At 62.0% G+C, this 45,883-nt stretch carries 38 protein-coding genes, 2 tRNA genes and 1 pseudogene; 27 read left to right on the top strand and 14 right to left on the bottom strand.

Going from position 1 to position 45,883, the window contains the following annotated elements:
• The 3 genes from HMPREF3149_RS09520 to HMPREF3149_RS09510 form a co-directional block, all read right to left on the bottom strand.
• Window positions 1-1,652, bottom strand: a 1,652-nt coding sequence (locus HMPREF3149_RS09520) for an ATP-dependent DNA helicase (protein ID WP_070537725.1), incomplete at its 3' end; no start/stop codon positions are given.
• A 48-nt stretch (window positions 1,653-1,700) separates the two neighbouring features.
• Entirely contained in the window at window positions 1,701-3,053 is a 1,353-nt protein-coding gene (locus HMPREF3149_RS09515) for a nicotinate phosphoribosyltransferase (protein WP_201773952.1), read from the bottom strand.
• Between the two features lie 41 nt (window positions 3,054-3,094).
• Window positions 3,095-3,679 carry a spore germination YkwD domain-containing protein gene (locus HMPREF3149_RS09510; protein WP_246819981.1) on the bottom strand — a complete coding sequence of 195 codons (585 nt, stop codon included), beginning with the start codon at window positions 3,677-3,679 and terminating at the stop codon, window positions 3,095-3,097.
• Between the two features lie 92 nt (window positions 3,680-3,771).
• Here HMPREF3149_RS09510 and clpS point away from each other — a divergent pair, with 92 nt between their 5' ends.
• The 8 genes from clpS to rdgB all read left to right on the top strand — a co-directional run bounded on the left by clpS (window position 3,772) and on the right by rdgB (window position 9,313).
• Complete coding sequence (gene clpS / locus HMPREF3149_RS09505) at window positions 3,772-4,107, top strand: ATP-dependent Clp protease adapter ClpS (RefSeq protein ID WP_070537723.1); 336 nt, start codon at window positions 3,772-3,774, stop codon at window positions 4,105-4,107.
• Between the two features lie 14 nt (window positions 4,108-4,121).
• Window positions 4,122-4,658 (top strand): DUF2017 domain-containing protein, encoded by a 537-nt coding sequence (locus HMPREF3149_RS09500; protein ID WP_042532118.1) that lies wholly within the window; start codon window positions 4,122-4,124, stop codon window positions 4,656-4,658.
• A 4-nt stretch (window positions 4,659-4,662) separates the two neighbouring features.
• On the top strand, window positions 4,663-5,610 hold the full coding sequence (locus HMPREF3149_RS09495) for a P1 family peptidase (RefSeq protein WP_042532116.1): 948 nt from the start codon (window positions 4,663-4,665) through the stop codon (window positions 5,608-5,610).
• Window positions 5,611-5,622: 12 nt separating this feature from the next.
• Entirely contained in the window at window positions 5,623-6,345 is a 723-nt protein-coding gene (locus HMPREF3149_RS09490) for a rhomboid family intramembrane serine protease (RefSeq protein ID WP_042532114.1), read from the top strand.
• A complete protein-coding gene (gene murI, locus HMPREF3149_RS09485) occupies window positions 6,345-7,121 on the top strand; it encodes a glutamate racemase (RefSeq protein ID WP_042532112.1) in 777 nt (258 codons plus the stop codon). The genes HMPREF3149_RS09490 and murI overlap by 1 nt, the downstream gene beginning before the upstream one ends.
• Window positions 7,122-7,188: 67 nt before the next feature.
• A complete protein-coding gene (locus HMPREF3149_RS09480; protein WP_042532110.1) occupies window positions 7,189-7,956 on the top strand; it encodes an MBL fold metallo-hydrolase in 768 nt (255 codons plus the stop codon).
• A gap of 23 nt (window positions 7,957-7,979) precedes the next feature.
• Complete coding sequence (gene rph / locus HMPREF3149_RS09475; protein ID WP_070537721.1) at window positions 7,980-8,708, top strand: ribonuclease PH; 729 nt, start codon at window positions 7,980-7,982, stop codon at window positions 8,706-8,708.
• A complete protein-coding gene (gene rdgB, locus HMPREF3149_RS09470; protein WP_070537719.1) occupies window positions 8,702-9,313 on the top strand; it encodes an RdgB/HAM1 family non-canonical purine NTP pyrophosphatase in 612 nt (203 codons plus the stop codon). The genes rph and rdgB overlap by 7 nt, the downstream gene beginning before the upstream one ends.
• A gap of 62 nt (window positions 9,314-9,375) precedes the next feature.
• On the opposite strand, the gene HMPREF3149_RS09465 is transcribed toward rdgB, so the two are convergent.
• A tRNA-Leu gene (locus HMPREF3149_RS09465) sits at window positions 9,376-9,457 on the bottom strand.
• Window positions 9,458-9,600: 143 nt separating this feature from the next.
• On the opposite strand from HMPREF3149_RS09465, the gene HMPREF3149_RS09460 reads away from it, so the two are divergent.
• Genes HMPREF3149_RS09460 through HMPREF3149_RS09450 form a run of 3 tightly spaced genes read left to right on the top strand, consistent with a single transcriptional unit; the run spans window position 9,601 to window position 10,963 of the window.
• Window positions 9,601-9,999 (top strand): hypothetical protein, encoded by a 399-nt coding sequence (locus HMPREF3149_RS09460; protein ID WP_042532104.1) that lies wholly within the window; start codon window positions 9,601-9,603, stop codon window positions 9,997-9,999.
• A complete protein-coding gene (locus HMPREF3149_RS09455) occupies window positions 9,996-10,352 on the top strand; it encodes a DUF3817 domain-containing protein (protein WP_070537716.1) in 357 nt (118 codons plus the stop codon). Before HMPREF3149_RS09460 ends, HMPREF3149_RS09455 begins: the two co-directional genes overlap by 4 nt.
• A 5-nt stretch (window positions 10,353-10,357) precedes the next feature.
• Window positions 10,358-10,963 carry a hypothetical protein gene (locus HMPREF3149_RS09450; RefSeq protein WP_070537710.1) on the top strand — a complete coding sequence of 202 codons (606 nt, stop codon included), beginning with the start codon at window positions 10,358-10,360 and terminating at the stop codon, window positions 10,961-10,963.
• An 87-nt stretch (window positions 10,964-11,050) separates the two neighbouring features.
• On the opposite strand, the gene HMPREF3149_RS09445 is transcribed toward HMPREF3149_RS09450, so the two are convergent.
• Window positions 11,051-13,018 carry a solute carrier family 23 protein gene (locus tag HMPREF3149_RS09445; protein WP_371440973.1) on the bottom strand — a complete coding sequence of 656 codons (1,968 nt, stop codon included), beginning with the start codon at window positions 13,016-13,018 and terminating at the stop codon, window positions 11,051-11,053.
• A 328-nt stretch (window positions 13,019-13,346) separates the two neighbouring features.
• Here HMPREF3149_RS09445 and pflB point away from each other — a divergent pair.
• From pflB to HMPREF3149_RS09420, 4 genes and pseudogenes are all read left to right on the top strand, one after another.
• Window positions 13,347-15,728 (top strand): annotated as a pseudogene (gene pflB, locus HMPREF3149_RS09440) (formate C-acetyltransferase).
• Window positions 15,729-16,598 (top strand): pyruvate formate-lyase-activating protein, encoded by an 870-nt coding sequence (pflA, locus tag HMPREF3149_RS09430; protein WP_070537704.1) that lies wholly within the window; start codon window positions 15,729-15,731, stop codon window positions 16,596-16,598.
• Between the two features lie 4 nt (window positions 16,599-16,602).
• Window positions 16,603-17,853: an alpha/beta fold hydrolase gene (locus HMPREF3149_RS09425; protein WP_070537702.1), complete on the top strand. Its 1,251-nt coding sequence runs from the start codon at window positions 16,603-16,605 to the stop codon at window positions 17,851-17,853.
• 131 nt (window positions 17,854-17,984) lie between these two features.
• The gene (locus HMPREF3149_RS09420; protein WP_042532088.1) at window positions 17,985-19,175 is read left to right on the top strand and encodes an SPFH domain-containing protein; all 1,191 of its coding nucleotides are present in this window, start codon (window positions 17,985-17,987) and stop codon (window positions 19,173-19,175) included.
• An 86-nt stretch (window positions 19,176-19,261) separates the two neighbouring features.
• Here the strand turns inward: HMPREF3149_RS09420 and HMPREF3149_RS09415 are convergent, their stop codons facing one another.
• From HMPREF3149_RS09415 to HMPREF3149_RS09395, 5 genes are all read right to left on the bottom strand, one after another.
• Complete coding sequence (locus tag HMPREF3149_RS09415) at window positions 19,262-20,962, bottom strand: ABC transporter family substrate-binding protein (protein ID WP_070537699.1); 1,701 nt, start codon at window positions 20,960-20,962, stop codon at window positions 19,262-19,264.
• Between the two features lie 55 nt (window positions 20,963-21,017).
• Complete coding sequence (locus HMPREF3149_RS09410) at window positions 21,018-22,988, bottom strand: ABC transporter ATP-binding protein (RefSeq protein WP_070537696.1); 1,971 nt, start codon at window positions 22,986-22,988, stop codon at window positions 21,018-21,020.
• On the bottom strand, window positions 22,985-24,070 hold the full coding sequence (locus HMPREF3149_RS09405) for an ABC transporter permease (protein ID WP_042532082.1): 1,086 nt from the start codon (window positions 24,068-24,070) through the stop codon (window positions 22,985-22,987). The genes HMPREF3149_RS09410 and HMPREF3149_RS09405 overlap by 4 nt, the downstream gene beginning before the upstream one ends.
• Complete coding sequence (locus HMPREF3149_RS09400) at window positions 24,071-25,054, bottom strand: ABC transporter permease (protein ID WP_070537693.1); 984 nt, start codon at window positions 25,052-25,054, stop codon at window positions 24,071-24,073.
• 335 nt (window positions 25,055-25,389) lie between these two features.
• Entirely contained in the window at window positions 25,390-26,142 is a 753-nt protein-coding gene (locus HMPREF3149_RS09395) for an HNH endonuclease family protein (protein WP_070537690.1), read from the bottom strand.
• 37 nt (window positions 26,143-26,179) lie between these two features.
• Between HMPREF3149_RS09395 and HMPREF3149_RS13630 the strand changes: the two genes are divergently transcribed.
• From HMPREF3149_RS13630 to HMPREF3149_RS09370, 6 genes are all read left to right on the top strand, one after another.
• Window positions 26,180-26,350, top strand: coding sequence for a hypothetical protein (locus HMPREF3149_RS13630; protein ID WP_158407810.1), 171 nt, complete (start codon window positions 26,180-26,182; stop codon window positions 26,348-26,350).
• Between the two features lie 17 nt (window positions 26,351-26,367).
• Window positions 26,368-35,259: a type I polyketide synthase gene (locus HMPREF3149_RS09390; RefSeq protein ID WP_070537687.1), complete on the top strand. Its 8,892-nt coding sequence runs from the start codon at window positions 26,368-26,370 to the stop codon at window positions 35,257-35,259.
• Between the two features lie 103 nt (window positions 35,260-35,362).
• Entirely contained in the window at window positions 35,363-36,352 is a 990-nt protein-coding gene (locus HMPREF3149_RS09385) for a substrate-binding domain-containing protein (protein WP_070537730.1), read from the top strand.
• Window positions 36,349-37,404, top strand: a complete 1,056-nt coding sequence (locus HMPREF3149_RS09380) for an ABC transporter permease (protein WP_070537684.1) — start codon at window positions 36,349-36,351, stop codon at window positions 37,402-37,404. The genes HMPREF3149_RS09385 and HMPREF3149_RS09380 overlap by 4 nt, the downstream gene beginning before the upstream one ends.
• A 3-nt stretch (window positions 37,405-37,407) precedes the next feature.
• The gene (locus tag HMPREF3149_RS09375; protein WP_070537682.1) at window positions 37,408-38,160 is read left to right on the top strand and encodes an ATP-binding cassette domain-containing protein; all 753 of its coding nucleotides are present in this window, start codon (window positions 37,408-37,410) and stop codon (window positions 38,158-38,160) included.
• A 10-nt stretch (window positions 38,161-38,170) separates the two neighbouring features.
• Complete coding sequence (locus HMPREF3149_RS09370; RefSeq protein WP_141741495.1) at window positions 38,171-38,605, top strand: holo-ACP synthase AcpS; 435 nt, start codon at window positions 38,171-38,173, stop codon at window positions 38,603-38,605.
• Here HMPREF3149_RS09370 and bcp read toward each other — a convergent pair.
• The gene (gene bcp / locus HMPREF3149_RS09365) at window positions 38,602-39,072 is read right to left on the bottom strand and encodes a thioredoxin-dependent thiol peroxidase (protein WP_070537726.1); all 471 of its coding nucleotides are present in this window, start codon (window positions 39,070-39,072) and stop codon (window positions 38,602-38,604) included. The two genes, HMPREF3149_RS09370 and bcp, sit on opposite strands and share 4 nt — an antisense overlap.
• A gap of 179 nt (window positions 39,073-39,251) precedes the next feature.
• Here bcp and HMPREF3149_RS09360 point away from each other — a divergent pair, with 179 nt between their 5' ends.
• From HMPREF3149_RS09360 to HMPREF3149_RS09340, 5 genes are all read left to right on the top strand, one after another.
• A complete protein-coding gene (locus HMPREF3149_RS09360) occupies window positions 39,252-39,530 on the top strand; it encodes a DUF3618 domain-containing protein (protein WP_070537680.1) in 279 nt (92 codons plus the stop codon).
• 204 nt (window positions 39,531-39,734) lie between these two features.
• On the top strand, window positions 39,735-40,964 hold the full coding sequence (locus HMPREF3149_RS09355; protein WP_070537677.1) for an ABC transporter substrate-binding protein: 1,230 nt from the start codon (window positions 39,735-39,737) through the stop codon (window positions 40,962-40,964).
• A gap of 2 nt (window positions 40,965-40,966) precedes the next feature.
• Entirely contained in the window at window positions 40,967-42,073 is a 1,107-nt protein-coding gene (locus HMPREF3149_RS09350; RefSeq protein WP_236683972.1) for a FecCD family ABC transporter permease, read from the top strand.
• Window positions 42,064-42,825, top strand: coding sequence for an ABC transporter ATP-binding protein (locus tag HMPREF3149_RS09345; RefSeq protein WP_070537674.1), 762 nt, complete (start codon window positions 42,064-42,066; stop codon window positions 42,823-42,825). The genes HMPREF3149_RS09350 and HMPREF3149_RS09345 overlap by 10 nt, the downstream gene beginning before the upstream one ends.
• Window positions 42,826-42,836: 11 nt before the next feature.
• The gene (locus HMPREF3149_RS09340) at window positions 42,837-43,340 is read left to right on the top strand and encodes a 2'-5' RNA ligase family protein (RefSeq protein ID WP_070537671.1); all 504 of its coding nucleotides are present in this window, start codon (window positions 42,837-42,839) and stop codon (window positions 43,338-43,340) included.
• A gap of 43 nt (window positions 43,341-43,383) precedes the next feature.
• On the opposite strand, the gene HMPREF3149_RS09335 is transcribed toward HMPREF3149_RS09340, so the two are convergent.
• A tRNA-Lys gene (locus tag HMPREF3149_RS09335) sits at window positions 43,384-43,456 on the bottom strand.
• Window positions 43,457-43,728: 272 nt separating this feature from the next.
• On the opposite strand from HMPREF3149_RS09335, the gene HMPREF3149_RS09330 reads away from it, so the two are divergent.
• Complete coding sequence (locus HMPREF3149_RS09330; protein ID WP_070537668.1) at window positions 43,729-44,946, top strand: L,D-transpeptidase; 1,218 nt, start codon at window positions 43,729-43,731, stop codon at window positions 44,944-44,946.
• 20 nt (window positions 44,947-44,966) lie between these two features.
• Here HMPREF3149_RS09330 and HMPREF3149_RS09325 read toward each other — a convergent pair whose 3' ends face one another.
• Window positions 44,967-45,512, bottom strand: a complete 546-nt coding sequence (locus tag HMPREF3149_RS09325) for a DNA-3-methyladenine glycosylase (RefSeq protein WP_070537665.1) — start codon at window positions 45,510-45,512, stop codon at window positions 44,967-44,969.
• Between the two features lie 97 nt (window positions 45,513-45,609).
• The coding region (locus HMPREF3149_RS09320) for an HNH endonuclease signature motif containing protein (RefSeq protein WP_141741494.1) at window positions 45,610-45,883 on the bottom strand (274 nt) is incomplete at its 5' end.

Here is a 45,883-nt window from a genome sequence, read left to right as displayed (position 1 = left end):
GAGCAGGAGGGGCCGGGCACGTCGACGCCCTGCCATAGACTTAACGTGCCGAAGAGACACGAGTTCTCGTTCTTGGTGAACTTGTCCACCAATGCGCCGATGGAATCCTCTCCTTGCAGGAAAATGTCGAAGGGAATCTTCGGCTTGAGCGCCTCCGCCGCCTGCTGGGCAGCGCGGCGGGAGGAAAAGAGCCCCAAGGTGCGCCCGCCGGCGGCCATGATGAGCTCGCGGATCTCCTCGAGAGTTTCCGGGGATAGACCATCGCGACCTGGCTGTGGCAGGTGGCTCGCGGTATAGAGGATGCCGCTGCGGGCGGGATTAAAGGGGTAGCCCACGTCGAGGGAATCCCACGTGCCCTTCGGTAGACCCCACTGCGCTGCCATGGCATCAAACCGCCCACCCAAAGCCAGCGTGGCCGAGGTCAGCACGACGGTCTGCTCGCCAAAGAGCTTCTCATGGAGCATGCCCGCGATGGACAGCGGAGCGACGGCGAGGGTATCGGTGAGCGTGCGCTCATCGCGCTCCAGCCACACCACGTCGGCGTGGGCAGCTGGGTCCCCGGTGGCGAAGACATCAAGTATGCGGGCAATGGCCTCCACCAGGGTGCTCAAATGATTGGCTAGGTTCTGGCGCTCAGCAAACTTCTCAGGATCGGACGCTTGCTCGCCCTCCGGGGTACGGGCAATAGTGTCGCGGCAGGAGGACAACGTGTCCGCCAAGGCCATGAGCTGCTGCTTGGCTTCCTCGGGAAGGTCTGTCCAGCGGCCCGGGAGAAATTCACCGAGCAGTTGGGTGAGCTCAGCGGCCTGTTCAGTGAGGCGCTGGTCCTTTCCATTGGCGCCCAGCGATTTGGCGCGGGTAGCTGCCATCTTGAGCGCACGGCCGGTGATTTCCGCGGTAGAGACCGACGTGATGCGGCCATCGAGCTCATGCGCCTCGTCGATGATGACGACGTCATGCTCAGGCAGGATGTTCACATCTGCGACGGCGTCGATAGCCAGAAGGGCGTGGTTGGTCACGACAACGTCGACATCGGCAGCCCGGCGCCGCGCCAGTTCCGCGAAGCAGTCTTCGCCGTGGGGGCAGCGCGTCGCGCCCAAGCACTCGGCGGAGGTCACTGAGACTTGGCGCCACGCCAAGTCCGGCACGCCCGGTTCGAGATCCTCGCGGTCACCAGTCTCGGTGTCTTCGGCCCACTCGTAGACGCGCTGGACGTGGCGGCCGAGGGCGGAGGGGGAGTCGGCGTCGAGCAAGGTATCCTCACTCTCCAACTCGGAGGCGCGAGATACCTTGTTGAGGCAGACGTAGTTGGAGCGGCCCTTCATGATGGCGAAGGTAGGTTTCTTCGCCAGATGCGGTTCGAGGGCCTCGGCTAGGCGCGGAAGATCGCGTTCCACGAGCTGGCGCTGCAGGGCCAGCGTTGCGGTGGAGACGATGACGGTGCTGCCGGTTTCCTGCGCATGGCGGAAGGCGGGAACCAGGTAAGCCAAGGACTTACCTGTACCGGTACCTGCTTGCACCGCGAGGTGGCGCTCCTTCTCCAACGCGGAGGCCACCGCAGTGGCCATACGCACTTGGCCCTCGCGGCGCGCACCACCTAGGGCGGCGACGGCGGCGTCGAGAAGTTCAACCGTTGCTGAGTGCTCGTCCATTTGCCCCAGTGTAGTGCTACTCGCACGCCATGCTGCGACGGCGGGTGGCTAGGAGTCGAACCCGATGAAGCGGGTGGGCACCGCCGGCTCGTCACGGGTCAACGCCAGGCCCTCCCACGGCAGGGTGGTGATGGCCTGAGCCAGGTACTCGCGGGATTCATGGAGGGTAGGCAGGCCCTCCACAATCTCGCCGTCGCGCATGAGAGGAACAGTCATCTCGCGGGTGCTCAGGGTGCCGGTGTCCGGATCCTGGGCGTCGAAAGGCAGCACGAGCTCCTCGACGGCCACGCCGGACGAGCGGTACGTGCGCAGCGCGCGCTTGGAACCACCGCGAGACTTTTTGGAGGAAGAACGCTTGGCCACCGGATGGCCATCGACCTCGACGACCTTGTAAACCATGCCTGCGGTTGGAGCGCCGGAACCAGTGACCACGGAGGTGCCCACGCCGTAGACATCGACCGGGTCGCCGCGGAGACCAGCGATGGCAAACTCATCGAGATCGGAGGAGACCACGATCTTGGTGTTGTGGTTTCCCAGGTCATCGAGCTGCGCGCGTACGCGACGGGTAACCGCAGCCAAGTCACCGGAGTCGATGCGGACACCGCCGAGTTCTGGGCCCGCAACCTTCACGGCGGTTTCCACCCCCTTGGTGATGTCATAGGTATCGACGAGCAGCGTGGTGTCCACACCGAGGGTCTCGATCTGGCCGCGGAAGGCAGCCTCTTCATTGGGGGTGCCATCCTCGTTGACGTGGGCCAGCGTCCAGGAGTGCGCAGCAGTTCCCGATACTGGGATGTCATAGCGGTAGCCCGCCTCCAGGTTAGAGGTGGCCTCGAAGCCCGCCAGGTAGGCAGCGCGCGCGGCAGTCACTGCGGCATACTCGTGCGCGCGGCGCGAACCCATTTCAATGATCGGGCGGCCATCAGCCGCTACGACCATGCGAGATGCCGCGGAGGCCACTGCGGAATCAGAGTTCATGATGGAGAGGAGGACCGTCTCCAGGATGAGGCACTCACCGAAGGTACCGCGCACCGTCAACAGCGGGGAGTAAGGGAAATAGATTTCGCCTTCGCGATAACCATCAATCTGACCGGAGAAACGATAATTGGCCAGGTAGTCCTTGGTCTGCTCATCGAGGAAATCCATCTCTGCCAGCTGCTGGGCTGTGAAGCGGAAGTCTCGCACCGCGCGCAGCACGCGCTCGGTTCCAGCGACGACGCCATAGCGCCGCTCGTTGGGCAGGCGGCGAGCAAAGACCTCGCAGGCAACTGTGCGGTGTGCAGAGCCATCACGGAGCGCTGCCTGCAGCATGGTGAACTCGTATTTGTCGGTGAGGAGGGCCGTGGAACGGTCAGAAGGAGCGCTTCCGGTCTCCACAACGTGTTCTGAGGTATTAGTCACATCAAAGATGCTACTCAGTGTGCCGCGAAAATTCAGTAAAACTATTCTTCGAGCTGGATGACTACGTAGACTTCGCCGTCACTGTAGGCCACGCCGACGGCGGCGGTGCTCATGCGGCGATCCCGAAGCGCAGCAAGGTGGGAGGGGGACTGGCGGAAGGCCTCGACAAATTCATAGCCGCTGGCTTGGTCGAGCGGAAGGTGGTGCTGCACCATCTGAACATTCTCATCCGCAGGTTTCTGGCTGTGTGTCACCGCGTTGCATTCGGCCTTTTCGCGAGCAGCGGTCTGGCGTTCGATCCACGGCAGCAGGGGCCCTTGATTGTCTTCCTTGCGCCACTCATTGAGGGCCTCGATGAGGTCAGTTTGAATATCCTGGAGCTGACGCTGCACGTAAACCTCAGGGAGCTCATAGTCGCACGCTGCTGGTGCCGGTTCGGGGGCCGGAGTGTCCTTCGAGCTGCCATCCTGTGAGGGACTAGTCAGGCTGATGATCGCGGTAACAAGGGTGCCACCGAAGACGACGGCAGTCAGGACACGCTTCAGGAGCAGCACGAGGTCATCTTTGGCCGGGCCGCGTCCGGCGAGGAGATCCGTCACGACGGTGGGGAGGAGAAAAGTGTTCATCGAAGTGCAGCCATCTGGAAGTGAAGTCACATATTGAGTCCCCGCTAGTATAGCGGCTCACAACGCCGGATTTTTTGGCTAGGGTGGAGGGCATGAATGCGCACCAAGAAACCTCCGCGGGCGTGGTAATGAGTTCGCCCATGGCCACCCCGGAACTGGATGAGGCTATTGAGGTCGACGTTGCCACGAGCGAAAACCTGCCGTGGATGTGCATCGTCTGGGATGATCCCGTCAACCTCATGAGCTACGTTTCCTATGTCTTTCAGACGGTCCTGGGCTATGACAAGAAGCGGGCTAACGAACTCATGATGCAGGTCCACACCGAAGGTAAAGCCGCCGTGTCTAGCGGTGAGCGCGATAAGGTTGAGGCCGATGTGAAGAAGCTCCAGGTCGCCGGCCTGTGGGCCACGATGCAGCAGGCGGGCTAAGGAGAAGAAACAGTATGCAGGCGTGGAAGAAGAAAAAGTCTCTCATGCGCGGTGCTAAGTTCACCGCTGTTTTCGAGCCAATGGAGCGCGAGGTCATTGGGGATCTCACCGCGACGGTCTCCGAAGCCATCATCGCCCGCGCCCAGTCCGCGCCGAAGGATGAATTGGCGGACCTTGTAGATATGCCCACCGGTCACACGGAGGCCCCGGAGGATCCTTCGCTGGCTCGCCTCTTCCCGGATTTCCAGAAGCCCGGCGATGAGGAATTCGATGGTGATAATTCCCTGCTGCGCTCGCTGCACGAGAATGATATTGCCCGCGCCAAGCTGGAAAACCTCCAAATCATCAACGAGGCGCTAGGCCCCACCGGTGGCGTGGAGGTCACCGTCAGTGAGGAGGAGGCCCACGCCTTCCTCGCCGGACTCAATGATTTGCGTCTTTTCGTTGCGGCGGGGGATCTTGATGACCATTCCCAGGGCGCAGACCGCGACACCCTCGTCGAGTGGCTGGCCTTCTGCCAGGACTCTTTGCTCAACGTCATTCTGGATTAAGCCCATGCGGAGTTTGCCCGAGATCGGATTTTCTGTCGGCCACGCCACGCGCGAGGATACTGGGGTTACCGTCATCTATTGTGGCGAGCACGGCGCAGTGGCCAGCGTTGACGTGCGCGGCGGCGGCCCCGGCACGCGCGAGACAGACTTGTTGGAGCCGCACAATACCGTCGAGCGTATCCACGCCCTAGTGTTGGCCGGCGGCTCGGCTTTTGGCTTGGCAGCCGCGGACGGAGTCATGCGCGAGCTTGCGGAGGCCGGGGTCGGTTTTCCCGTCTTTGGCGAGGACAAGCCGGGCCCACGCGTGCCTATCGTGCCCGGTGCGGTCATCTTCGATCTGTTGGCTGGCCCGCAGCGCCCTACCGCGGAGGATGGTGCAGCGGCCTTGCGCAGCGCATTGAGCGGTCATGACGCCTCTACAGGCAGCGTGGGTGCAGGGGTGGGGGCGTGCGCAGGCAAGGTGCGCGGGGGAGTGGGCATAGCGCTTATCGACGTCTCCCCCTACACCCTTGCCGCCGTCATCGTGGCCAACCCCGTGGGTAACGTCATCGATGGTGAGACCGGCCGGCTGTTCGGAGCTCCGGAGAAAACCCCCGTGGACGTGGAGCGCTTCGCCGCCGCACAGAGCCTGGCGGAGGCCCACCTCAACACGACCATCGGGGCTGTGCTCACAGATGCACCCATCACCAAGGCTCAGGCCAAGCGTTTAGCCTTGGCCGGCCACGATGGTATTGCGCGTGCGGTGCGCCCGGCGCACTCGCCACTGGATGGTGATGCGATCTTCGCGGCGTCGTCAAGCGCGGCGGGAACCGCCTCCGACGTAGACTCTGAGGTTCTCGCTACCTTGAGCGCCGCGGCGGCAGATGCTGTCGAGGCCGCAATCGTGGATGCCGTGGTGAGCGCCTCCCCGGGGCTGGGCTTAGAGGCGTACTCATCGCTGTTGGCTTGCTAAAGTTGGGACATTATGACGAGCAATGGACCGTTCGGCCAGAAGAATTCCCATCAGACCAACCCCTTCCAACCCATCCCGGGAAGCCCCGGGGTGAGCCACCAGCGCACCGTGAATTCGGGTGATTCGAAGAATTACACGCGCACCGGGAGGCTCAAGACGGCCGCAACTCTGACCGTGGGGTTCCTGGTCGTTGAGTGGGTTATCCACATCATCAACTTCCTCGTTTTCCGCAACGGGCTGGGTCAATACGGCATTCACCCGTTGGACTTCAACGGCATTTGGGGAATTTTCACCGCGCCGCTGTTGCACGCGAACTTTGAGCACCTCATTGGAAACTCCCTACCAGGTGCGGTGTTTTGCTTCCTGATCGGTCTGTCCGGCCGCAAGGCGTGGTGGGAGGTCACCATCATCGTCGTGCTCATTGCGGGCGTCGGCACGTGGCTTCTGGGCGGGCCGGGTACCTCCCACATTGGTGCCTCGGGCATGGTCTATGGCTGGTTGTCTTACCTCATCGTCCGCGGCATCTTTAACCGGTCGCTGACGCAATTCCTTGTCGGTCTTGGTTTGGGCTTTGCCTACTCCGGTCTCATTTGGGGTGTGCTGCCTATTTATGAGGGCGTGAGCTGGCAAGGACACCTCTTCGGTGCGATCGGTGGCATCGTGGCGGGCATGGTGATTACCTCCGATGACCCGATCAAGAAGGTTACGCCGACGCCTAGGGCAGGGATGCGCTAATGCCTGATGCATCGTCCCCCATCGGCATCTTCGATTCGGGGGTGGGCGGGTTGACCGTGGCGCGCACCATCATTGAGCAGCTGCCGGACGAGTCCATCATGTACATCGGTGATACCGCCCATGCGCCGTATGGCCCGCGGCCGATTGCCCAGGTCCGTGAGTTGTCCACGGCCATTGCGGATGAGCTTGTGGAGCGCGGCTGCAAAATGCTCGTCATTGCCTGCAACACCGCCACTGCCGCCTTTCTTCACGACGCCCGCGAGCGCTACAGCATCCCCGTCGTTGAGGTTATCCGCCCGGCCGTGCGCCGAGCCATCGCCACGACACGCAACGGCAAGATTGGTGTCATCGGTACTGAGGGCACCATCAACTCCGGTGCCTATCAGGACCTGTTCGCGGTCAACCCCCATGTTGAATCGTTTTCCGTGGCCTGCCCGGACTTCGTGAATTTTGTGGAGCGCGGTATTACGGCCGGCCGCCAGATTCTGGGGGTGGCGGAGGGCTACCTCGCGCCTTTGCAATCCGCGGGGGTGGACACGCTCGTGTTGGGCTGCACGCATTACCCGCTGCTCACCGGGGTTATCCAGCTGGCCATCGGTGACAACGTTACGCTCGTGTCCTCCGCGGAGGAGACAGCGAAGGATGTCATGCGCATTCTCACCACAACAGACATGCTGGCGCCTCAGGGGCATACACCGACGCGCAGCTTTGAATGCACCGGTGACCATGAGTCGTTCTCCCAGCTGGCTACCCGCTTCTTGGGACCCCAGATTTAGCGGGACTCAACAGGTACAATCGACGCAAATCCAGCAATCCGCTTTGTTTCGTGGGACTATTGAACGCATGAAGTTGACCATCCTAGGCTGTTCCGGCTCGGTGCCGACTATCGGTAACCCCGCCTCCGGCTACCTCGTGTCTTTCGACTCTGCCCCGTCCATCGTTATGGATCTGGGCCCTGGCACCCTTGCTCGCCTGCAGGAACATCAAGATCCGTGTGATGCCCACGTGGCGTTGACCCACCTGCATGCAGACCACTGCCTGGACTTCCCTTCGCTGATGGTGTGGCGCCGCTTCCATCCCACGGCGCCGGCAGCTTCTCGCAATTTCTGCCTCGGTCCGAAGCGTACGGAATCCCATTTGGGCCGGTTGTCCTCGGATGACCCCGAGGGCGTGGATGACATGAGTGATACCTTCGCGTTCAGTCCCTGGGTGGACCGCGAGCGCCAGCTTGTCGACGATGTCTTTATCACCCCGTTCCGCACCGTCCACCCGGTAGAGACGTACGCACTGCGCATGGAGCACGCGAAAAGTGGGGCCACCTTGTGTTACTCCGCGGACTCGGCCTATACGCCCGCGCTTGTCGATGCCTCCCGCGGCGCCGACATTTTCCTTTGTGAAGCCGCATGGGGCGAAACCTCGGAGGACAAAGCACCGGACATGCATATGTCCGGCGCCGAAGCCGGCCGTCTCGCCCGCGAGGCCGGAGTTAAGAAGCTCGTGCTCATTCACCTGCAGCCGTGGGGCGACGCCGCCGCTACCTATGCGGCCGCGGCCCGCGAGTTTGACGGTGAGATCGTCCTCGGTGCGTCCGGGATGGAGTTTGAGCTCTAAGGCCTGACGGTAGGGTAGGGGGCATGACTGATTTCACTCGTGCTGATGGTCGCGCGCTCGACCAACTCCGTAGCGTCCGCATTACCCGCAACTTCACCACCAACCCGGCTGGGTCGGTCCTCGTGGAGTTCGGCAACACCCGCGTCATGTGCACCGCCTCCGTCGAGTTCGGAGTACCCCGCTTCAAGAAGGATTCCGGCGAGGGATGGCTCACTGCCGAGTACTCCATGCTGCCGTCGTCCACGCATGAGCGCATGCCGCGTGAATCCATGAAGGGCAAGGTCAAGGGCCGTACCCACGAGATTTCTCGTCTGGTGGGGCGCTCCTTGCGTGCTGCCGTTGACCTGTCTGAGTTGGGCGAAAACACCATCCAGCTGGATTGCGACGTACTCCAAGCTGATGGCGGTACCCGCACCGCATCCATTACGGGAGCCTACGTGGCTTTGGCTGATGCGATTGCATACCTCAAAGAAGAGGGCGTTGTACCAGGCGAGCCCCTGCTTGACCCGATCGCGGCAGTCTCTGTGGGCATCATCGATGGGCACGTCTGCCTGGACCTGCCTTATGAGGAGGACTCCCGGGCCGAGGTGGATCTCAACGTGGTCATGCAGGAAGGCGGCGACTTCGTGGAAATCCAGGGCACCGGTGAGCACGGCCTCTTCGGCCGCCAAGAGCTCAACGACATGCTCGACGTAGCCCAGACCGGCTGCGCGCAGCTGATTGAGGCCCAGAAGGCGGCCCTGGGATGGTAAAGCTTCTCGTTGCCTCCAATAACACCAAGAAGCTTAAAGAGCTGGAAAAGATTCTGGCAGAGGCGGGCATCGCGGGTATCGAGCTTCTTCCGCTGTCCGCGGTGGAGTTCTACCCGGAGCCAGTTGAGGATGGCCGTACTTTTGCCGACAACGCTCTGATCAAGGCTCGCGCCGGGGTGGAGCACACCGGCCTGGCTACGATTGCTGATGACTCCGGCCTCGCCGTCGAGGAACTCAACGGTATGCCGGGTGTTCTTTCGGCGCGCTGGTCTGGCGGCCACGGTGATGACGAGGCGAATAACCGCCTTTTACTGGGGCAGATGGCCCACGTTCCGGCTGAGCGCCGCGCAGCAGCATTCGTCTCGGTGTGTGCACTTGTGACCCCAGACGGTCAGGAGCACGTGGTGGAAGGCCGCTGGCCTGGTTCCCTTCTCACTGCGCCGCAGGGCGAGAATGGCTTCGGCTACGACCCTCTCTTCCAGCCCGAAGGCGAGGAGCGCTCCGCAGCCGACATGTCCCCGGAAGAAAAGAACGCTGTGTCGCACCGCGGCCGTGCTCTGGCCCAGCTGCGCGATCCCCTTGCAGCCCTCGCCGGCCAAGCCTAATCATGCGTTGAGCCAGAACGGCCCGTGCGGAGGAAAGAATCCTCGCACGGGCCGTGAAAGCGTGCGCCCGGTGAGACTTGAACTCACACGTCATAAGACACTAGAACCTAAATCTAGCGCGTCTGCCAATTCCGCCACGGGCGCAAACACAATTGCCACAGAGCACAGTGTGCTCGAAGCAACGCTGAATAGCATACAGGGCGGCAGGCCATCGACGGAAATCCACTTTTCAGATCGAGGTGGGTAGGCTGATACGCGTGAGCACCAACCAAGCCCCGCGAAAGAAGATGAAGGCCCGATGGTGGCATATCGTCCTCATCGTGTTTTTCGTCGTGCTCTTTTTGTTCCTCGCGTATTGGCAGTGGACGCGCTTTAAATCTGGATCGGGTACCTTCCAGAACCTAGGCTATGCCTTCCAGTGGCCGCTCTTTGCCGTGTTTGTGGTCTATGCCTATCGCACCGCGATGCGCTATGAGAACGAACGCATTGATGCGGAGAATGAGGCCCTCGAAATGGGGCAGGAGCCTGCCCAATATGAAGCCACGCCCAAGGACGCCGCGCAGGAACAGCAGGTGACTAAGATCGACGAGGATTTTCTGCCGCCCCGGCCGCAGGTGGACGTCGAGACTTTTAATGCCATGAATAAACAGCGCCGCCGTCGCGGCACCGAAGAGGAGAATCTATGAGCAACCCAGCGACCAATGCCGTGCATCCAGACCGCAAGGAGCGTATCCGCGGTCCGCTGAAGTTCTTTTCCATCGCCGCTACGATTACGGGTATTTTCCTGCTCATTCTCGTGGTGCGTATGATCCTGCAGTACGGCGTGGGCATGGAGATGCCTTCCTGGGCCACCCTCATTGCCCAGGCACATGGTGTGGCCTACACGGTCTACTTGGTCTCCATCTTGCTTCTTGGACCGCGTGCACTGTGGCCGGTAAGCAAGCTCATCACCACTGCTTTGGCCGGCACGGTGCCGTTCTTGTCCTTCTGGATGGAGCACAAGCGCCGCATTGAAGTAACTGAGCAGTTCCAGCTCTAAGATCCATGACGAGCCGCAAACTCAGCACCATGCTCATTGCTATCGTGGTGCTTCTTTCTTTAGTCTGCGCTGGCTTGGGCGTCTATGCTGTTCGCCAGCCACATGACGTCTATACGGCCCCAGTGGAGTCCATGAACTCACAGGTTGTCACGGCCGTGGAACGGCAGGAACAGGTTGTCTTGCTTAGCCTCGGGATCCAAGGTTTGGCGGAAAAGTCTTCCGCTGGTGAGGTCTTTGGTGTGCGAGTTCCATGGACTGACCGTACCCAATTTGTCCAGTACTCCTATAAAGCCAAGCTCGGCATCGAAGGCAAGGATGTCCGCGTCACCGAGACGAGCGAGCATGCTTATACCGTTGACATCCCTGAGTTCATTTTCATCGGTCACAGCGATGAAGAGTTCAAGACTGCGGTGGAGGACAATGGTGTGCTGAGCTGGACCACGCAGCCGCTGGATGCCGCGTCCACGGTGTCTGATGTGTTGAGCGCCGATAAGAAGCGCAAGGACATCAACGACAATCGGGAGCTACTCCAAGACCAGGCCCGAGCCTTTTACGAGGGCATTATCCGGGGCGTGGACCCAGAGGCCCACGTCACCATGACATTCAAATAGCCCCACGTCTCCCCGTGGAGTGTCCTCCTCACCGTCGAATGACCCGCTTGTCGTCGAATGACCTGCTTGTCGTCGAATGAACTATGTTCATTCGACCTCGGTGAACTTGCGGTCCCAGTAGGCGCGCACCGGGTTGGCGTCTGCGAGGAGGATGTCGAAGCGGTCATTGGCAATCTCGATGATTTCGCTCAGGATGACACGCTGCTCTAACTCATCGGAGTTGGCCAGGCGGCGCACGCCTTCGTCGATGACACGGTCGGCGGAATCGTTGGTGTCCAGGTAGGCAACGAAGGGCATGTCGAAGCGTTCGCGGTAGGCCTGGGAGACGTCGATAAGCTGCTGCGTCTGCACGTCATCGAGGTCATCAAGGGCTAGTGAGCCGCGGTCGGCGGAGATGGTTGCTGCGGTGTCGGCATCGGCCAAGAGCAGTTCATCCATTGCGGGGTAGTCGTGGATAAGGGTGCGGCGCTGCTCGCGCGACGCGGTGAGCACGGCGACCTGAATGGCTTCCCGCAACTGGCTGACATCGGCGAAGGGACGGGATTCCCACGCTGCTTCGAGCGGCCAGGTCTCATTGTTAAAGAGCGGGCGTAGCGCACCGACAAAGTCCTCGCGCTCCATCGCGTTGAGTTCCTTGAGTGAGACACCGGCGCCGTCGATGCGGCTGATGTCGTCACCAGACTGCGTGCCGATGTGGAAGAACAGTAGGTTGAGCAGAATGGCGGTGATTGCACCGATGGACATGCCGGAGGAGACGAAGATGCGCGCCCACTCCGGGAAGGCCTCAGCCACGTCGGGCTTAAAGGTGACGAGCATAGCCAGCCCCAGTGCAGTGGTGACGATGGCGGCGTTGCGTCCGTCAGCAATGTCTTCCTTTGCAATGGTCTGCAGGCCGGCCCACGCGACGTTGGCGAAGAGTGCCAGGGAAGCACCGCCCAGAACGGGGGAGGGGATAGCGGCGACGATGGCCGCAGCCTTGGGGAGCAGGCCCAGCACAATCATGAAGCCTGCGGCCGAGGCGGCAACCCAGCGTGACTTCACGCCGGTGAGGCGCACGAGGCCGACGTTTTGCGCGAAGCAGGTGTAGGGGAAGGAGTTCATCACACCGCCGAGGGTGGTGGAGAGGCCGTCGGCGCGAATCGCACGGACAACATCGTCACGTTTGATTCGCTTTTTCACAATCTCACCGGTGGCAAAAACATCACCGGTGGTCTCCACCATCGTGATGATCATGACGATGATGAGGGAAAGAATGGCAATGATGTCGAACTTCGGCATACCGAAGTAGAAGGGCGTGGTCACGCCGATGGCATCGGCCTCACGAACGCCGTCGAAGGACGTGTCACCCAACGCGAGGGCCACGCCGGTACCGATCACCAGCCCCAGCAGTACTGACAGCGTTCCCAGGAAGCCACGGAAGAAGCGTTGGACGATAATGATGATGGCGAGCGTGCCGAAGCCATACAGAAGATCGCGTGAGGCAGGAACCCCCTCGGCGTAATTGATGAAGTCATTGGCTGAGACCGCCAGCAGGGACGTACCCATCACGAGCAGCACGGTGCCGGTGACGATCGGCGGAAAGTATTTGAGGACGCGTCCAAAAACCGGTGCGGCGAGGAATGTGAAGACACCGGTGGCAATAATCGCGCCGTAAATGGTGGGCAGAGGCTGCTCACCCGCGCTCATGCCGATGGCGATGATGGGGCTCACCGCGGTGGTGGTCACGCCCTGGATGATGGGCAAGCGAACGCCAATGTGCTTGCCGACGCCCACCGCTTGGATCAACGTCGCCAGACCACAGGTCAACAGGTCCGCGTTGATGAGGTGAATGGTCGTCGCTTCATCCAGGCCGAGGGAGCCGGCGATGAGCAGCGGCACAATGACAGCGCCGGCGTAGAAGGCTAGGACGTGCTGGAGGCCGAGCGCCGCCAGTTTGGGAGCCGGTGGAACGGCATCCACGGGATGCACTGGAACAGTGGTTGGGCTGGCGGTGGCGGCGGTGTCAGACACGCTGAAAAGCTCCTTGGTGGAGGGCGAGATGAAGATACTGCGCATAACAATAGAGCGCGGCACAGACACGCACCAAGATCGAGCCAGAAACGTGTGTTAAACGCCACGTCAGGGGGTGATTTACCCCCGGTGCAAATAGTACGGTCGTTTCTTTTGACAGCGATGACCAGTGGGGTGCTCGAAACGACAAGCGTTAGTGATCTGGAACATAAAAAGCGAGATATGAGCTATCCCGGCTTTGCCCCTACTATGGGCTACAGAGAGGGGTTCGGTGACGAACGTGTTGATCGATTTACCCGTGAGCTGGCGTCACCCGTAGCCCTTCTGCGACAGATTTCAACACGTCGTGTGAACTACGAAGGGAGTCATTATAGTGACCACCGCAACTGAGCAATCCGTGCAGTTTGAGGGTTGGAAGGGCTTTGAAGAAGGCCCGTGGACCGAGGGAATCGATGTCCGCGACTTCATTCAGCGCAACTACACCCCGTACGACGGAGATGCTTCCTTCCTCGCCGGTCCGACCGAGAAGACCAAGCGCGTCTGGGACCATCTGGAGGAAAATTACCTGTCCGTTGAGCGTCAGAAGCGCATCTTCGACGTGGACACCCATACCCCGACGGACATCGATGCCTTCCCAGCTGGCTACATCTGTGAGGATGACAACGTCATCGTCGGTCTGCAGACTGATAGCCCGCTCAAGCGCGCCATGATGCCGTACGGCGGCTGGCGCATGGTCAAGCAGGCCATTTTCGAGGCTGGCAAGGAAGTCGACCCGGATGTGGAGAAGATCTTCACCCGCTACCGCAAGACTCACAACGACGCCGTCTTCGATATTTACACCCCACGCATCCGCGCTGCTCGTTCCTCCCACATCATCACTGGTCTGCCGGATGCTTATGGCCGCGGCCGCATCATCGGTGACTACCGCCGTGTGGCTCTCTACGGTGTGGACTACCTCATCGCTGAGAAGGAAGCATCCAAGCATGCAGTGGGCGATGTTGGATTCTCCGAGCACTGGGCTCGCTACCGTGAGGAGCACTCCGAGCAGATCAAGGCCCTGAAGAAGCTCAAGAAGATGGCTGAGTCCTACGGCTTTGACATCTCCAAGCCGGCGAAGACCGCTCACGAGGCAGTGCAGTGGACCTACTTTGGCTACCTGGCTTCCATCAAGTCCCAGGACGGCGCCGCGATGTCCATCGGCCGCCTCTCCGCCTTCTTCGACGTTTACTTCGAGCGTGACCTTGCCGCTGGCATCATCACTGAGGAAGATGCCCAGGAGATCATCGACCAACTGGTGCTCAAGCTGCGCATCGTGCGCTTCCTGCGTACCGAGGACTATGACCAGATCTTCTCCGGTGACCCCTACTGGGCAACCTGGACCGATGCTGGCTTCGGCAGCGATGGCCGCCACATGGTCACCAAGACCTCCTTCCGCCTCCTGCAGACCTTGGTCAACCTTGGCCCGTCCCCGGAGCCGAACATCACCATCTTCTGGGATCCGCAGCTTCCGGAGGGCTACAAGGAATTCTGTGCCCACATCTCGATTGAGACCTCCTCCATCCAGTACGAGTCTGACAAGCAGATTCGTGAGCAGTGGGGCGACGACGCGGCAATTGCGTGCTGCGTGTCCCCGATGGCCGTCGGTAAGCAAATGCAGTTCTTCGGCGCTCGCGTGAACGCCGCCAAGGCCCTGCTCTACGCCATCAACGGTGGCCGCGATGAGGTCAGCGGCAAGCAGGTGGTGGATGGCTACGAGGCTATCCAGGGTGATGGCCCGCTCGACTTCGATGAGGTCTGGCAGAAGTACGAGGAGATGCTGGACTGGGTTGTCGGAACCTACGTCGAGGCCCTCAACATCATCCACTACTGCCACGACAAGTACGCCTACGAGGCTGTCGAGATGGCGCTGCACGATTCTGACATCGTGCGCTCCATGGGCTGCGGTATCGCCGGTCTGTCCATCGTGGCTGACTCCCTCTCCGCCATCAAGTACGCCAAGGTATACCCGGTCCGTGATGAGACCGGACTTATCGTGGACTACAAGACGGAGGGTGACTTCCCGTTCTACGGAAACGACGATGACCGCGCTGATGACATCGCCGCCACTATCGTCCACACGGTGATGGCAAAGATTAAGGCCATCCCGATGTACCGCAACGCCATCCCGACCCAGTCCGTGCTGACCATTACCTCCAACGTTGTCTACGGTAAGGCCACCGGTTCCTTCCCGTCCGGCCACGAGGCTGGTACTCCGTTCGCCCCGGGCGCAAACCCGGAGAACGGTGCGGACAACCACGGCATGGTTGCGTCCATGCTGTCCGTGGGCAAGCTGGACTACAAGGATGCGCTCGACGGCATCTCGCTGACGAACACCATCACCCCGTCCGGCTTGGGCCGCACGCCTGAGGAGCGCATCACCAACCTGGTGGGTGTCCTCGACGCCGGCTTCATCATGGATTCCAAGTAAACCTCTTTCACACCACTTCCCAAAGGAGAACACATCATGGCTACCCCAACTTTCGACGAGCGTCTCGCTACCATGAAGGCCAACCGCAGCGCCAACAACATGGACTCGGGTCTCTACCACGCCAACATCAACGTGCTGGATAAGTCCACCCTCGAGGACGCCGTTGAGCACCCGGAGAAGTACCCGAACCTCACCGTTCGCGTCTCTGGCTACGCGGTCAACTTCGTCAAGCTGACCCGCGAGCAGCAGCTCGACGTCATCTCCCGTACCTTCCACCAGGGCTCCTAAATGGCAGATGGCATTACCGGCGTCGTCCACCTTTCCCCTGAAGAGGGAGACAAGGTGCGCGGCGCCGCCGCCGGTTTGGGCACGGATAATAACCTCGATGACATCACCCGCCCCGAGTTGATGCAGGCACGTCGCTCTGGCGACATCGCCCTCGTCCACTCCTGGGAGTTGGTGACCGCCGTTGACGGCCCTGGAACCCGCATGACCATGTTCATGTCGGGCTGCCCGCTGCGCTGCCAGTACTGCCACAACCCCGACACGATGGAGATGAAGGTCGGCACCCTGGAGCGCATCGACGATGTGGTGAAGCGCATTAAGCGTTATAAGCCTGTCTTCAATGCCTCCGGCGGCGGACTGACTTTGTCGGGTGGCGAGGCGCTGTTCCAAATCGCTTTCACCCGGCGCCTGCTCAAAGAGGTCCATGACGCCGGTATTCACACGACGATTGACACGTCGGGGTACCTAGGCTCACGCGTGCGCGATGAGGACATGGACAATATCGACCTGGTGCTTTTGGACGTCAAGGCGGGTGACGAGGACACCTACAAGGAGGTCACGCGCCGCGAGCTGCAGCCGACCATCGATTTCGGTGACCGCCTCAATGAGATTGGCAAACCAGTGTGGATCCGTTTCGTGGTGGTGCCGGGGCTTACCGACTCCCCCGAAAACGTCGCCAACGTGGTCAAGATTGTCTCCCGGTGGAAGAGCAACGTCGAGCGCGTCGAGGTCCTGCCTTTCCACAACATGGGTGCGGACAAATGGCGCGAGTTGGGCTATCCATACACGTTGGAGGACACTAAGCCCCCGAAGCCGGAAGACGTCGAGAAGATCCGCGATGCATTCCGCGAGGAGGGTTTCGTGGTCTACTAGAGGCATGAAACGCTTCGGCCACACCATCAAGGAACACACACTCACCGTCCCATGGGACTACACGGACCCCACTGCGGGTTCCTTCGAGCTCTATGCTCGCGAGATTGTCCCGCCGGGCGGTGAGCATTACCCGGCACTGCTCTATAACCAGGGCGGGCCGGGTTTCCCGTCTCCGCGGCCAACTGGCGCTTCTGGGCTCATTGGGAAGGGCCTTGAGCGCTACCGTTGGATCCTCATGGATCAGCGCGGTACTGGACGCAGTCACCGGATTGATGAGTTGAGTCCTGCTGAGGACCGCACCGCCACACGCTTAGCCCAGTTGCGCCAAGAGAATATCGTTCGGGATGCCGAGCGTTTGCGCGAATTCTTAGGGGAGGAGCGCTGGGATCTTTTCGGCCAGTCCTTCGGTGGCTTCATCATCACCGCTTATGCGTCGATGTACCCGGAATCTATTGGCCGCGCTTTCCTGACCGGTGGTCTGCCCACCCTGACCAAGGGCGCGGACGATCTGTACCGCACTACCTTTGCCAAGCTCAAGGTGCGCCACGATCGCTTCACCGCGCAGTTCCCGTGGGCGCAGGCTCGTATCGAGGAGATTCTGCACCATCTGGACAATTCGGAGGAATTCTTGCCCACGGGCGAGCGTCTGTCCTCGCGCCGTTTCCGCACCATCGGCATTGAGCTGGGCCGTGGTGCCGGGTTCGATGCGCTGGGCTACCTGCTGGAGGATCCTTTCCGGACCGTGGGCGGGCAGAAGCGCCTGCGTTCGGACTTTCTTCTGGACGTGGGGCAGAGGGTGAGCTTCCAGGCTGGGCCGTTGTACGCGGCGATTCATGAGTCCATCTACGGCGGCGTCGGTGGCCAGTCCGTCACAGGGTGGGCGGCGCACCGCATGCGTGAGGAATTCCCCGAGTTCGCCGAGGACGGCACCTACCTCACCGGTGAGCATGTCTTTCCCTGGCAGTTCGATGAGGATCCAGCGCTGCGCCCATTCAAACAGGCGGCCGGGGAGCTCGCTGCCCACGAATGGACGAGCTCACCGTATGACGCCGCTGTGCTTGCCGACGCCCCTCTCATCGCCGCTGCCGCCATCTACCTCGACGATATCTTCGTCCCCTTCGAGGATTCTCTCGCTACGGGTCACACTTTTCGTGACCTCCGCCCGATGGTGACCAACCGCTTCCAGCACAACGGAATCAGCGAAGATGGCGCGGGAATTCTCGGCGAGTTGTTTCGCTTGGCGGACGAGCGCTAGAGCATGCTCGGGGCGGAGCGTATTACTACTTGGCAACGATTCTTGGGGAGTGATCCGCATGGCCTCGTGGCGGGCATCACGCTGTGGCAAAATAGTTGCGGAAAGTGAAGTGATCCTAGAAAGGCTAGTTCATGGGACCTTTGATTGTCATTGGCGTGATCCTGTTGATCATCGCTGCCACCGTCTTTGACGGCTTTTTTATCGTTCGTACGAAGGAAGCCGCCATTATCGAGCGTATGGGTAAGTTTGTCAACGTTGCCCACGCTGGTCTGCACCTCAAAGTGCCGTATGTTGACCGTGTCCGCGCAAAGATCAGCCTGCAAATCCGCCAGCTCGATGTCATGGTGGAGACCAAGACGAAGGATAACGTCTTCGTCCAGATTCCGGTCGCCGTCCAATACGAGGTTGTTCAGGGCGCTGAACGCCAGGCCTTCTACACGTTGTCTAACCATGAACAGCAGATTGTGGCCTATGTCCAGGACAACGTCCGTTCCTCCGTGGCGAACATGAACCTGGATGATTCCTTCTCGTCCAAGGACACCATCGCGCGCAACGTGGCGATGTCCCTGCGGGATAACATGGCCGCCTACGGCTGGAACTTCGTCAATACCCTGGTCACCGATATCCGCCCGGATGCCCGCGTGCGCGAGTCCATGAACTCTATTAACGCCGCGCAACGCGAACGTGAGGCTGCCGTGGCTCAGGCGGAGGCTGAGAAGATCCGCGTAGTCAAGGAAGCCGAAGGTGCGGCCGAGGCCAAGAAGCTGCAGGGTCGCGGTGTGGCTGACCAACGTAAGGAGATCGTCGAAGGTATTGCTCAGCAGTATGAGCTGCTGCGTGCCGCTGGTGTCGAGGAGAACCCGGAGACACTCATGCTGGTCTCTCAGTACCTTGACGCCATGGTGGACGTGGCTGACCGCGCCCACACGAACGTGCTCTACATGCCGTCAAACCCTGCTGGTATGCAGGATCTCTTCAGCGGCATGCGCGATACGCTGTTGTCCACCAACGCCATTAACTCCGCCCCGAAGCCTACCGTTCCGGCGGGCGAGGCTAAGCACAGCCGTGAAGAAACCGCGGCAGCACGTCGTCGCCGCGAGGAGAAGGAGCGCCGTGAGCGCGATGAGCGCGCTAGCCGCGACGCCGAGATGATGGAGCAGGCCAAGCGTGCACAGCAGCAGGCTCAAGAGAAGGTAAGGGGCGCTCAGCAGGGCTTTGGCCAGTTGCCGGGCTTCCCGCCTCCGCCGCAGGGCACTGCGCAGCCGCAGAGCGCACGCGATTACTTTGATCAACTGCGCAACCAGCTCAATAAGGGCAACTAAGCCGCCTAGACACCACGAAGAGGGCCTTCCCAGGAATTGGGAAGGCCCTCTTCTTATGCCTTACATGACGCGTATTCAGCTGTTAGCTACTTGGTGTAGCCGATGTTTTCCACCTCGATGATGGCGAAGGAGTTCGCTCCAAAGTTGGCGATGTCCGGGTGGGTGGCCACCATGGCGGGGCCGTTGTAGATCGGAATGATGCCGTACTGGGCCAAAGCTTCCTTTTCCAGCTTGTTGGATTCCTTGATCTGCTCATCCGGGTCAGCAATCTGGGACAGCGCATCGATCTTCTTGTCCAATTCCGGGGTACCGGTACCGGAGCGGTTCAGCTGGGAGCCGGAGCGATAGACCTGGCCAAAGTAGGCCACACCGAAGGGGTCGCCCGAGGAGAAGCCCATGGGCAGGATGTCGAAGTCATACTTCGAGGTGATCTCGGAGAAGTCGGAGGACGGGCGCTCCTCTACCTTCAGGTCCACGCCGATATCCTTCATCATCTTCTGGGTAGCGGTAGCTATAGCCTTGGAGATGGAGGAGTCACCGATCAGGGTATAGCGCATGGACAGCTTCGTGCCGTCCTTCTCGCGGATGCCGTCGCTGCCTTCCTTCCAGCCTGCTTCATCGAGGAGGGACTTGGCCTTGTCGGCGTCGAACTTGATGACGGCTCCCACATTATCCTCGTAGCCCTTCTGGGTTTGGTACAGGTTGAAGGAACCGGGGAGGTCTTCGGTGTAGCCGTTGAGGCCGTTGAAACGGATACCGGACAACGTCGAGCGGTCGATACCGGACATGATGGCCTCGCGGACCTTGATATCAGAGAGGATCTCGTTCTTGGCATTGAGCGTGAAGAGAGACTTAGACGGCGCCATGGCCGTGCGGATCTCAATGTCTTGCATGTCCTTGACCGCAGCCAAGCGCTCCTTGTTGCCCACACCGGTGGCGTCGATTTCGCCGGCCTTGAACGCGTTAATGGAGGCCTGATCTTCCATCTGGCGGTAGGTCACCTTCTCCAGGAAAGGCTTGTCCCCCCACCACTTCTCGTTCGGGACGAAGGTCGCGGTACCGCTCTGGAAGTCCACGTTGTCTACCTTGTACGGTCCTGCACCCCACTCGGGGTGAACCTTGCCCAGGTAGGCTTCGTTGAACTTCTCCGTGGAATCCACTTGCGGTGGGAGCAGGATGTTGAAGAGGCCCTGCCACCAGGGGTAAGTCTGCTTGAAGGTGATGACGGCCTGCTTGTCGTTCTCGCCCGGCTCCACGGACTCGATGAGTTCGTAGCCATCGGTGGAGGAGACGTTGGCCTCCTTGTTCTCACCGTTGTTGAACTTCCAGGTGTTTTCGAAGGCCTTCCAGTCAATCGGGGTGCCGTCGTTGTACTGAGCCTTCTCGTGGATAGTGAAGGTGACGACGGTCTTACCGTCCTTCTCCTCGTCCTTAACATCCGTGATGTAGTCATTGTTGACGTGGAATTCACCCGCGCCGTCGAAGAGGCCGATCTGCGGGTTGTAGTACTTCCAGACGTCACTCGTGTAGCGGGTCCCGTCGGCCTGGAAGGGGTTTTGCTGCTGGGAGATCTCGTCGATAGCTAGGCGTAGCTCGCCGCCCTCCTTCAGCTCGGAGCGGTCCTTGGGGTTGTAGGAACCGTCCAGCTTGACGTCGAGCTTTTCGCCGGAGGCGGAGTTGCTGGAGTCCTTGGAGCTATCGGAGCCACCATCGGAGGCGCAGCCGGTGAGGATGAGGGCGGAGGCGGTGACCGCCGCGAGAGTTGCCTTGCGGAGCTTCATGTTCATATCGATGACCTTTCAAGAGGAAACATGGAGACGGGGAGTATTTAGTTGTAAGTCTTTAGGCCGAGGTTTCAGCGGGTTCGGCGGGTTGATAGATCTCGCGCACCCGGTCACGTTCCACGGCTGGGTCCGGCACTGGGATGGCGGAGAGCAGCGCGCGGGTATAAGCGTGTTGCGGGTTGTCGAAGACCTCATCGGTGGGGCCGTATTCCACGAAGTCACCCTTGTACATCACCGCGACCTTGTCGGAGAGGTGGCGTACGACGGATAGGTCGTGGGCAACGAACACCAGGGAGATGCCCAGGCGGTTCTTCAGGTCATGCAGCAGGTTGATGATGCCGGCCTGAATGGACACATCGAGTGCGGAGACAGGTTCGTCGAGCACCACGATGGAGGGATTGGTGGCTAGGGCACGGGCAAGTCCGATGCGCTGGCGCTGGCCGCCGGAGAAGGCGCCGGGGAAACGGTCCACTTGGTGTGCTTCGAGGCCCACGAGTTGCATGAGCTCACCCACGCGCTGGCCGACGTCCCCCTCATAGCCCAGCGACTCCAGTGGCTCGGCGATGATCTCCCGGATGGTCATGCGAGGATTGAGCGAGCTCATCGGATCCTGGAACACGATCTGTATGTCTTTGCGCAGCTTGCGCCGTGCGGAGGAGCTTAGGCCCGACGTGTTGGTGCCGTTGACCACGATGGTGGAGCCCTCCGGTGGGTTGAGATCCATGATTTCCAGGAGGGTGGTGGTCTTGCCGGAGCCAGACTCGCCCACGATGGCGAAGCACTCGCCTTGGTGAACATCGAAGCTGACGTTCTTCACCGCATGGACGGTGCCCACGCGGCGTTTGAGGATGGCACCTTTGATGAGGGGGAAGTCCTTGACCAAGTTCTTCACCTCGAGGGTGACTGGGCGCTGGTCGTACGGAGTATCCCCCAAAGCATCGGCGGAAATCTTCGGCAGCGGGTACATGCGCTCGCCGCCGATGGTGCCGCCTTCTATCTCGTCGGAACGAAGGCAGGCGGCGTGGTGGCCGGGGGCGTCGCCAAGCGCGCGCAGCTCGGGTTCCTGAGTGCGGCACTCTTGTTGGACCACCGGGCAGCGGTCGGCGAAGGGGCACTCCGCAGCGACCTCGATAAGGCGCGGCGGGGTGCCGGCGATGGGCGTGAGCGGCTCATCGGTGGCCTTGTCCACGCGCGGGGTGGAGCCGAGAAGGCCTACGGTGTAGGGCATTTTGGGGCGGTTGAAAATGGTATCGACATCGCCCAGCTCCACCGGGCGGCCGGCGTACATGACGAGGACGTCGTCGGCAGTGCCGGCCACCACTCCCATGTCGTGGGTAATCATGATGACAGCAGCACCGGTTTCGCGCTGCGCCACCTTGAGTACCTCGAGGATCTGGGCCTGGATGGTGACGTCGAGGGCTGTGGTGGGCTCGTCGGCAATGATGACGCGCGGGTTGTTGGCCATGGCGATGGCAATGACCACGCGCTGGCGCATGCCTCCGGAGAATTCGTGTGGGAAGGACTTCACACGTTTTTCAGCCTCTGGGATGCCCACGAGCTTGAGCAAACGGATGGCTTCCTTTTCTGCCTCGCGCTTCGACACATCGCGGTGGGTTTGGATGGCCTCGATGAGCTGGTCGCCGATGGAGAACACCGGGGTGAGGGAAGACAGTGGGTCTTGGAAGATCATAGAGATGTCTTTGCCGCGGATTTGTGACATCTCCTTGTCCGACTTGCCGATGAGCTCGGTGCCTGCATAGACCACGGAGCCTTCCACCTTGGCGTAGCCCGGAAGCAGGCCCATGACGGCAAGGGAGGTGACGGACTTACCGGAGCCGGATTCACCCACGATGGCCAAGGTGCGTCCTGGCATGAGGTCGAAGTCGACGCCACGCACTGCGTGAACGGAGCCGGCTTCCGACGGGAAGGTGACGGAGAGGTTGCGGACGGACAGCACCGGTTCGGCGGCTGGGAAGGATTCGCCGCTGTTTCCGATCGGGACGGCGTTTGCGGTCTGTGACGGGGTCATGCTCGGCCTCCGGAGTTCGAGTTGGGGTCAATGGCATCGCGCAGACCGTCGGCGATGAACGCCATGGAGACGGTGAGCAGAGTGAGGATGCCGGCAGGGAAGTAGAAGAGCCAGGGCGAAGCCTCGACGGCATTGGCGCCGCCGGCAAGGAGGGTTCCCAGGGAGACGTCGGGAAGCTTCACACCCAAGCCCAAGAAGGACAGCGCGGTTTCTGACATGATGGTGGACACCACGCCCAAGGCTGCCTGGATGATGAGCAGCGAGCCGATGTTGGGCACGACGTGGCGGAAGATGGTGCGGAAGCGAGAAACGCCCATGTAATCCGCAGCACGCACATAATCGTTTTCGCGCACGCTGAGCGCCATGGCCCAGATAACACGCGCCGGGTACATCCAGCCGAAGACGATGAGGACGACAATGAGCAGCTTCCAGTCACCACCGGAGTCGGAGACAACCAAGGCGATCAACAGGAAGGTTGGGATGGCCAGCAAGAAGTGGATAACGGCCAAGATGACCTTTTCCACTGCGCCGCCATACATTGCCGCCGCTGCACCGATGAAGGCGGAGAGCAGGGTGGACACCAGCGACACAATGAGCGCGATGATCAGTGAGCGGCCAAGTCCGTGCACGGTCTGGGCAAACAGGTCATTTCCGGAGTCCGTGGTACCGAACCAGTGCTCGGAAGATGGACCTGTGGACAAATTGAAGAAGTCCGGATCGTCGAATGCCCAGGGCGTCAGGTAGCTGCCGAAGATTGACAGCAGGGCGAGCAGCACGAAGATAACAAGACCGACAGCTGCCGCCTTGTTGCGGAAGAAGCGGCGCGTGTACAGCGTGAGCTTTGAGGTTCCGCTGAAGTCTTTGCTGGTGTATTGCTTGCGCTGCGCGTCATCGACGTCGACGCCGGCACCAAGTGCCGATTGGGCGCTGGGTTCGGTGGACGGCGAATAGTCTGCGGTGGCGGCATGCGGACGCACGCCCAGGTTGTCCGCGGCGGTATCGATTGCCAAGTCGTTGCGGTGGTAACGCTGCGGTTGGCGCGCCTCGGAGCGCGGGGAGGTGGATTTCTTCTCTGGAGTCATTTAACTCACCCTTACTCGCGGGTCGAGGGCTACAACGACGAGGTCAGCCAGGATTGCGGAGAAGGCAATCATGACGGCGCCGAAAGCTGCGACGGCGGTGGTGCCGTTGACGTCATTGCGGTTGATGGTTTCGATGAAGTATTGGCCCATGCCCTTCCACGCGAAGATGGTTTCCGTCATGATGGCGCCGGTGAAGATACCGGGAACGGAGAAGGCCACGGAGGTTGCTACCGGGATGATGGAGGTGCGCAGGGCGTGTTTGCGAATAGCCTGGGAACGGGTAAGACCTTTGGCGCGGGCGGTGCGCACGTAGTCAGCATTCAAGTTATCCAAGAGCAGGGTGCGTTGCATCATGTGATAGCCGGCGTAGCTGATGATGATGAGTGAGATGGACGGCAGAATGAGGTGCTGCGCCATATCCAGCAGCCTGGGGAAGAAGCCTTCCACGCCCAAGCTCGAAGCGCCGGTGACATACACAACGCGGTGACCGGTGACGCGGTTAATCCAGAGGCCTCCGGCGACGACCAGAATCGAGGCCACGACGACGTGGGTGTTCATCGTGATGATAGAGACACCCTGCCAGAAGCGGTCTGCTGCTTTGTACTGGCGGGAGGCGGTGTAAACTCCGAGACCGACTCCGATGATGACGGACAGAACCGTAGCGACAAGCAGAAGCTGGGCGGAGACCAGAGCGCGGTGGCCAATCTGCGCGCTGACCGGGTCACCAAGCGGAGATGTTCCCCAGTCCCAATGGAAGAGGATGCCGGAGAGCCAGCCCCACCAGCGTTCCAAAAGTGGGGTTTCGGGGTTAAGCCCGAGGGGGGTGAGGATGCGATTTATCTCTTCCTGGCCGAGCGGAGGGTTGCGGCCAATGTAGTTTGATCTGGGGTCGAGAAAGGTTGCGGCTAGGAGGTACGCGATGTTAGTCGCGAGGAAGATGACAACCAGCCAGCTGGCGGTCTTCTTGATGATGTACTTGAACATCACGGTTCCTTCGCAGGGAGTTGATTCGGCAAGCGTGTCTCAATGAGAGCAGTAGCGCACGCGCATTACTAATGTGACCTATACCTCAGTCTAGGTGCTGTGTCACATATTAAAAGAAATGTGAGGCGTGGAAGAAAAAACGATTAATTTTCTTTCATGAGGGGGTGACTGCCTAGCTCTGGACGCTGCATTTATTAGATATGGAAAGATCTATAGATGTTCGCGTGCGGAGGCTCGATTCACACGCCATGCACGTGGTTTGTGGGGCAACTGAGGGGGATCTGTGCATGATCTGTAGGTGAATAATATGCGGGGTGGGATGGGGGTAACCCCCCTTAGCAGGCAAGCAACTGCCGGCGCAGCGCCTCCTGCTCGGCGTCGGTGACCCACACGCCATACGCTGCCTTTACCTCAACGATGCGCTGCGCATACTGGCAGCGAAAAGCTGTGTTGGGTGGCAGCCACGTGGCGGCGTCACCGGCGCCTTTCTGCTGGTTGAGGGGGCCATCGACGGCAAGGAGGTTGCGGGGATCGTTGGCAAAGTTTCGGCGCTGCTCGGGTAACCATTGTTGGGCGCCTTTCTGCCAGGCGTCGGCAAGCGCGACGACGTGATCGATCTGCACCGCATCTGAAGTCTCGGCACCGCGTTGGAACTCTATGGCCTGGCCAGAGTAGGGATCCTGGAGGGTCCCCGATAACACCACGCAGTCATGCGTGCCGTCCTTGATCACGAGGTTGTCCAAGTCGCGGCGCAGGATGTCATTGCGGGTATCGCAGCCATTGTGGCCAAACTCCACGGTGACATCATCGGACCAGGCCTGGCCAAATTCCTCGCGCTCATAGCCGGTCATCGGCGCACGGCCCTTGACCTCGAGGGAGTCCAACGTGGTAAGCGCCGCAGCTACCTCAGCTGCTGCTTCCGTCTGCTCATCCTGTACGTTCGCGGACGCAGAGGGGCTCTCCTGAGCTGTGTTCGGGGCAGCGTCTGGCTGGGAGCTGGAGGTAGGAAACGTGAGGCCAACCAGCACCAAGGCAGCAACGAGAACGTTGAGGAGAGCTGCGAGAATGAAAGGGGTGCGAGAGGCCATAACGCATCGATCGTAATGGGTAGAATCTGATGTCGGTATGAGTATCGACATGTTCTTTGATGAGTACCTCTCCGAGCGTGGTTTGTCCCGCTCGGCCGAGGTCGTTCCGGACCACGCCTGCCAGGTCTTTTGCGGCCTGCCTGAGCCCCAGACCCAGCCTTCCCTCGATGCGGCCGTGCAGCTCGTTGCGCGTGCCCTGGGGGAGTAGCGCCGGTGACCCATCCCATGAACACCGCACCCCTTGCTGCGTGTTTAGACGTGGAGCCTTGCGCGCTGTCCTTCTCTGGGCAGGGCTATGCGTGGCTGCCCACCCTCCGTGAGGCCCTAGCCACAGGTGTGCGGCCGCAGCTTGCCCGATACCTGGATGCGGCCGAGGAGCTTCTCGCCCCGCTTGTCGGCGCGCTCCTACCTACCACCCCCCACGGTTTCTCGCCGCTGGAGTGGGCGGATGCCCAGCCTGCGTTCGGGCTATCCGCGCCAGCTGTGTCCACGCCGGGCATTGTGATGGCCCAGCTCGCGGTCCTCGAGTCCGTGCGCGCACAGGGGCTCAACACTGACGTCGCCGTGGCGAGCATTGGGCACTCGCAGGGCGTGGTGGCTGCTGCAGTCGCCGCCGGCCGGGTAAGCCCAGCTGAGGCCTTGGCCCTTGCCCGCCTCCTTGGTGCTGCCGTGTCGAGGACTGCTCGCATCCACGGGCTCGTCCGCTCCGACCAGGGTTCACCCATGGTGGCGGTGTCGGGTGCCTCGGAGGAACAACTTCGGGCAGCCGGCGCCCACATTGGCCTCATCAACGGCCACGAGCGATTCGTCATCGTGGGAACACCAGCCGAGCTTGCCCGCGTGCGCCGAACTATCGACGGCGAACATGTGAGTCTGACGGACCTGGACGTTGACGCCGCCTTCCATCATCCGGCGATGGGGGAGGCCGTGGAACAGGTGGAGCGCTGGGCAGCGCGCATCGGCCTCGAGTCTGAACTCGTGAGTGAGCTGGCCCGCGCGGTGCTCACGGACACCGTGGACTGGCCTGCCCGTGTCACTGAGGCTGTCGCCGCCGGCGCGTGCTGGATTCTGGAGATGGGTCCCGCTCGCGGCGTTGAGCCTTTAACACGAGGCATCGTCGCTGGCCGGGGAGTGGGCACGGTGGCCGCAGCTACCACAGAGGGGCAAGCGCAGCTGTTTGAGCCCGGCCACGCGCCCGCGCTGCCTGCCGCCTGGTCTACCTTTGCACCGCGTCTGGTGGAAGGGCGCCTCACCACGCGCTTCACCGACGTGACGGGCTATTCCCCGGTCATGTTGCCCGGCATGACGCCCACCACTGTAGATCCGACCATCGTTGCCGCGGCCGCCAACGCAGGACACTGGGCAGAGCTCGCCGGCGGCGGCCAACACACCGATGAGATCCTGGCGCAGAACCTGGATAACCTCGCAGAGATGCTCGCGCCGGGCGTGAATGCACAGTTCAACGCCCTGTATCTGTCTGCTGCGCAGTGGCGCCGCCAGATTGAGGGGCAGCGTGCCATCCCCCGCGCCCGAGCCGCAGGTGCGCCGCTCAACGGCGTGGTCATTTCCGCTGGTATCCCGCCGCACGAGGAGGCCCTTGCGCTGGTAGAGCGCCTGCAAGCAGAAAACTTCCCGTGGATAGCCTTTAAACCTGGCACCGTCGAGCAGGTCAAGCAGGTGCTCGCGATTGCGCGCGAGGTGTCCACCACACTCATCCTTCAGCTCGAAGGCGGTAGCGCCGGCGGACACCACTCCACCGAGGAACTCGATGAGTTGCTTGTGGCCGCGTACGCCGACATTCGCCAGCAGCCTAACGTGCTGCTCGCCGTCGGCGGTGGCATCGGAACCCCGGCGCGCGGCGCGGAGTACCTCACCGGCGAGTGGTCACGACGCTTCGGCCTGCCCGCAGCACCTGTTGATGCCATCATGGTTGGCACCGCCGCTATGGCCACCGCGGAGTCCACCGCCTCGGAGTCAGTCAAGCAGGCTCTTGCCGCCGCCACAGACAAGGACGTCACGTCCGGACGGTCAGATCTGGATGCCAGCATCCATGAGCTGGACAATTCCTTCGCCCGCGCGGGCAGGCTGCTCGATGAGGTCGCCGGCGACGAGGCGCACGTTGCTGCCCGTCGTGAGGAGATCATCGCTGCGCTGGCGGCGACGTGCAAGCCCTACTTCGGCGACCTCGCCGCGATGTCGTACTCCCAGTGGCTGCACCGCTATGTGGAGCTGTCTTTCCTCGACGGGTGGGTCGACGAGTCATGGTTTAATCGCTTTAAGGACATGGTCGCGCGCAGCGAAGCTCGTCTGCACGAGGCCGATCACGGTGAGATAGAACTTCAGGTGAACGTGGATCGTTCTCACCCCACAGACGCCATCGCTTCGCTCATAAAGCTCTACGGAGACGCCGCGCTTCATCCCACCGATGCCGCCTGGTTCATCACCCTGCTCGATGGTCCGGGGAAACCGCCGAGCTTTGTGCCGGTTATCGACTCCTCCGTGCGCCGCCGCTTCCGCCTCGACTCCCTGTGGCAGGCCCACGACGAGCACTATGACGCCGACCAGGTCTGCATCATCCCCGGCCCAGCCGCTGTTGCGGGTATTGAGCGCGCCAACGAGCCGGTGGTTGAGCTGTTGGCTCGCTTCGAGCAGGCCGCCGCAGACCGCCTTCCCCAGGAAGTACCGGACGCACGCGAGTCTGCACCGAGCGCTGAGGCTCTCATCCGCCGCGCACCTACCCTGAACTGGGCTGGCCGCGAACACGTAAATCCGCTGCTCCTTGACCTACCCGGCGCGATTCTTCGCCCGAGCGGTGCAACTGTTCCCATCGGTGAGGGCTCTGCGGACTTCTGGTACACCGTGCCCGTGGGCGCTGGCTCGACGCAGGAGGGTGACGCTGTGCTGCGCGTGCGCATCATGGCACCGAGCATTCCGGGCGCCTCGCCTTCCGTGAGCACCGAGGATGCCGCTTCCGCCATGCGTGAGCTTGCCCGTGCAGCGGCCGGTGGCACACTGCCGGAAGTTAAGGACGGCCGCGCCAAGATGGAGGCCCGCCTCGATGCAGCGGACATGGCTGACTACGTTTCCGTGACGAGCTCGGATAGTGCCGGTATGGCGGCCGCGGAGTCAGCCGCGCCAGACGTCCTCGTAGGAATGGCCTGGCCAGCGATCTTCGCTGTCATCGCGGATGTCCGGATCACTAACGATGCGAAGGCTGAGCCAGTGGTCGAGGGTCTGCTCAACCTGGTCCACCTCAAACACTCACTGATGCTTGGTAAGGATGCCACCGAGCGTCTTGCAGCCACGGCCGCACCGGGCTCCACGCCGCTGGAGATGACCATCACCGCAGACTTGGTTGCGGTAAGTGATACACCCTCGGGTCGAGTCATCGACGTTGCGGTGAGTGTGGGGGACATAGCAACGCTACGCGAGCGCTTCCTTATTGCTGGGCGCACTGGGACCGCGAGTATGGACGAGTTCCGTGATTCAGACGCAGCGTCGGAAGGGATACGCAAAACCCCACGGTCCTTCCTTCACCAACGCACCGTGACCGCGCCGGAATCTCTGCGCCCCTTCGCCGCGGTGACGGGGGATAAGAACCCCATTCACCTCTCCGCGAATGCCGCGGCGCTTGCAGGCCTGAAGGACGGCCCTATCGTGCACGGAATGTGGACCTCGGCCCTAGCTCAGGCGGCCGCGGCCTGTGATGGCACACAGGTCCTGGAGTGGTCTGCATCGATGCTGGCCCCAGTCCTGCCCGGCAGTGAGGTGGAGTTCGAGGTGGAACGGGTGGGCGTCGACAAGCGTGGCGATCACGGCGAAATCCGCGCTGTCACCGCAACGTGCAATGGTGTGGTGGTGCTCGAGGCCCGCGCCACAATGAGCACTCCGCGCACGTTCTATGCCTTCCCCGGCCAGGGCATCCAATCCCCGGGGATGGGCATGGCGGACTACGGACAGTCACCGGCTGCGCGCGCGGTGTGGGACCGTGCGGATGCGTACACGAGAGAACACCTTGGCTTTTCCATCCTGGCGATCGTGCGCACCAACCCGGACAACGTTGTGGTGGGTGGCACTACCTATCACCATCCGAACGGTGTGCTGTTCCTGACCCAGTTCACCCAGGTCGCCATGGCTACGTTGGGCTGCGCCCAGATCGCCGCCCTCAAGGAAGCAGGGGTCCTCGACACCACGGCATCCTTCGGCGGACATTCCGTCGGCGAGTACAACGCCCTGGCCGCGTATGCGGAGGTCCTCTCCCTTGAAGCGGTTCTGGAGATTGTCTATGTCCGTGGGCTGACCATGCACCGTTTCGTCGAACGCGATGCTGATGGCGTGTCCCGCTACGGCCTGGGAGCGCTCCGACCGCACAAGATGGGGATGCGCGCGGATGAGGTTGAGGACTACGTTGCCGAGACAAGCGAGGTCACCGGGGAGTTCCTCGAGGTGGTCAACTACAACGTCCAGGGGCGCCAGTACGCGATTGCGGGGACCATCGACGGCCTCGAGGCCATCGATGAGAATGCCGAGTACTGGGCTCCTGGCCAGCGCGCCTTCGTGCCCATTCCAGGCGTTGACGTGCCCTTCCATTCCTCCCTTTTGCGTGGTGGGGTAGAGGACTTCCGCTCGCATTTGGAGGAGCTCATTCCACGGGACATTGACCTCTCGGTGCTGGTGGGCCGTTACGTGCCGAACCTCGTGGCCAGGCCCTTTTCTCTGGATCGTGAGTTCGTAGAGGCCATAGCGGACGTGGTGGAATCTGAGCGGATCACGGCACTTGTTGAGGATTTCGCAAGGGCTGCAGCGAACCCGAAGGAGCTCGGGCGCACGCTCCTCATTGAGCTTCTGGCCTGGCAATTCGCCTCCCCAGTTCGCTGGATTGAAACCCAAGACCTTCTGCTTACCCCACGCGGTTCCATGACAGAAGCAGGCGTAGCGGGACTGGGCATCGAGCGTTTCATCGAGGTTGGCGTGGGCGCTGCACCGACCGTAGCTAACATGATGGGCCAAACACTAGGCCTGTCTGACTACGCGGGCAGTGAGGTTGAGGTGCTCAACATTGAACGCGACCACGCCCGCGTCTTCGCTGAGGACGCGCAGCCCGCGCCGGAGCGCACTGCTGAAGAGGCTGTGGAAGACCTCACGGAACACGTGGCAGACCCCACGCCGGAACCGGTGGTGGCCGCTGCCCCCGACGAGCCGCACACAGAGGTGCCAGACCGCGCGCTGAACCCGCAGGTGGCCGTGGAGATGCTCATCGCTCTGTGGACCAAGGTCCGACCCGACCAGATGGAGGCTACCGACACTATCGAGACCCTCGTGGAGGGCGTGTCCTCCCGCCGCAACCAGCTGCTGCTGGACTTGGGCGTGGAATTCGGGATCGGCGCCATCGAGGGCGCGGCGGATAGACCACTGCGTGAGCTTGCGGAGACAGTGGCGCAGCGCGCGCCTCGCTATGACTCTTTTGGTCCCGTACTCGCCGCGCAGGTGGGGCAGGCGGTGCGCCGCCTGACGGGCCCGGCGGGGAAGAAGCCGGGGTACATCGCCGAGCGCGTTCACACCGAGTGGGGCCTAGGCCCTGGCTGGGCTGACCGCGTCGTAGCGGAGCTCGTGCTGGCCAGCCGCGAGGGTGCCTCCCTGCGTGGCGGGGACCTGGCCACCCTGCCGCGCGCGGAGGTGTCGACTGTGCGTGAGCTCGACGAGCTTATCGACGCCTCCCTGACCGCCGTCACCACCCGCGCCGGGGTGACAGTGACGAAGCGCGCGCGGGCCACCGCGGAAGCGAACGTGGACCCGGTGGCGCTGACGGAGTATGCGCAGCGGTTGGAAACCGCACTTGAGGATTCTGCGCGCTCGCTGCTCGACGCCCTGGGGCGTGGCGCTCGCGACGACGCGGCCGCGTCGATGAAGAATACGACGGACACCGACAACCGTGCCGGCCTTATCGAGGCGGAGCTGGGACCCGACTGGGAACGGCGCGTGGCCCCCGCCTTTGACGCTACGAAGGCAGTGCTTTTCGACGACTACTGGGCCTACGCCCGCGAAGACCTTGTCCAGGCTGCCGCAGCTGGAGTCGAGGAACCACGCCTCGATGTTCTCGGCGCCGGTGCGGAGGTCGAGCGTATGGCAGCTTATCTGGGCTATCGATGCCAGGCCGCGGACGCCGCGGTGCCAGGCGAGTTCCTGCTCCACTCCGGTCAGGTGGCTGTGGTGACGGGAGGTTCGCCGGGCTCGATTGGTGCGGAGATTATCTCCGAGCTCCTCGTCGAGGGCGCCACTGTCATTGCGACGACCTCGCAACTCACCCCGCAGCGCGTTGAATTCTTTAAAGACCTCTACCGCAAGCGTGGAGTCGGCACGGCCGCGCTGTGGGTGGTCCCAACCAACCTCAACTCTTTTGCAGATATCGATGCGTTTGTGGAGTGGATCGGTGCGGAGGAGACTGCCACGGTGAATGGCGAGACCGTGGTGCGCAAACCGGCCTTCATACCCGACCTACTCTTTCCCTTTGCGGCACCGCCCGTCAGCGGAACCGTGTCCGATGCGGGGCCGGCGGCTGAAGCCCAGATGCGCCTGCTGCTGTGGTCCGTGGAGCGGCTCATCGCGGGGCTGTCCGCGGTGGGCGCGGATACCCACCTGGGGCATCGCCTCCACGTGGTGCTGCCCGGCTCACCCAACCACGGGCGCTTCGGCGGCGACGGCGCGTATGGCGAGGCCAAGGCCGCTTTCCACGCCCTGGTCAACCGTTGGCATGCCGAGCAAGATTCATGGGGCGCTCGAACCTCGCTGGTCCACGCGCTCATCGGCTGGGTTCGCGGAACCGGGCTGATGGCGGGCAACGATTCTCTTGTGTCCCAGGTCGAGGCCCGCGGCGTGGCCACGTTCTCCGCGAAGGAGATGGCCATCCGCCTTGTCGATGGCGCCGCCAACGAATCGGTGCTCATCGAGGCCGCCACTGCGCCCCACACCATGGACTTTAGTGGCGGACTGTTGGGTGCCGACCTTAATCTGGCCGAGGTGGCACGTGAGGCACACGGTGCCTCCACAGCCCCCGAGTCCGGGACCGAACTGCCCACACCACGCACCGTGACGGCTCTACCGCACGTGCTGAAGCCACTGGAATGGACCCACCCCGACTTCAGCGAGGTCACCCAATCCCTGGAAGACATGGTGGTCATTGTCGGCGCCGGCGAACTGGGGCCGCTGGGCTCATCGCGCACCCGCTATGAGATCGAAGTCGGCGGTGAACTTAGCGCTGCCGGCGTGCTGGAGTTGGCGTGGACCTGTGGACTTGTGACGTGGGATGAAAAGACAGCGGCGTGGATCACGCCAGAGGGCGAGTCCATCGCGGAGGAAGAAGTTTATGAGCGCTTCCACGACGAGGTCCTCGCCGGCATCGGTGTGCGACGCTTCCACGACAGTTTCGGGCCTCACCTGCCCATGGTGGACAACCTCGCCCCAGAGCTGACCACCATTTACCTGGAGAAACCGCTGAACTTCACCGTTGAGGATGAAGCCACCGCACGCTCCTTCGTGGACAGCTGCGAGGGTGCCACGCTTCAGCGCGTGGAATCCACTCCGGGCGGTGAGACCGAATGGCAGGTCACCCGGCCAGCGGGCTCCGCCGTGCGCGTGCCGCGCCGCGTGGCCATGACACGCGTAGTGGGTGGACAGATCCCGGAAGGATTCGACCCCGGGGTCTACAGCATCCCAGCCGACATGCTGGACAATCTCGACCGCCTTGCCGTGTGGAACCTCGTGTGCACGGTGGACGCCTTCCTCTCTGCAGGGTTTAGCCCAGCCGAGTTGCTGTCCCACGTTCACCCGGCGCGGGTGAGCTCCACACAGGGCACCGGCATGGCAGGGCAAGAGGCGTTGCGGTCGCTGTACGTCGATAAGCTCTTGGCCCACCCGCGGCAGAATGACATCCTGCAAGAGGCGCTACCCAACGTCATCGCCGCGCACGTCATGCAGTCGTACGTCGGTGGCTACGGCCAGATGGTCCACCCCGTCGCCGCCTGCGCCACGGCAGCGGTGTCGGTGGAAGAAGCCTGCGATAAGCTGCGCCTGCACAAGGCCGACTTCGTTGTCGCCGGTGGCATCGACGCGCTCTCGGTGGAGGGCATTACAGGTTTCGGCGACATGGCCGCCACGGCCGATAGCACGCACTTGGCCGCACAGGGCATTGAGAACCGGTACTTCTCCCGCCCGAATGACCGCCGCCGCGGCGGATTTGTTGAATCGGAGGGCGGCGGAACGCTGCTGCTCGCGCGTGGAACCCTCGCCGCGGACCTAGGCTTGCCGGTCCTCGGCGTGGTGGGCTTTGCTGAATCTTTTGCCGATGGTGCGCACAACTCCATTCCCGCGCCGGGCATCGGTGCGCTCTCGGCGGCGCGCGGCGGTTCCGAGTCCCGCCTCGCCCGTGGTCTCAAGGACCTGGGGGTGTCTCCGGATGACATCGCAGTGGTGTCCAAGCACGACACGTCCACGACAGCCAACGACCCTAACGAGTCCGACCTGCACGAACGAATCGCCTCTGCCCTCGGGCGCAGTGCAGGCAACCCGCTGTACGTGGTGTCCCAGAAGTCACTGACCGGCCACGCCAAAGGTGGGGCCGCGGCCTTCCAGATCGTGGGCCTGAGCCAGGTGCTGCGCCAGGGCATCATCCCGCCGAATCGCTCCCTGGATTGCGTCGACCCGCAACTGCGCCGCCACGAGCACCTCGTGTGGCTGCGCAGGCCACTGGATCTGCGGCGAACTCCGCCCAAGGCAGGGCTCGTGACCTCTTTGGGCTTCGGGCACGTCTCAGCACTCATCGCGCTCGTCCACCCGGAGGCCTTCGTGGCGGCAGTGGCCAGCGAGCGCGGCGACGATGCCGCACAAGCGTGGCATAAGGCCGCCGAGGCGCGTGAACGCGCCGGGCTGCGCCGCCTAGAGGAGGCCATGCGCGGCGGAGCAGCACTGTACGAGCGGCCGATCGAACGCAACCTCGGAGGCGGCGATGCCGACGCAGTAACAGAGCGGGAAGCCGCCGTTCTACTCAGCGAGTCGGCGCGCCTGCGCAGCGGCATCCTAGAGCCGGACGCAGCACCACACGACACATCCGAGCGGGGGTAAAACACCGAAGAATAACCCCAGCTCGAACCCTCTGAAACGATAAAGAACCAGGTCAAGCGGGTTGAACCCAGAGTGTGTGCTGGGGCACCATGCAAGGGTGAAAATCAACACAAAGTTTGCACGTGGTGTCAGTGCGGTCGCCCTCGCCGCCACGATCGGGGGATGCTCCGCCACCGGAGGCGCGCCCCGCCCGAGCGAGGAGGGCGAGCTGGCCGGTGGTGTCGACACCGAGCGCCTCGTCGTCGCCATGATCTCCCATGGCGCGCCGGGCGATACCTACTGGGATCTCGTACGCAAGGGCGCGGAGGATGCCGCGCGCAAGGACAACATCGAACTGCGCTATTCCTCCGACCCGGAAGCCCCCAACCAGGCCAATCTGGTGCAGTCCGCCATCGATTCTGGTGTGGATGGCATCGCCGTCACCATGCCGAATGCAGGCGCTATTGGCCCGGTGGCCAAGAAGGCTGCCGATGCCGGAATCCCCACCGTCGGCCTCAACGCCGGCATGGATGACTACGAGAAGTACGGCATGAGCGCCTTCTTTGGACAAGAAGAAAAGGTCGCGGGCACCAAGGCCGGCGAGCGCCTCAAAGCCGACGGGGCACAGCATGCTCTGTGCGTTATTCACGAGCAGGGCAACTCTTCCCAGGAGGCGCGCTGCGCCGGCGTCAAGGATGGTATGGACGGCGGAAAGGTAGAGATCCTCTACGTCAACGGCAAAGACCTCACCGCTGCCCAATCCACCATTAATGCCAAACTGGCACAGGATAAGTCCATCGACTGGGTCATGGCGCTCCAGGCCTCGGTGGCCATGCGTTCGACCGATGCGGTGGCTGAGGCAGGGTCACAGGCTAAGGTCTCGACGTTCGACACCAACGCCGAGCTTGTCGACGCCATCGCCGACGGCACCGTCCAGTGGGCCGTGGACCAGCAACCCTATATGCAGGGTTACCTCGCCGTCGATGCACTGTGGTTGGCTCACCGCAACGGCTCCACCCTAGGCGGCGGCCGTCCGGTCTACACCGGACCCTCGTTTGTAGATTCCACCAACGTGGACGTCATTTCCGAGTCGGCGAAGGAGGGCCTGCGATGAGTGGGGCGGTGCCGGTAGGGGAGGCGTCGGAAAGCATAGGCGATACCCGCCTGACTCGCCGCAGCGCCTTCTCGCGCCTGATTCGCCGCCCAGAGCTGGCCAGCCTGCTCGGCGCGGTTGCCATCTTCATCCTTTTCATGATCGTCGCCCCGGCCTTCCGCTCGATGGAGGCTTTTTCCACGGTGCTCTATGCCAGCTCCACGCTGGGAATTGTGGCGCTGGCGGTGGGTCTACTCATGATAGGCAATGAGTTCGACCTGTCCTCCGGCGTGGCCGTGACCTCGGCTGCGCTTGTGGCCACGATGCTCAACTACAATTTCCATCTCAATTCCTGGGTGGGCGTGGGCCTGTCGCTGCTCACCGCGCTGGCTATCGGTGCGCTCAACGGCCTGCTGGTTGTGCGCACCAAAATTGATTCCTTCCTTATCACTTTGGCGGCCTTCCTTATGCTGCAGGGCCTCAACCTGGCCATCACGAAGCTGGTGACGGGGCAGGTGGCCACCCCTACCATCGCGGATATGGAGGGATTTCCTTCCGCACGCGTCGTCTTCGCTGGCACGATTCACCTGGGCTCGTTGAGTATTCGCGCCACCGTTATCTGGTGGTTAGTGTTTGTCGCCATTGCTTCGTGGGTTCTGTACAAGACGCGCTGGGGCAACTGGATTTTCGCTGTTGGTGGCGATGACGAGGCCGCTCGCGCCGTCGGCGTGCCCGTGCGCCGCGTCAAGGTGGCGCTGTTCATGTTTGTCGGTTTTGCCGCCTGGTTCGTGGGCATGCACACCCTATTTGCCTTCGACTCCATCCAAGCGGGCCAGGGTATCGGTAACGAGTTTCTCTACATCATCGCTGCAGTGATCGGCGGCTGCTCCATGACTGGTGGGCGCGGTACCGCGGTGGGCACGGCCATTGGCGCGCTCATTTTCGGCATGACCAACCAGGGCATCGTGTATGCGGGCTGGAACCCCGACTGGTTCAAGTTCTTCCTCGGTGCCATGCTGCTTTTCGCCGTGCTGACGAACACGTCGGTGGCCAACTTCACGAGGAAGCGATAAACCATGATTGAGCTGCACGATATTTCCCAAACCTTCGGCAACTTCCACGCCTTGCGGGATATCAACTTGGCTGTGAAGGAGGGGACTGTGACCTGCGTGCTGGGAGATAACGGTGCGGGAAAATCTACGATCATCAAGATTCTGGCTGGCCTGACCCCACCGACCGGTGGCACCATCACCGTTGATGGCGATGAGGTGCGGTTTGCCAGCCCCCGCGATTCCCTCGACGCGGGCATCGCCACGGTGTATCAGGACCTGGCGCTCGTGCCGTCCTTGTCGGTGTGGCGCAACTTCTTCCTGGGGCAGGAGCTTACAGGCGCGCTGGGTCGTCTCCGCGAGTCGGAGATGAAGCGAATTACGCACGACCAGCTCTCGGATATGGGCATTGTGCTTGGCGACGTCGACGTGGAACTCTCCGCACTCTCCGGTGGCCAGCGCCAAGTTGTCGCCATCGCACGCGCGATCTACTTCGGCGCTCGTTACATCATCCTCGATGAGCCCACCGCCGCCCTCGGCGTGAAGCAATCCGGCATGGTGCTGCGCTTCATCGACGCCGCTCGCGAGCGCGGCATGGGCGTTGTGTTTATTACCCACAATCCGCAGCATGCTTACCTGGTGGGCGACCACTTCGTCGTACTCACGGTGGGAGAGATGTCCTTGAACGCGCCGAAAGAGGCGGTTAGCCTGCCGGAACTGACTCAGTGGATGGCCGGCGGCGATGAGCTTGAGGAGCTCAAGCAACAGTTGGCGCGCTAGGCTGTTCTGCATGAGCATGAGCGGAATGAGTGTGGGTACCGACCTCGTGCACATCCCGTCCTTTGCTGAGCAGCTTGCGCTGCCTGGTACGCGCTTTGCCCGGGTCTTTAGCGCTGCCGAGCTGCGCGGGGCGCAGGCTCGAGGACTTGAGGGTGCTGCCCGCGCCCAGTACATGGCTGGACGCTGGGCTGCTAAGGAGGCCTTCATCAAGGCGTGGTCGCAGGCGCTCTACGGGCGCCCGCCAGTCATGAATGAGGAGGCTGTTGTCTGGTCAGACATTGAGGTCCGCCCCGACGCGTGGGGTCGGGTGGCCCTCGAGCTGCGGGGGAGTATCGCTGCTGCGGCGCAGGAGTCCTTGGGGGATTACACCACAGCGCTGTCCATCAGCCATGACGGTGACTATGCCACCGCCACGGTTCTTCTTCTCACCGCGGGGTGCGGCTAGTCCAGCGCTTTGAGAACGCGGGCGACGTGGCCGGTGGCCTTGACGTTGTACATGGCCTGGGCGATGGTGCCATCCTCGTCCACGAGGAAGGTGGAGCGAATAACGCCTTGGACGACCTTGCCGTAGTTCTTCTTTTCACCGAACGCGCCATAAGCCGTCATGACCTCCTTTTCGGGGTCCGACAGCAGCGGGAAGTTTAGCTCGTGATCCTCACGGAACTTCGCCAAGGCCTCCGGCTTGTCGGGAGAAATGCCCACGACGGCGATGTCCATACCGTTGAGCTGCTCGAGGCTATCCCGGAAATCGCACGCTTCCTTGGTGCATCCAGGGGTGTTGGCGCGCGGGTAGAAGTAGACCACGACGCGTTTGCCTGCATAATCGCTCAGACTCACGGTAGTGCCGGCATCATCGCTCAAGGAAAAGGCCGGGGCTTTATCTCCTACGGACAGTCGTTGTGCTTCAGTCATGGTCTCCACCATACCGTGCTTCACTGCGTGCTCTCCGGCACAGTTCTTGCGCCCTCACTGTGCGGGTAGACATGCGGCAGCGGTGAAGGTCAATGTAGAATATCGACGTTAGAACTTCAGCGGCCAGATTCTGGCCGCAACAGATCACACAATCACAGTCAAAATCTCAGGAGATTTACGTGGCACGCAACATTGATGATATCCAGCGCGACATCGAGCGCACCCGCCGTCAGCTGGCTAGCACTCTGGATGAGCTGGCTGACCGCAGCAAGCCGCAGAACTTCGTGGACGACGCCAAGGGTGCCGCCACTGAGAAGCTGCAGGACCGCAACGTGCAGATGGCGCTCGCCGGTGTCGGCGCTGCTGTCGTAGGTCTTATCGCTTTCTCCGTCTTCCGCTCCAAGCGTCGCAAGTCCGATATCAAGGAGCTGCAGCGCCTGCTGGCTGAGCGCCGCTAAGCACTCTCCCCATATTCGCTGCGCTGACTGCGCACGCATGAGAACCCTGCCCTGGACGTTTTCCAGGTCAGGGTTTTATTACGCTTCGCATAGCAGGGAAAAGTGTTGCCTACCCTACATAGACTTTGGGTAGCCTAACCTGAATGTGTAGGATGAACTCGTCCTGATTGGAGTGCGCTCCCCGCGTGGGTACCGCACACGACGATGAAAGTACGAGGAACAACAGTGGTTCACAGCCCTACTCACCACCAAACGGCACGACCGCGTGTCGTAGGAACCTTTGCTCTAGTGGCGGCACTTGCCAGTACTGTGACAGGCTGCGCTGCCGGGACAACGGCCGAGGATGCCACACAAGACGCATCTACTGATAGCACTGCAGCCGTGACTTTCACGGACCTAGCCGGCCGCCACGTGGAGCTGGACCATGAGCCAGAGCGTGTCATCCTCGGAGAGGGGCGCGGAGTGTTTGCCACCGGCGTCCTTAACGCTAAAGATCCGCTCGACAAAGTTGTAGCCATCGGCTCGGACCTCAAGCAGAACGTGCCCGATTACTACCGCGAGTTGGAAAAGGTCGTCCCCAAGGTCAACGAGCTGCCCGAAATTGGCGGCTTTACCAAGGGCGACGTCAGCGTAGAGGAGCTGATTAGCCTCGATCCAGACCTCATCGTGCTTTCCAAAGACCAGTATGAGGCTTCTCAGACCGCTGGGCTCACCGACAAGTTGGATCAAGCCGGACTCACCTACGCCGTCACGGATTTCCGTGCCAAGCCACTGGAGAACACTGTCCCCACTATGGAAATCTTCGCTGATATTTTTGGCCACGAGGATCGTGCCGATGAATTCATCGCAGACTGGCAGAAGAACGTTGACCTGGTAAAAGAACGTGCAGCTAAGGCAAAAGACACGCCGTCTACCTTCGTGTGGCGAGCGGCGGGTGTGTCAGACTGCTGCGGCTCGTGGAATGACTCCAACATCTCCCAGCTGGTCAACGTCGCCGGTGGTGAGAATGTGGCTGACGGCCTCATCGACGGCGAATCCGGCGCCCTTACCCCTGAAAAGGTCATCGATGCTGATCCGGACATGATCATCGCTACCGGCGGCGACTGGTCCTCCAAGGTCGATAGCTCCAAGGGCCACACCGGCTTCGCGGCCGCGGGGTATGGCATCAGCTCAAAGGATGCCCACGATAGCGCCGCCACGCTGGCCAGCGTCCAGCCCGGCTTCGAGGACCTCACCGCCGTCAAGGAACACAACCTCCACGGCCTGTGGCACCAGTTCTACAACTCGCCCTTTAACTACCTGGCGCTGCTCCAGATAGCCGCGTGGCTCCACCCGGAGGACTACGCAGACATCGACGTCCAGAAAGAGTGGGCCGATGCCCAGGAGAAGTACTCGCCCGTCCCCGGCGACGGAACCTTCTTCAGCACCAACTAGTCATGAGTATTTCTACAACCACCGCACATCCGGTTCGCGCTGAGAGCACCACCGATCCCGTGGCCGCCGCCGCGGCCCTCGCCCGCGAGCACTCCCGCGTGACCCGCCGCCGCATCGCCATCGTCGCCGGCCTAGTCCTCGTGGCGCTCGCCGCCTTCGTTGTCAGTGTCATCGTCGGCGCCATCAACCTCACCCCGGGTGAGGTGCTGCGCGGCATGGTGGACCCAGGGGGCGTCGACAAGCAAACGCGTACCGTCCTGTGGAGCCTGCGCCTGCCCATGGCCGTCATGGCGCTGCTTATCGGTGCCAGCCTGTCGCTCGCCGGCGCGCAGATGCAGACCATCCTGGACAACCCCCTGGCAGAGCCCTTTACCCTCGGCATCTCCGCCGCCGCGGCCTTCGGCGGGGCCAGCGCCATCGTGCTGCGCTGGCAGCTCTTGGCCCAGCCGCAGTTCAACCTCGCCCTCATCGCGTGGCTGTCCGCTGCGGTGGCCACGGCCGTCATCGTCGTCGCCGCCGTTATCCGCGGTGCGAAGTCCGAAACGATGGTGCTGCTCGGCATCGGCCTCGTCTTCTTCTTCCAGGCCATGCTGGCGCTCATCCAGTACCGTTCCTCCAGCGAGGCGCTCCAGCAAATCGTCTTCTGGTCCATGGGCTCGCTCACCCGCGCCAGCTGGCAGGCCAACGCCGTGTTAGCGGGTGTGCTCGTGGTGGCGCTGCCCATCCTGGGCGCGCTGTCGTGGCGGCTGACGGCGCTGCGGCTTGGCGACGCCCGCGCCACCGCCCTCGGCATCAACACTTCCCGCCTGCGGGTCATCGTGCTCGTCGTAGTATCACTCGTCGCGGCCACCACCGTGGCCTTCGCCGGCATCATCGGTTTCATCGGCCTCGTCGGCCCGCACATCGCGCGCATGCTGGTGGGCGAGGATCAGCGCTACTTCGTGCCGGCCTCCATGGCTGCAGGCGCGGCGGTGATGTGCGCTGCCCACGCGCTCAGCCTCGTGATTAAGCCTGGGCTGGCCATCCCCATCGGCATCGTCACCTCGCTTCTGGGCGTGCCGTTCTTTATCGCTATCGTCATGACTCGGAGGAGGGCATTGTGGACGTAGAACTCACCATTTCCGAACTGTCTGCCGGCTATGGCTCGCACACGGTGGTGGACGGGCTGAGCCTTCCCACGCTGCGCGGCGGGCAGGTGGTGGGGTTGCTGGGGCCGAACGCCTCCGGTAAGACCACCACCATCAAGACGCTGGCCGGCGTGCACCGCGCGCGGGGCGGGACGGTGGATTTCCGCGTCGGCGGCCAGGCCCCGCGTGGACAACGGCGCCGTCAGCTCGTCGGCTATGTGCCGCAGGGCCTGCCGCACACCGCGGCGCTGCGGGCGTTTGAGACGGTGCTGATTGCGGCGCGTCGGGAAGCGTGCGACGACCCGGTCGCGCGCACCGCCGAGGTCCTGCACTCCATGGGGCTCGACGAGATTGCGCAGCGCTATCTCAACGAGCTCTCCGGGGGCCAGCGCCAGCTCGTTGCCGTAGCACAGATGCTGGTGGGCACCCCTGGGCTCATGCTTCTCGACGAACCCACCTCCGCCCTCGACCTGCACCGCCAGCTCTTTGTCTTGGGCCGCGTGCGGGCAAAGGCGCGGGAGGAAGGCAGCCTTGCGCTCGTGGCTATTCATGACATCAACCTGGCTGCGCGCATGTGCGACCAGCTCGTTGTGCTTCACAAAGGCAGCGTCCGCGCGCACGGCACGCCGGGGGAGGTGCTCACGGAGGAACTCTTGCGTGAGGTCTACGGCGTGGAGGCGGACGTGCTGGACCACCGCGGTCAGCCCGTCGTGGCGCTGCGCGAGGTTAGTTAGACTCGGGCCATGTGAGCCGACAATCGCCCGAGAACCTCCTGTTGTACCTCACGCCGGAGGATGAAGAGACCATCCGGGAGGTCTATGCTGCCCTGGCGGAGCGCGGTTTTCCGGTGCAGCATCAGCGCCCGCATATTACGGTGACGTTCGCGCCGGCGCTCGACGTGAAAGTAGTCGACCTTGCCCGCGAGCTGCTGCCGCCGCTTCTGCCCGCGACCTTTCGCCGTGTGGGCACGGTGGTCTTTGGCACCAAGAGTAAGCAGACCGTGGCGTGGCTCCTAGAAACCACGGATGAGCTGGAAACCGCCGCGCGCCAGATAAGCGCCGCCAACCCGGAGGGGAGGGGTCCGCGATGGACCCCGCACCTGACGTTGGGTCTGCGGTTGCCGCGCGCCCTGATGCCCGACTACATGCGGGCCCTCGACGATATCTCCACCTTCCGGCACAAAGAGTTCTCGGCGCCACAGGCCGCGTGGTGGCGGCCGAAGACGCAGCAGCTCGAAGCCTTGGGCTAGGATCGACGAAACCCCTCACCGCGAAGGGAGAGGGGTGCTATTGTGCGCCATCAGGGACTTGAACCCCGAACCCACTGATTAAGAGTCAGTTGCTCTGCCAATTGAGCTAATGGCGCAGTCATTGTCATGGCGGGCTTCTGATTTCCTCAGCGCCTGCCGTGCAACGAGATGTAACTTTAACACCCTGTGTGGAAAAAGGTAAAATCGCCTGGTTGTTGCGCATTTCAAGAGTGTTGCTGCGTGCATCTTTTGTTCCGCTGTACCGCGGCCAATGACGGATGGATAACGAAACGGTTAAAGGCGGCGGGGTCAACTAGTTTGGAGTCGAGTGCGCGGACTAGTCTGAGGATGTTGTCTTAATAAACGTTGTATCTATCTAGGGGTTTGTGTGCGTTCTCTATTCCCTGCTGCACGTCCCGCAGTGTTTCTTTCTGGTCTTGCCCTGGCCGGGTCGGTGATGGCTGCGTGCACCATCGGAGAGCCTGAAGGTCACGATGAGGCAAAGAACCTCTCGGAGGAACAAGTGCAGGCGAGTGCGGAGGCTTCGGCGGCCGCGAAGGCGAAGGAGCTGAGGTTCTCCATCAAGGACGGGGCGGAGGACGTGGATCCTTCCGAACCGATTGAGGTGACATCCACCGCGGGGCTCTCAAAGGTCACCATGACCAACGAGGCCGGCAAGGTTGTCAAGGATGAGCTGTCCTCCGACGCTATGACGTGGAAGAACACAGAGGTGCTGGGGTACAACCACACCTACACCGTTAAGGCCACGGACAAAGACGGCAACAATAAGACCATCACGTTCACCACTCCGCAGGCAGCAGCCGTCTCTGAGGTGGCGATGACGCCCATCCCGGATTCTGTTGTGGGTGTGGGTCAGGTCATCGGCGTGCGTTTTGGTAACTACGTCACCGACCGGAAGGCGGCGGAAGACGCTATCACCGTCAAGACGGAACCCGCGGTGGAGGGTGCTTTCTACTGGGTGAATAACCAGGAGGTGCGGTGGCGTCCCGAGAAATACTGGGAGCCAGGGACGGCCGTGACTGTTGACGTCGACCTCTACGGCCGAAACCTCGGCGGCGGGGTCTATGGAGGCGAGGACGCCTCAACGAATTTCACCATTGGGGACCGCGTCATCACGCTGGTGGACAACAACTCCAAGATGATGTCGGTGTTTAAGAATGGAGAGGTTCTGCGGCGCATTCCGATTTCTATGGGTACGGACGGCCAATGGGATACGCCGAATGGTGTCTACGTCATTGGTGACGAGTATCCATCCTTGACTATGGATTCCACCACCTTTGGGCTGGCTCTCGATGCTGGTGGCTACAAGACGGACGTCCAGTGGGCGACTCAGATGTCCTATTCGGGTATCTACGTCCACGCGGCTCCCTGGGCGGTTGGTGCGATGGGAAGCTACAACCAATCGCATGGCTGCATCAATGTGACGACTGCGGATGCAGAATGGTTCCAGAGCACGGTGAAGCGCGGTGACGTGGTCAGGGTGTACAACACCGGTGGCGGCGTGTTGAGCCCGCTCGATGGACTAGGTGACTGGAACATGGACTGGGAGACATGGTCCGCGGGGAATGCTACTGCAAACCAGTAAGTAACCGAGAGGGGCGAGAACTACGAAGGGCGCCCACGACGCCGAGACACGGTCTTGTCAAAGGGAATCCAGAAGCGCAGGGCCGCGTCCGTGTTCTTGGAAATGCCAATGCGTGGACCGCGTACCCATTCGGGTTCCGTGGTGCGTTCTGCCAAGTGCACTCGTGTGCCGTTGTCGTCCAAGCTGAACCCAAGGGCCTTGCCTAGGTTTCCTGGCCCGCGGGCGAGGTTGTGGAAGTCTGTGTTGCCTCGGCGCTCATAGGCCACATCCACTCCGTCAATAACTTCGCCGCTACGCAGCAGACATCCTTCGCCGCGGCCTTCGGGCGCGCAGACAATGTTGCCGTTGCGGTGAATCCCGTAGGACATGTAGACGTAAAGGCGCCCCGGTGGCCCAAACATTGCGGCGTTGCGTGGGGTACGGCCGTTGAAAGTGTGTGAGGCCTCATCGTGGAATCCGAGGTAGGCTTCGACCTCGGTTATCCGAATGGAAACCCCGTTGTGGGTAAGTACCGCGCCCAGCAGTTGGGGAGCCACGACATCGGCGGAGGCGGTGAAATCAATCATTGCTGCAGTTTAACGGGCGGGATCGCCGACGTGCCCGCTGGCCGTGGTGTGGTTGGCGGGTTTCGGCGTAGGGTGCGTGTGTCTGCCTGCGGCGGGTTTAGCTTGCGCCTGGTGGTGGGTCAGGCGGCTGCGTGGCTTGTTCGGTGGTGAGTCTTGCTATGGCTTGTTGGTATTCGGGTGTGGCGGTGATCGGTGCACCCCCGGGTGGGATGTAGCCGATGCCGGTGTTGAGTCTGAAGACGTAGCCTCGTCCGGTGGGCCGTGATGGGTCATCGTCGTTAATGCCGTTGTGGTAGGCGCATAGGAAGGTCAGATTCTTAATGTTGGTGTAACCACCGGCTTGCCAGGGGATGATGTGGTGAACCTGGCAG

The sequence above is a fragment of the Corynebacterium sp. HMSC05E07 genome (assembly GCF_001807225.1).
GTDB lineage: Bacteria > Actinomycetota > Actinomycetes > Mycobacteriales > Mycobacteriaceae > Corynebacterium > Corynebacterium singulare.
Note: the sequence above shows the minus strand (reverse complement) of the source record. Positions and strands in the feature narration are given on the sequence as shown.

What these genes read in the sequence shown, in the direction of transcription:
- HMPREF3149_RS09510 (WP_246819981.1), bottom strand. Translation starts at nt 3,679, where the DNA reads ATGAACACTTTTCTCCTCCCCACCGTCGTGACGGATCTCCTCGCCGGA.
- clpS (WP_070537723.1), top strand. Translation starts at nt 3,772, where the DNA reads ATGAATGCGCACCAAGAAACCTCCGCGGGCGTGGTAATGAGTTCGCCC.
- HMPREF3149_RS09500 (WP_042532118.1), top strand. Translation starts at nt 4,122, where the DNA reads ATGCAGGCGTGGAAGAAGAAAAAGTCTCTCATGCGCGGTGCTAAGTTC.
- HMPREF3149_RS09495 (WP_042532116.1), top strand. Translation starts at nt 4,663, where the DNA reads ATGCGGAGTTTGCCCGAGATCGGATTTTCTGTCGGCCACGCCACGCGC.
- HMPREF3149_RS09490 (WP_042532114.1), top strand. Translation starts at nt 5,623, where the DNA reads ATGACGAGCAATGGACCGTTCGGCCAGAAGAATTCCCATCAGACCAAC.
- murI (WP_042532112.1), top strand. Translation starts at nt 6,345, where the DNA reads ATGCCTGATGCATCGTCCCCCATCGGCATCTTCGATTCGGGGGTGGGC.
- HMPREF3149_RS09480 (WP_042532110.1), top strand. Translation starts at nt 7,189, where the DNA reads ATGAAGTTGACCATCCTAGGCTGTTCCGGCTCGGTGCCGACTATCGGT.
- rph (WP_070537721.1), top strand. Translation starts at nt 7,980, where the DNA reads ATGACTGATTTCACTCGTGCTGATGGTCGCGCGCTCGACCAACTCCGT.
- rdgB (WP_070537719.1), top strand. Translation starts at nt 8,702, where the DNA reads ATGGTAAAGCTTCTCGTTGCCTCCAATAACACCAAGAAGCTTAAAGAG.
- HMPREF3149_RS09460 (WP_042532104.1), top strand. Translation starts at nt 9,601, where the DNA reads ATGAAGGCCCGATGGTGGCATATCGTCCTCATCGTGTTTTTCGTCGTG.
- HMPREF3149_RS09455 (WP_070537716.1), top strand. Translation starts at nt 9,996, where the DNA reads ATGAGCAACCCAGCGACCAATGCCGTGCATCCAGACCGCAAGGAGCGT.
- HMPREF3149_RS09450 (WP_070537710.1), top strand. Translation starts at nt 10,358, where the DNA reads ATGACGAGCCGCAAACTCAGCACCATGCTCATTGCTATCGTGGTGCTT.
- HMPREF3149_RS09445 (WP_371440973.1), bottom strand. Translation starts at nt 13,018, where the DNA reads ATGCGCAGTATCTTCATCTCGCCCTCCACCAAGGAGCTTTTCAGCGTG.
- pflA (WP_070537704.1), top strand. Translation starts at nt 15,729, where the DNA reads ATGGCAGATGGCATTACCGGCGTCGTCCACCTTTCCCCTGAAGAGGGA.
- HMPREF3149_RS09425 (WP_070537702.1), top strand. Translation starts at nt 16,603, where the DNA reads ATGAAACGCTTCGGCCACACCATCAAGGAACACACACTCACCGTCCCA.
- HMPREF3149_RS09420 (WP_042532088.1), top strand. Translation starts at nt 17,985, where the DNA reads ATGGGACCTTTGATTGTCATTGGCGTGATCCTGTTGATCATCGCTGCC.
- HMPREF3149_RS09415 (WP_070537699.1), bottom strand. Translation starts at nt 20,962, where the DNA reads ATGAACATGAAGCTCCGCAAGGCAACTCTCGCGGCGGTCACCGCCTCC.
- HMPREF3149_RS09410 (WP_070537696.1), bottom strand. Translation starts at nt 22,988, where the DNA reads ATGACCCCGTCACAGACCGCAAACGCCGTCCCGATCGGAAACAGCGGC.
- HMPREF3149_RS09405 (WP_042532082.1), bottom strand. Translation starts at nt 24,070, where the DNA reads ATGACTCCAGAGAAGAAATCCACCTCCCCGCGCTCCGAGGCGCGCCAA.
- HMPREF3149_RS09400 (WP_070537693.1), bottom strand. Translation starts at nt 25,054, where the DNA reads ATGTTCAAGTACATCATCAAGAAGACCGCCAGCTGGCTGGTTGTCATC.
- HMPREF3149_RS09395 (WP_070537690.1), bottom strand. Translation starts at nt 26,142, where the DNA reads ATGGCCTCTCGCACCCCTTTCATTCTCGCAGCTCTCCTCAACGTTCTC.
- HMPREF3149_RS13630 (WP_158407810.1), top strand. Translation starts at nt 26,180, where the DNA reads ATGAGTATCGACATGTTCTTTGATGAGTACCTCTCCGAGCGTGGTTTG.
- HMPREF3149_RS09390 (WP_070537687.1), top strand. Translation starts at nt 26,368, where the DNA reads ATGAACACCGCACCCCTTGCTGCGTGTTTAGACGTGGAGCCTTGCGCG.
- HMPREF3149_RS09380 (WP_070537684.1), top strand. Translation starts at nt 36,349, where the DNA reads ATGAGTGGGGCGGTGCCGGTAGGGGAGGCGTCGGAAAGCATAGGCGAT.
- HMPREF3149_RS09375 (WP_070537682.1), top strand. Translation starts at nt 37,408, where the DNA reads ATGATTGAGCTGCACGATATTTCCCAAACCTTCGGCAACTTCCACGCC.
- HMPREF3149_RS09370 (WP_141741495.1), top strand. Translation starts at nt 38,171, where the DNA reads ATGAGCATGAGCGGAATGAGTGTGGGTACCGACCTCGTGCACATCCCG.
- bcp (WP_070537726.1), bottom strand. Translation starts at nt 39,072, where the DNA reads ATGACTGAAGCACAACGACTGTCCGTAGGAGATAAAGCCCCGGCCTTT.
- HMPREF3149_RS09355 (WP_070537677.1), top strand. Translation starts at nt 39,735, where the DNA reads ATGAAAGTACGAGGAACAACAGTGGTTCACAGCCCTACTCACCACCAA.
- HMPREF3149_RS09350 (WP_236683972.1), top strand. Translation starts at nt 40,967, where the DNA reads ATGAGTATTTCTACAACCACCGCACATCCGGTTCGCGCTGAGAGCACC.
- HMPREF3149_RS09325 (WP_070537665.1), bottom strand. Translation starts at nt 45,512, where the DNA reads ATGATTGATTTCACCGCCTCCGCCGATGTCGTGGCTCCCCAACTGCTG.